The organism is Brumimicrobium sp., assembly GCF_048268645.1.
In the GTDB taxonomy this organism is placed as follows: Bacteria; Bacteroidota; Bacteroidia; order Flavobacteriales_D; family Crocinitomicaceae; genus Brumimicrobium; species Brumimicrobium ulvae.
On sequence record NZ_JBLWVE010000015.1, the window covers coordinates 1 to 57,671 of the forward strand.

Consider the following 57,671-nt stretch of genomic DNA (forward strand, 5'->3'; position numbering starts at 1 on the left):
AGAAACTCGTATTACTGTAAAATTGATTTTAATTAATTATTTAATGTTAAATTTACTTGGATTTCATCATGGAAATCGGAGGGTTTTCTATATCTGACATAACACAAGTGGGTATCATTTTTTACTTTTGTATTTTGAGTAAAGTTCTTTTAACTTTTCTTTATCAACTTCAACAACTGCTTGAGATTTGACAGTCACAAACGGAAATCCTTGTAAACTTTTCTCTATGTCTTTGAGATAGCTCTTAACTTTATATTGATCGAACTTTTGACTTACATCATTTTTTATTTGCTTTATTTTCTTCTCGGTAGAATAATCTGAATTTATAACACCTAAACGATAATCTATAGGCTCTCGTGTCTCGGTTTTAAAAACATATACCTGAAATACAGTTGGTTTATCAATGTCATTATCATAAGTGATAAATGGATCTTGTCCTTTACGAAAATATAATATCTCCTTGTGTTTTGCTGTATCTTCAATATATAAATTACCTGCTATTGAAACTGGAGATAGTTCTAAGAAAGGATCTGTGAAATATATTACTTGATAATAATAATCTCCCTCAATATCCTGCCTATTATATAGCTTAAAAATTCCACCACTATCTGATTCTTCAACTACATAAAAAGAGCTTCTTAAGGTGTCTATTTCATCATTTTTGTAAACTAAATATTGATTAAGACTATACATCATTATATGTTCATCTTGGATAAAGGTAAAATAGATAACTAATTCTTCCAAGTTAGAATCTCTTCCATACTGAATGCTCATACCTATTGAATCCGAATATTGTATTTCTTTTTCATGTATATTTTCTATATACTTCGGGTTGAAAAGAGAATCTAACCAAAGGGTATAAATTTTATTGTTTAAGGGTGAAAGTATATTTATCAGCGAATCATTTTTAAAACTAACTTTTGAAACATCATCACGTAAAGAAACAGTAGAGTTCATTAAGTTCCATTCAGTATCAAAGCTTAAAGAATCATCGTTGTTGTAAACCAAAAATCCATTTTCCGAACTATCAAAATGCATTTCATTTGTTCTTGAACAGGATAAAAAGGTTAAAAACGTAACTATGAAAAACATTTGTAAAAGAATCTTTCTCATATATTTGAAATTGTATACAATATTCATTTTAGGAGTTTTAATCTATTTAGAATGATGATGTATAACATCAATTAAAATGCTGTCATTTGGAAAGTACAATACCATACTATCTGTTCTTTGATATTCAAATACTTTGTCATTTGAAATCAATATAGTTTTACGTGTAAACTTAGTCACACTATCAACCTTATGATGAATTAGTGTAGCATTTAATTTAACTGGCTTTTTTTCATAGGAATGGTAAATTCCATTTCTTGTCGATTTTTTATTATCATAAGTACCATAAATATTTCTATCCAGCCAATTAGCCCATGGGATTTCGGGTCTGCAGCCCCTACCATCATCTGTCCTCCTAAAGTAGTTATTCGCTTTTGACTCAGGAGTAGCATAACTATTCCCACTACCTGAAACCTCCATATCCGTCTCCATATTATGAAACAAGAACCTTTGATTATCCGCATTATAGCTTCGATTTGGGAGTAAACTTCCGTAAGGATATGTTTCCGCGTATATCAATTGCCTTCAGATTTGTTTCTATCCTCCTTAAACTTCTGCATATACTTAAAATCAATTACCCTGGCTACTGATGGGTCTTCTATCGAATATTCGATTAGGACTGTGTCACCTTTTTCTAAAAAATTAAATTTGCCATATTGGGTTAACGAAAGCTTTTGTTTGTCTACATAATAATTAAAATATGATCGTGGCCCACTTCGCGCAAAAACAATGTTTTTATCATAAATAGCGTATGTCTTTATAGTACCTTTTGACATAAGTTTTTCATTTCTTTTATCAATAAAATAATTTGCACTAAATCCTATTAAAAAAAACAGAAATATGTATATTATGTATTTTTTATTCTTTAGCATTCGTTACCGCTTTTTGCCCCCGCTACCGCTAGATTACCTTCGGTGCTACTCCGTGGTTTATCTCGTGGTTGTCTGAATCCTTTACTTTACTTCTTCTAAAGTACAAATTTTTAAATTATTCGTTGATAAAGTCGCTGAAATAGATTGTTTTAGTAATAGTTTTTTTAGATTATGATTCTTGAAAGAGTTTTTTGTATGGATATCCAAGGCCACGAGAAGCTGCGCTAAATCTCGCGGCAGCCGAGGGAAATTCTTGTGTATATTTTTATTATTACTATAAAAACCTGTAGTAGCATCTTTCCCATGCAAATACATCTCGTCCAAACGTTAGGTTTTCATTCTCACGTAACAACACCAAAGATGAGATCGATTTTGCAGTTAGCATTTTAAAAGAAGCATTCGAAAAAGAACTGGTTGATTAACCCAAAATACTCATCTAAAAAAGAGGCGTAACTTCAATTACGCCTCTTTTTTTTATTTTAGGTTTTAAACTACCTCCCTCCTCTTGGATTCGTTTCACGAGAAGTTCCTGTTGGACTCGTTCGTGTATTGGGACTTGTTCTCGTATTTGGTTTGTTTCTCGTGTCGGGTTTTCTTCTTGTGTCGGGAGTAAGCACAGGAGTAACCTTAGGTTTCTTTATAATTACCGGTGGATTTTTATCTTCCTCTTTATTAATTTCAGGTTCATTACTTTGCGTTTTTCTAGGATTATCTTCTTTGTGATTATCCACTTGATCAGCAGGATCTATGTTAGCATAAGTATAATCAAAAACTGTACTGTATAACTCATCGTCTGGAACACCTGCTTCTCTAGATTTTCTTAACGCTTCAGCAATTTGTTCATCAGAAGCGTCGGCTAAAGTTGTACAACCAGATGGATACCTTATAGAATCTGAAATTGCAGTCATTTGAATTGGAAACAACGATGTTTCTTCATTCAATTGAAAAGTATTTCCAAAAGGGTGAGCAATGTAATAACACGAGTTTTCCATTCGAGTAGTGACTTCTGGAGAACGTCTAAGACTTCCAAAAAGTTCTTCATCTGAATAAGCAGAACGGTCGTTATTGATCACCGTACTGTCATCTACAACCAAGTCGTTCTTTACACCGTCATTATTCCCCAATAATCCATAATAATCACTTCTGCACTCCGGAACAGCAACGTACAATTGATACAAAACATTCTTTCTTTCCGTGTCTTTATTATCCCCAAAACTAAAGTTTCTAATAATTGCCACCCTCATTTTTTCACCCGTTGGCCAGTTCACCACAAATCGATCTCCACGAAGGTGTCTATTTTTACTTTCTTTTGGCGGTTGATTCAAACGAAGCGTTCCTCCATTAGGAAGATTGATTGTGAAATTTCTTTTTGTGATGAGTTTATTGTTAACATACACCTCACCATCGATGGGCATTTCTGTACCTCTAAATTCAACAATATCACCATTTACATTTACAACTACTCCGCCGTTCAGTGACCAAGAACTAGAAGTGTTTCTTCTAAACAGTTGTGTTTGAATAACAAAAGATTCATCCTCCGATGCAGACAACAAATAATCTCCAGCATTTTGGAAGTCATATCGCTCTCCATCAAATGTCAGCATGTGTGGTTCCCCGGTTGAAGATCCTTCGGAAACACCACAAGTTGTAGTTTCAAGGTAGTTCATCCACTCTTGCCAATAATAAGTCGCTCTTTTTCCATTGGTCGCTGCAATTTCTTTCTCTAGCTCTACTTTTGCAATACGCTGTAGTCTTTTAACGCGATCAAGATGCATTGTTTGAAGCAATTCAAAAGGTGTTTTATAAACACCCTCTGGTCGTTCTGGTTGATTTTTTTTCATGATCAAGGAAGCCATACTTTCGTATAAGTAGTCTCCAGATTTTTCATTCCAAGCTTTAAATATGTCTTTTATGTGATCTGAATCTTGGCGTTTAAACACAACATTTTGAGCATATACGCTGCCCATCAAGCCCATAACAAAGACGCTGGTAATGAGTAGTATTAAGTTTTTCATAACCTTTGGTTTTTTATATTTATGTTTTGGATTTTATCAATAAACGTTCCAAAAATTAATTTTTTGTTAAAAAATGATGGGAATTAACATTACGCCTCTTAAAGTGGTGCTATGAAATTCATTGTTTGTAAGCAATATACTAAGACTTTTCGAAGGTAGAAAGTGAAAGTATAATTCCTAAAGTGTCTTATTAGGTCTCTCCATTTCTAGCTTTCGGAATGGGATGACGAGAAATCTCTATTTCTTCATAAATATTAAGTCAATAATGAAGAACAATTAGAGCTTGAAAATTCTAGGGGCACGATATGCTATTGGGGTGGACTAAAGTCCAGCCATAATGATTAGTTCATGAACACCAAGTCAAAATTAACCCTATTGAGTTGCACCTTCAGTGCGTTGGTATAACCTTTTTTTCAACTGGATGCGATGCATCCAGTTGAAGTAAGCTGGGCTTTCAGCCCGCAATTGTATATAATATATGTTTAAATAAAATACGGGTTTGAAAATTCTAGGAATACGGTTTGCTATTGGGGTGGACTTTAGCTCAACCATGATGATTAGTTTATGAACACCAAGTCAAAATTAACCCTATTGAGTTGCACCTTCAGTGCGTTGGAATAACCTTTTTTTCAACTGGATGCGATGCATCCAGTTGAAGTGAGCTGGGCTTTCAGTCCGCAATTGTATATAATATATGTTTAAATAAAATACGGGTTTGAAAATTCTAGAAATACGGTATGCTATTGGGGTGGACTTTATTCCACCCATAATAGTGATTATCTGACTCTTCAAATACAGGAAATAAAATTATTTCTTTTTCTCACGTAGCCAATAAGTACCCAACTTATTTCCTTTGTAGGTAAACATATAGTTATTGTTTTTAAGGATTCCCATCGTAGCATCTAAGCTCATCAATTGCTTTCCTCTTGAAATAATTAAATTGAATTCAGTGTCGTGATTGAGCATTGCAAGGAATTTAGACAAATCAGCTTGATCTACTCTAAAGCCATTAAATGCGATGATTTCATCATTTGGAGAGAGTCCTGCTTTTTCAGCGGCACCACCTGACATCACACTGGTTACAATCAACTTTCCATTCTCCATTTTAGTGGTAATTCCCAACCCTGCACTTTGAAGTTCTGTATGTTGAATTTCTAATCCTAAAGCATCAAAATACTCAGCAAAAGGGATAGTTTCTGTTCCATAGATATACTTCGCGAAGAAATCATCTAGATTTCGATCTAAAAATTCCTCTAATGATGTTTTGAATTGTAAAGGCGTCATCCCTGTGTTGTTCTTCTCGTAATACTCTTTGTAAAGTAACTGCATGAATTCATCCAAAGACTTTTTCCCTTTATATTTCTCAATAATCATCGCATCGATAACGTGTGCTATTAAACCTCCTTTTGAATAATAAGAAATAGTGGTATTTCTACTGTTTTCGTTAGGACGGTAGGCTTTAATCCATGCATCAAAAGAAGCATGCGCTACAGGTTGAACTTTATTTCCAGGTTGACCTTCAACATAATTGATGGTATTTTCGAAGATGTTCAAGTAATCTTGTTCTGAATAGAATCCAGCTCTTCTCAGGATCAGTTCATCGTAATAAGAAGTAAATCCTTCCATGATCCACAACATGTCTGTATAGTTCTCATTGCTGTAATCATATTCAACTAGCGCAGCAGGACGCAATCTTTTCACATTCCAAATATGAAAATATTCGTGTGCTACAAGCGAAAGGAAGCTCATGTAATTTTCTGGACTATATGTCCATCTGTTCACATTTAAAGTGGTTGAATTCATGTGCTCCAATCCACCACCACGCGTATCTGTATTGTGGATAATGAACCAGTACTCTTTGTTTGGGTTTTTCCCACCAAATACCGCTGTTGTTGCTTCCACAATTTTCGCCATATCTATTTTTAATCTTTCTACATCATGATTTCCAGGTCCATAAATAGCAACATGGTGCTTTGTTCCTGCAGCATCAAAACTAAAGGTCTCTTGATTTCCGATTTCAATAGGCGCATCTGCCAATTCATCAAAATCTTTAAACACAAAGGTTTGAGCATTATTATCAGCACTTATTCCGTCCTTAGCCACAGCCAAAGGAGTGGTAATTTTCTTAAAAGAAGAATGAGGTATAACGGTTAATTGTCCTCCTAAATCCATATATCCTTCAGGGAATGTAAAAACACTTGTTCCATTTAAGTAACCATGTGTTTTATCTAGGAAGGAAGTCCTCACAGTAAGTTCAAAAGCATAAACTTCATAATTTACAGTAACCTTTTTCGCTTTCCCTTTTGAAATTTCCCATTGATTTTTGCTGATTTTCTGAACAGGTAAAGCTTGACCATTTTCATCTTTGGCCAACAATAAATTTACGTTTTTGGGGAATTCGCGCACCAAGTATGATCCAGGCGACCAAACAGGCATTGTCAACACCACTTTCTCTTCAGAAAAATCTGTTAAGGTTGTCTCCACGTGGAAATAATGGGTTTCTGGAGCAGGCATTGAAAGCTCATGATGAATTTTTTGACCTAAAATTGTAGTGCTAATAAACAGCGCTAAAACAAGTAAACTATAAATTTTCATAATAAAAACATTGATTTTCCTCAAAGATACAATTTACCCCAAAGAAATCGTTAATTTTGTAAACAAGAATCAATTAAACAAACACATGAGATACTTATTTTTATTTACCTTACTGTTCATATTTGCTGCTTGTAAGGACGATCAAAACGACACGACTAAAACGGGAGAAGGTGCCAGCGAAGTAGAACTGATTGAACTGCGTAATAAAGTAGCGCAACTCGAATTAGAAAGCAACCGTAAAGATTCTGTTTTAAATGAAGCTTTTTCTTTCTTCAATGAAGTTCAATCGAACCTTGCAAAAATCAATATCAAAGAAGAAGAAATTAGAGTTAGGAGTTCAAATCCTGAATTAACACAGGAAGACCAAGACTGGATTTTACAAGAAATTCAACACATTAACTTCTTAAGGAAACAAAACGCGCAAAGCGTTAGTAAATTAAAAAAGCAAATTGCCGAAAAAGATCTTAAAATTGCCGAATTAGAGGGGATGACCGACCGATTGGTATTGCAAATCCGCGATAGAGACGAACAAATTGCTTCACTTCAACGCACACTTGCCGACTTAGACATGGAGTACTCTGAATTATTTGATGAATACCAAGAGCAAGTTGAATTGGCGTTGGATGTGATGAAGGAAATGAACACTGTTTATTATGCCTACGGAACTTTAGATGAATTAATTGCCAATAACGTTTTGGTAAGAGAAGGTGGTTTCATTGGAATTGGTAAAAAAACAAACATTGCTGATGACATGAATCAAGAATATTTCCAAAAAATGGATAAATCTAAAATTAAGGAGTTAACAATTGTAGGAAGCAAACCAGAAATGGTTACTGACCACCCTATAAATTCTTATGAATGGAAAGGAAATAAATTGATGATTTTAGATGCTGATAAGTTTTGGAGAATTTCAAATTACTTAGTAGTTACTGTGAAATAAGCACATTTTGAATTAAAATAAACGAGGCAAAAGAATGATTTGCCTCGTTTTTTATTTATATCAATCCTACCATGATTTTTTTGGTAGACTTTAAGTTGAACTACTGATCAATTATATATGAGCGATTCTTTTAAAAATGCCACCTCATGTTTTCTTCTGCTTTTGCATTAAATAAAACATTACAAAGAAGATATAACCATTTCAACTAACTTATTCCATAATTCATTTTAACCTTACCCTCCTTTTCTTTTGGTTTTATATCCGTCTTTTTCCAAGAGCTCAATAACTTTATCCCTGTGGTTTCCTTGAATAAGAATATCACCGTCTTTTGCTGTACCTCCTACTCCACACGCTGATTTCAACTTTTTACCCAATGCTTTTAAATCTTCGTCTGTACCAACAAAACCTTCAACTAACGTAACCTCTTTGCCTTTTCTTTGTTTTCGGTCGATGGAGACGTATAAAAGCTGCTGATTGTTAGGAAGTGTTTCTTCTTCCATTTCCTCTTCATTATCAAATTCAAAATCAGGATTCGTACTGTACACAACGTCGCTTCTTCTTTTACTCTTTTTTCCCATAAACTGTATTTATCTATTTTTCAAATTTTAATAATTTCATTAAACGTTCTACCGACCTGCTGTTCTCCTCTGAATATACTGCATTCGAAATTTTCAGTTTTTCCTTTTGTGTCAAATGCCAAGAAAGCGAAATTTTATCATCATAATGCTCTCTTAAATTAAAAGTCACCACTTCAATCGGATAATCCATTGAACGTATGGCGGTAGAAAAAAGTTCATCTTGGTTAAAGTCTTGTACCCTTGGAAAGTTTCCGTACATATTTCCAAACGGCAATAACAAACGTTCAAACAGACCTATATTTTCATAGGTTTCTCCAATAAGTGTTTTTTTTGTATCCCTCACTTTTAACACAATTACACCACTCGTGTTTTCATGCAACCATTTTCTTAAGGCAATAAGGTAACGCACTGTTGTTTTTGATCCATAATTATCTCGAATTCCAGCATCCATTACTTGCATACCAGGATCTGTAGGCATGGTAATCATGGGCATTACATACGGAAAGGTAGCGCTCATCCTTAGCACTGAAGTAAAATTCACATCATTTGGATTGTTATGCTGAAAATACTTTAAATATTCAATGTTTTCAATTTGCGGATTCAATCCAACACGTTCATCCAATCGGTCTGTTGCTTGAAGATATCCGTGATGCTGTGCACTGACCAATAATCTTCTTCCATCATTGACAATGGTTGGTGTGAAGATCATGGTTGGTATTTGCCCAGAACGCTCATACGGCTCATAATACCCTAAAGTATGGTCAAATGCGCCATTCAAATTAGAAATTAATTCTTGCTCAAAAGCATATCCCCTGTCTTTACTGTAGAGGTGTTCATTGATTTCGACACTTTGATAACGGAAAAACAAATCATTAGTAGAAATAGAAAAAGTCAAGCGATTCAGCAAATCCTTTGAGATGTTTTCTAAATACTCTTGATCTAATCGCGAAGAAATCAGACTGTCATTTTCCATCAACATTAAGTCACGATAATAGGCAGCACCTATCATTCCGCCTGAAGCTCCTGTAATCATTTGAATGTGCTTACTAAAATCATTGTCACTCAAACTATCCATCTCTTGTAAAACACGGAAAGTCCACATGGCACTTCTCAATCCACCACCACTGGTATTCAAGACAATTAATTTTGGTTTTTTCTTACCTGTGTTTTTCTTCCAGTTTTCAAGGGTTTTTACGTAATTCTCATAATCTCTTTGAATAATAGAATCAGAATATTTCAAGTCGTAAAGTGATTGTTTTGTATAACTAACCAAGTCTTCATTTTCATAGGAGAGCCCAAAAGCAAAACTTTTAAATTGAAAAAACTCAGTTTTAGTACTCATGTAATTCACCAAGAGAAAAGCACCAACAATTAAGGGGTAGGTCCATTGTTTGAACCACGAAAACAAAGCACTCACCAACATAAGAACAATGGTAAGAATCATCATCATACTAACACTAGCAGGCACTTGAAAAAATTCATAGTCTCTAAAGAATCCAATTGAAATATAAGACAGAACCAAAAGGATTTCAAAGACCGATGCATTGATGTGATTTTGGGCAAAAACTTTATTCAGTACGTTAATATCGTAATGAGAACTGCTTCTCGACTGTCTAATTCTAAACCTTGAACCGATGTAATAATATTGGTCCACATTTTTATTCATAAAAGGTTCGTACCAAGTCTGCTTACGGTGTAAAGTCGCTTTGATATTACTGGCTTTCGATTGAAATTCTTCGGATCGCTTGCCTGTGATGGTGAATAAATCTTTGTTCGTGGGAAAAAAATACACCAATGCAAAAAGTATAAAAAGAGCTACCCCACCCAATAAAGAGAGTATTTGCAAAAACACATCCATGGGTTGAACGTATTCTTGACCTTGTTGAAAATGATAAATATTCACTGAAAAATTAATCAGGAACAGCAAAGGAATCAAACTATTGTTGATTGAAAATTTATAAAAGGGTCTTGACAAAGTTGCAATGAATGGATATTTAGGCCCCAATTGAATATAGCTATAAATATGAAAAGCCATAATAAATCCACCAATGCTCACTCCTAAAAGTAAAAAAGCAATAGGATTTGACGCACCAACATATTCAGGTGACAAGAACAAATACGGCAATCCAATTCCAACTCCAAGGTAATTATTGACAATAGAGAACAGAAAAATCCAATAAAAAAGGACAATGAGATTATACTTTACCTGAGAGAAAAGTAAATTAATTGGGAAAAATGAACGTACAGCTTTAAGAAAGTTTAAAAGGCCTTTTATCATAAGTTATGGTGTAAAACTGAATTTGTTCAAAGTAAAACATTAAATTTTGGAGTCATCTCGGTTTGATTTACCAGTAATAAAGATAGTAAACCAAATTGATTATCCATGACTTACGATAAAATCACTCACTAAATACGCTAAAGTTTTCCCCACAATACGTTCTTCTAATTCATTAGTCGGTGCACCTTCAGGCAAATGGAGGTATGCGATATTCTTCTTTTTAGCGACTTGACTGATGTATAAACGAGCAATATCTACTGATATTCCCGCAGGTGAAAAAGCGCTACTGGGCATTCTTTCAATGGTGTCCATATCCAGTTCCACGCCTGTATAATCCTTTGTTCTGGTTAAGGTATCTCTTAAAGTCTGAAAATCATCCAAATAATTGTGTTCTCCAAAAATATAGGACTCATAAAAGGTGAAATAATGTCCATCCCTCCTTAGATCATCAATAATTTGCTGACTATTAAAACGCTGATGCAATCCTAAAACAAAATACTTTTTCAAATATCCATCTTTAAAAGCATAAGAAAACGGATTCCCCGAATGCCTTCCTTCCAATCGCCTATAATCGGCATGGGCATCAAAATTCACCACTTGGATTTGTTGCTGGTATCTTTCATAAGAAAATTTCATCAATGGATAAGCGTTATTGTGTCCACCACCTATAACTATTGGAATTTGGTTTTGATTAATGTGTTCATGGAGAATTTTCACTAGAAAATTATCTAGTTCCTCCACCATTTGATTTAAGTTACCATCGAGCCCTGCTTCAGTATGCGTTGAAACACTTCCCAACACGTGTATATGATTACCGATGAGCGATTCATTGGACTGCATATTAAGGAATGAACTTAAAAAAGCTTTGAATCCTTTTTCTGCACCACCTCTTCCTTTATTTGCTCTTGGCCCAACAGATTCTTCAACTCCAATAATAACATACTTCGCTTGCGGCAAATCTGTTAATTGTTGTCCCAACTTTGTCTCTCCCTCTCTTTTACTAATAAAAAGCTGAAGTTCTTCTTTATTCAAATTATTGAATTCAAAATGTTTTGTTTTATGGGTCATGAGTTCTGTTTTACTTTGCAAACATTAAGGTAACAAAATCTTTTGGAGGAGTTGTCGGCCTCATGGTATTTTTATCAACAAAAACAAGTGTGGTTTCTGCAGTAGCCACTAACTTTCCTTGTTCATTTTTGATTTCATATTCAAAATACAGTCGCACCCCTTTAAGGTCGATAATTCTGGTGTGAACGGTTAACAAATCATCGTAAAAAGCAGGAGAAATATACTTCACACTGAAACTCGATACGGGGAGCATAAACCCTTTTTCTTCCATTTCTTTATAGGACCATCCTAAAGCTCTTAGGGCTTCTACCCGACCTACCTCAAAATACTGTGCATAGTTACCATAGTAGCAATATCCCATCTGATCGGTCTCGCCATAACGCACTCTCAGCTGAATCTCAGAGGAGTGTAAAAATTCTTTATCTTGGGGCATAATAATTTAACAACTTAAAGTGAATATCATAAAAAAGATGTGTATATTGGTGGTCCAAATAATGCTAGACCTAATCTCAATATTATGATCAAATTTATCGATTAATATAACATTATTTTGGGACGAACAGCATTAAATTGAAGTTAATTTCATTTTAATGTTAGGAGTAAAATATTTGTAAAAGTCAATAGCGATTTGATTTTTTTTTTAACTTTTTTATCCAAATATTTGCTCCTGTTCTGAAAGAATAAGAAGCCATAAATTCTTTTCTAAAGAACAACAATATTTATTTTGCTATAAACGCCTTAAACTAATTAAATGAGCCAGTTGCATGAACAAAAATGGGAAGCGTGTCTGAAAGTAATTAAAGACATTATTCCATTACAAGCTTTTAAAACTTGGTTTTCACCAATTGTACCTGTGAAGTTAGAGGGAGATGTGTTAACAATTCAAGTTCCTTCACATTTCTTTTACGAATGGTTAGAAGAACACTACATCGGATTACTAAAAAAGGTAATCAAAAAAGAACTGGGTCCAAATGGAAGGTTAGAGTACAGTATTATTATGGAACGCAATACACCTAACTCAACACCATATACTGTTAAAATACCTACTTCAGGAAGAACTTCTTTAAAGAACTCACCCGTTTCTGTACCTTTAATGGTTGGAGAAGATCACATTAGAAATCCTTTTGTCATTCCTGGATTAAAAAAGATTGACGTTAATTCAAACCTTAATCCTTCTTATAGTTTTGAGAATTTTGTAGAAGGTGATTGTAACCGTTTAGCCAGATCGGCGGGATATGCTGTGGCTAACAAACCAGGGGGAACAGCGTTTAATCCATTGTTGATTTATGGAGGTGTTGGTTTAGGAAAAACCCACTTAGTGAATGCCATTGGAATTGAAATTAAAAACAAATTCCCCAATAAAACAGTACTTTATGTAAGCTCTGAAAAGTTCGTACATCAATTTATTGATTCAATTAAAAACAATACTTCTAATGATTTTGTGCATTTCTATCAAATGATGGATGTACTTATTATCGACGATGTTCAGTTTTTCTCTGGAAAGGAAAAAACACAAGATGTATTCTTCCACATTTTTAATCACTTGCACCAAAATGGAAAGCAAATTATTCTTACCTCTGATAAAGCTCCTGTAGATATTCAAGGAATGGAACAGCGTTTATTGAGTAGAATGAAATGGGGATTATCAGCAGATTTACAAGCTCCTGAATTAGAAACTAGAATCGCTATCCTTGAAAAGAAAATGTATGGGAATGGAATCGAACTTTCAAAGGAAGTGGTAGAATACCTTGCCTACAGTATCAACACCAATGTTCGTGAAATTGAAGGAGCATTAAACTCATTAATTGCACAAGCTTCACTCAACAAAAAGGCCATCACATTAGATTTAGCCAAACAAATGATTGACAAGTTTGTGAAGAATACCGCAAGAGAAGTTTCTATTGAATACATTCAAAAAGTGGTTTGTGATTACTTCGATATTGAAATTGAAATCTTGAAATCGAAAACTAGAAAAAGAGAAATCGTTCAAGCCAGACAAATTGCAATGTTCTTCTCAAAGAAAATGACAAAATCTTCGCTTGCTAATATTGGTGCACACTGTGGTGGTAAAGATCACGCAACTGTACTTCACGCATGCAGAACAGTAAATAACCTTTCAGAAACTGACAAACAGTTCAAGGCTTATCTTACAGATTTAGAAAAGAAATTATCAATTCAGTAAATACTGGATTTGAATCCCATAAAATACCGATTGGAGTTTCCTTTCGGTATTTTTTTTTATTAAAACCATTCAATTTCCGTACTTTTGCCAAATGCTATATGCTGTAACAGATTTAGAAACAACGGGTGGAAGTATTAAAAATTCCAAAATAACCGAGATTTCCATTTTCATCACTGATGGAGAAAAGATCTTGGACGAATTTACTTCACTTGTTAATCCTGAACAGCCTATCCCCTACTTTATCTCACAATTGACGGGAATCAATGACGATATGGTAGAAGGAGCTCCGAAATTCTACGAACTTGCTAAACAAATCATTGAATTTATTGGTGATGCAGTTTTTGTAGCCCACAATGTAGGCTTCGATTATAATGTACTCAGAAGTGAATACCGCTCATTGGGCTATGAATTTAGAACCAACCACTTGTGCACCGTTAAATCATCGCGTCAAATTATTCCTGGTTATGCATCCTATAGCTTAGGTAAAATCACTGATGAATTAGGAATCGATTTGGTCGGTCGACACCGTGCTCGTGGGGATGCTTTGGCCACTACGGAATTGTTTCATTTATTGTTCAGTAAAAATTATGAGTTACTCAATAGCTTTATTCAATCAGACATCATTCCCAAACATTTACACCCTGGACTAGACTTTGATGCTATTGAAGAAATTCCAAAACAAACAGGTGTTTATAAATTCTACGACGAAGAGAGTCGATTGATCTATATTGGTAAGAGTAAAAATATTCGCAGTCGAGTGCAGCAACATCTAAAGAACAATAAATCGAAAAAAGCCATCAATATGTCTAAGGAGATTGTTCGGGTGGAATATGATTTAACTGGTTCTGAAACAATTGCATTAATTCATGAGTCCAACCTAATCAAAAAGTACAAGCCTCAATTTAACAGGCAATTACGCAAGGACAAATATCCTTATGGACTCTATTCATTTGAAGATGGAAAAGGATACATCAACCTACACATTGATTTAATTAAAAACAGACAAGATCCAGCCATTACTACTTTTTCAAACCGAAAAGAAGGTGTTGGATTTTTAGAAAAAGCTGTTTTAGAATACCAATTGTGTCAAAAGCTTACGGGGTTGTACCCAAGTCAGTCCTCTTGTTTTCAATACCACACCAAAGAGTGTTTCGGGGCTTGTATTGCAAAAGAAGCGGCAACAGATTACAATCAACGTATTCAGCAATTGATTGATCAACTCAATTATGAATTAGACAACTTCTTTATCGTAGATAAAGGAAGAAACAAAGATGAATTGGCCTTGCTAATGGTAGAACGTGGCACATTTATCGGCTATGGATTTCTCCCCAAACAATACAACGACCAGTCAATAGAAACATGGAAAGAAGTCATCGACCACTACCAAGAGGACAGAGACATTCGCATGATCATCAACCGAACTATTCGCATTAAGAAAGGGATAGAAATCAGAAGATTTTAATTCACCGCCTGATCACTAAAATCCATCAACAAGAATCCTATTAAAATCTTATTCTCGCCACTCCAAACGCTGTTGAAATACTGTTAGCATCTTTTAAGAAGAAAGAAAGCGCATCTCTTGACGAAATTCCAAATTCATAAGCACCTCCTTTAAGAATAAAGTTAACGCCAACAGGAATATTGTGTTCATAAGCTCCGCCACCGAAGTAACCTGCACTTAATTGAAGCCATTTAATCGGACGAATATCTCCTCCGAAAGAAACAACGGCATTTTGCAAACTTCCAGGATTGTCTTTATTGAAAGGTGCAACTACGTCAAACCCAACATTTAATTTTTTATCAAACATCGCTATACTTCCCCCTAATCTAAAATTCGCAGGGTTAGATATCACAATTTCTTCTTGTTCTTCAAATCTTAATAATCCACCGACATCTGATAATTCATTCATGATTTCAGGGATTGCAGCATTGTCTAATCCTGGTAAACGATAAGTTCCAAGCAAAGTATCTTGCACCGAATAAGCATCACGTTTATACGTCACCGAACCAATGTTATTTACTGCAGCAGCCAAACGAATTTTATCAAAAAGGACAACACTTGCAGAAAAATCTAATCCAAAACCTTTTCCTACAGACTCAGGCATCACTCCACTATTGGATGAATTTTGACCAGTACCGAAATTAATATTGAAGAAAGGCGATACAGCAGCATTCACCGATAAGCCGTCATTATTTGAATCCATATCAAACATCGCAACAGACTGAATATAGCGTGCTCCAACACCTGCATACAAGGCAAATTTATCAGGATCACCTAATATTTTACGTCCATAACCTATGTTGAAATGTCTGTTCCAAAGAAATTTAACACGAGACCCTCTGGTTATATCACTAACCAATAAAGGATTGTTAATTTCACCATTAATAACTGCAGCTAGGGTATCGTTTGAAATATTTTCTCTATTCGAAATTGTTGTTGTATCACCATTCATTGCGATGGTCAAAGAATCAAAAACACTGCTCAACTTACCTCTAAAAATGATGTCTGTTGTCTGCTCATTCAACTGAGAAAACCAATCATAATGTTCATTCACCGAAAAAGCAATACCTCCAAACTTTTCAGATTGGTAAGACGCTCCAAACCAGTTAAAGCTAGCGTTTACAGCAATTCCAGATTCAGCATAATCTCCAGCAGCTTCTCTTTGCTGTTCGAAATTAAACCCATTCCCATTTCCGGTCATTTGATTTTTAATTCCCATCATCGCATTCTTTAAACGCGTTTTATCCAAGCTTGGACTCGAAATTCCCATAGAGAGTTCCGTTGTTCCGAAAGTGAATTTTTTATCTTCAAATCCAGAACCCCATCCAAGTGCAGAACTGTTGATTCCAAGTGAATGGTAATCTGTTAAAAATGTTGTTGCAACACCTTTTCCTACTGCGGTATACGCAATACCTTGAGTTTGAGAGTAGGCCATTGAACTCATCAATAGCATTACCAATCCTCCAAATATTTTAAACTTTTTCATGGTTTTTAAATTAAGTTATTCTAAATCTTTTCTTCTAATTAATACTAACGATTGATCTGTGAGTTCTTCCACAAAGTAAATATCGGCAAAACCGTCTAGACTGATGAATTTTAGTAGATTATCTTTTTCTATGTAAATCCATCTTTTAGGGCGGCTAGAGACAGAATTAAATCCGGAATTACAACCTGTGGTAAAAACAAATTCAATTGCTCCGTCTTCTCGCAGTGACCATTGGTGTTTTCCACAATCGTTTTGTCGACAATCAGGAGTTGAAGTTTGAAAAACCAAGGTATCTTCGGCATCTTCAATTTCTAAAGCATAACAGATTCTCCATGTTTTAACAAATTGATCATGTTTAAACACGGGGGGAGATTCTTGTCCTAAAGCGGAGAACAATGAATAAAGAACAGAAAAAAAGAGGAGTAGTAGATTTTTCATAGTTTAAAGATAGTGAATATTCAAAACTACCTAACGGAAAAATCATATAATTCGTTGGAAGGATATGTTTTTAATTTAAACTCTCCATTTTCCAAGACGCCATAGGTGTAGTATTTAAGCCAATCACCGAGATTAAAGTAAGTACTGTTATTTCCAAGTTCAATATTTAGTGGCAAGTGACGGTGTCCAAAAACAAAATAATCAACATGCTCTTTTTGAAGGACTTCCTTGGCATAAATAGCTAACCATTCTTGATCTTCTCCAAGGTATTTCTCATCTTCATCTCCAGTTGCTGCTCTACTTGAGCGAGAAAAATAATTAGCGATTCCTATTCCGAAATTTGGATGAAGTCGGGCAAAACACCATTGAAAAAACCGATTGGCAAATACTTTTTTTATGAATTTATAACCGTGATCTCCTGGTCCCAAACCATCACCATGTCCAATAAAGATCTTTTTACCTTGTGCTTCAAATACGAAAGGCGCTTTGTGCATGATAATGCCCAGTTCTTTTTCGTGATAGCCAAACATCCACATGTCATGGTTTCCTGTAAAAAAATGTACGGGAATTCCCCTATCGGTTAGCTCAGCAATTTTTCCTTGTAAACGAACAAATCCTTTTGGAATGGCATGTTTATATTCAAACCAAAAATCGAAAATATCACCTACTAAAAATATTGCTTCTGCGTCTTTACTGACTTCATCCAACCAGCGAACAATGAGTTTTTCACGTACTAAACTCTTTTCAGCGGTTGGAACACCAAGATGAAAATCTGAGGCAAAATATATCTTCTTACTTGATGTAGACATTGATTTAATTATTGATCAAACAATTCCTTGAGCGTGTTTGCTAATTCTTGTCCCCTTAAATTTGTTCCAATAACTTTACCCTCTCTATCGATAAGAACCGTAAAAGGTATAGAAGAAACTTTATAATCTTTGGCTGCAGAAGACTGCCAAAATTTTAAGTCAGACACATGCGCTTCCCATAAGAGTTCGTCTTGCTCAATCGCTTGCACCCATTTCTCTTTGGTTTTGTCTAAAGAAACTGAAAATACTTCAAATCCTTGATCATGATACGCTTTATACAAGTTTACAACATTAGGATTTTCTCTACGACAAGGTCCACACCAAGCCGCCCAAAAGTCAATTAAAACAACTTTTCCGCGGTAATCTGATAAACGAAGCGTGTCTCCTTCAGGATTCGGCAAGGCAATTTCTTTGGCCATATCTCCAGGGGCAATGGGTAGGCGCGCCAACATTTGAGCTTTGTTCACTCCATATTCTTTAATGATTCTTTGCACAGTTGGACTTTCACCAAAACCTTTTTCTAATGATTGTACTAACTGCTCATAAATTTCAAACTCTTGGTCAATGTTTACAGTAGACAATGCACCCACCAAGGCTGGTGAACTATTATTATTGTTAATGAATTGTGTACGTTGACTTATAAACTGCTGATAAGTTGACTGAAACTGTTGTTGAATTTCCTTCTTCTTATCTTGATTGGCTTGTAAGTAACGATTTGCTGAATCTAATTTTGCACGGTATTGAGCACTGACACGTAAAAACTCCAATAGTGCGGTGCTTGAAGCAGAATTTATAATGTTGGTGTGGTAAAATAGATTGCTCCCATCTCCATACACTTTAATAGTATCACTGCCTTCAACGATAATATTAATACTCTGTCCGTCCTCGAGCGATAAAACATAATAATCTTTATCCTTTAAGGTAATGGACTTTTCAAAAAATCCTTTTTCATCCATTTCCACAACAGCGATTTCAAGATTATTTTCACCATTATTTTGTAAAAGTTTTAGTGTATCGCTATCCGTGTTGAATATTTGTCCTTTTAGCACAAAAGAAAAATCCTCTTGAGCAAAAATGAAAGAAGTAAGTAAAGTAAATGTTAGAAATGTGATTAATCGTATCATAGTTTATTGTTTATTTTCCGAAGAGCTCTTGCAATTTCTTTTCCAAAGATGGTCCTCTTAATTTTTCTGCAATTATCTTTCCTTCTGGATCAATAAGAACAGTATGTGGAATTCCATTGAATTGATATTTTTGAACTACATCTGTTTCCCAACCTTGAAGGTCACTCACATGATAGTCCCAAATTAGTCCATCTGCTTCAATGGCTTTCATCCATTTTTCTTTGTCCTTATCTAAAGAAACACTGAAAATTTCGAATTTATCTCCTTTGTACTTATTGTATAGTCTTACCACATTAGGGTTTTCAACTCGACAAGGTCCACACCAAGATGCCCAGAAGTCTATCAAGACATATTTCCCACGTAAAGATGACAATTTCATTTCTTCCCCATCAGGATTGACCTTCGTGATTTCTGGAGCGATATTTTTCTCCTTGTAGTCTACATAATCATTTAGACTTTGCTCCAATTGCGCAACCTGAGAACCAATACTCACAGTCATTGGATGCTCGGGATACTTTTCTTCATAGGCTTTATGCAAAGTTTTAAGGACCTCGATGTTTTTCATATCGTAATTTTCAAAGCCCATCATTGGCATTAAATTCGTCATTAAAAGAATATGAGCGGGATTCCCTGGATCTTTTTTAATTTCTTTTACAATGTAGCGATCCATTGGTTCTTTTTTCTCCATGACCATTTCAATCAACTCCTCTTGCGGGTATTGTTGAGGGTTAACAAGAGTCATTTGCCAATCAACAAACTTTCTCATCTCAGCCATATATCCATTTAAAGGGGCGGCCCAATTGGTTCCTTCATAAACTACAGAGCGGTTAAATTCATTAAAATCCAATTGAAGCGTCAATTCATCTTCTGGCACTAAAGTAAGCGGAATAACTTTTGGTTCCTGTCCTTGTTGTACCACTTCATCAACCCTTAATTGATAAAGTCCCATCGCTTCAATTGCACCATCCAACTGGAAGCTCCCATCCGCATTCGTTACAGTTTTACTGATCAAAATTGGACCCCTGTCGGTATTTGCTTCAAGTAATAAAGTGGCATTACCACCATTATTAACGGTACCATTTATTGACACATTAGGAGTTGCGTTTGGATCTTTAATCATCTTACCTGAATCCTCTTTTGCGGAAGTTTCTACCGATTCCGTTTGGGGTTTGGTTGTTTCATCTTCTGAACCACAGGCCAAAAACAAAGTGCTTAATGCTAAAACGTAAATACTTTTCTTCATCATATTAAATCTCATCTAAAAGTTGGCGCATCAATTTGTTGGCAGATTTCGGGTCAGCTTTTCCACCTGATGCTTTCATTACTTGTCCCATAAAAAACCCAACCAATTGCTTTTCGCCATTCTTATAACGTTCAGCTTCTACTGGGTGTTGTTTTATGACCTCTTTAATTACAGCAGAAATTGAATCTTCGTCACTGTCTTGAATTAAATTCAAGTCTTCAGCTATTTTTTTTGCTGATCCATTCGGCGTTTCAAGCAATGCTGGGAAGATTTTCTGTCCCGCTACAGTATTCGAAACAAAACCACCGTCGATAAGTTCAATCAATTCAGCTATTTTTTTTGCTTCAATAGGAAACTCTTCAATGGTCTTCCCTTGCTGATTCAAATAAGAACGAATTTCTCCATTCATCCAGTTTGAAGCGGACTTATAATTTTTAGTATGTTTAATTATCGCTTCAAAATATTCAGCGAAGGGTTTGGTTGAGATAATATTCGTTGCATCGTAATCCGACAACTTTAATTCTTCGGTATACTTTTTATATAATGCTTTTGGCAACACAGGCATTTCTGCTTTAATTGCTGCGACTTGCTCTTTCGATACATGCAAAGGTTGCAGGTCAGGCTCTGGGAAAAAGCGATAATCATTCGCATCTTCTTTTGTTCGCATAGAAATGGTACGCATATTCACAGCATCAAAAGAACGTGTTTCTTGATCAATGACCTCTCCTTTTTCTAGTAATTCAATGTGGCGATCAATTTCAAAATTAATTGCACGTTGAACATTTCGCATAGAGTTCATGTTCTTCACCTCTACTCTTCTCCCATAGGTTTTGGCTCCTTTTTTACGAACAGAGATATTGGCATCACAACGCAAGTTTCCCTCCTCCATGTTACCATCACAAATTTCTAAGTAACGCACCAATTGACGAATTTCTGTCAGGTAGACATAAGCCTCATCACCACTACGCATATCAGGCTCCGTTACGATTTCAAGCAAGGGAGTTCCTGCACGGTTCAAGTCCACAAGTGTATCATAAACATCTACATCGTGAATACTTTTTCCGGTATCTTCCTCCATGTGAATCCTAGTGATTCCAACATATTTAGTTGTACCATCCTCCATTTGAAGGTCTATTTTCCCATTCGCACATATTGGCGTTTTATCTTGGGTAATTTGATACCCTTTCGGTAAATCTGGGTAATAATAGTTTTTTCTATCGAAATACTGATTTTCTGCAATCTCACAATTCAAAGCCAATCCCAATTTAATGGCATACTCAATTGTTTTCTTATTCATCTTTGGGAGTGTCCCAGGATGACCTAAAGTGATTGCACTCACATTTGTATTTGGTCGTGCTCCATACTCATTTGCGTCGCTGGAGTACGCTTTGGTTTTCGTTAACATCTGGGCATGAACCTCCAGTCCAATTACCGCTTCGTATGTTGCTTTTACCTCCTCTGATACCATCTATTTTCTAAAAATGTATTAAACTCTTGCGATTAATTCTTTGATAATCTTGGTCATTTTTGGTTCTGTTTGATTTGCTACATCAATAACGTCTTGACCTGAAACTTTTACAATTTTTCCTTCTACGCCTAAATCAGTAATGATAGAGACAGCAAAACACGGGATTTCCATATGTCGTGCTACAATAATCTCGGGAACTGTAGACATACCGACAGCGTCTGCTCCTAAAATTCGAATCATTTTATATTCTGCTGGTGTTTCTAAGGTTGGACCTGTTAATCCTGCATAAATCCCTTTAGAAACATGGATATCTAACTCTTTTGCAATTTGCTCAGCAAGTTCAATCATACCAACATCATAAGCATCGCTCATATCAGGAAAACGAGGACCTAATTCGTCAATATTTTTTCCAATTAAGGGGTTTCCAGGGAAAAGATTAATATGATCATTAATGAGCATGATTTCACCAATTTCTTGATTTGGATTAACTCCACCAGAAGCATTACTCACCACTAATCGCTCAATCCCTAAAGCATTCATAACACGAACAGGGAAAGTACATTGTTGCAAAGTATATCCTTCATAATAATGAAAACGACCTTGCATGGCCATCACTTGTTTTCCACCCAACTCTCCGAAAATCAATCTACCGCTATGTCCTTCAACTGTTGATACAGGGAAGTGAGGAATATCTTCATACGAAATAGAGTTCGTGATGTTGATTTCATCCACCAATCCTCCAAGCCCAGTTCCTAAAATGACTCCTATTTGTGGTTTCACCTCAGTTTGGGACTGAAGGTATTTTACTGCATCATTGATTTGTGTTAACATAGCTATATATTTTCTTTAGTAATTTATTTTCATCTTCTATTTTCACAGTCATTGCTTGATAATACCAAGGATAGGACTGAATATTTGTTTTTATTTTTGAATTCATTAATCGCACAGCGTCTTTCTCGGTTGTTACAATTATTTTTTCAGCAGAGGCAAAGTTACCAAATAATTTGTGAATTTTCTCAATATCCTTCACTGTGTAATCGTGATGGTCCCCAAACTTTAAATGGGTGACCTTTGAATACTGTTTCAGGTGAGAAATTAACGGTTGTGGATTTCCAATTCCCGTCACCAAAAGAATCTCTTTAGGGGCTGAAGTCACTGTTTTATCTTCCAAATGAACCAGATTACCATAAGTAATTGAAGAAAAGAAAATGGGAACAGTAGACTTCAATTTTAATCGAGAAACAAACTTCTTTTTTCTCGTTTCACTAAGGTTGCTTGGGGATTTTGTAACAATAACCACATCTGCACGGTGTTTTCCCCAACGAAACTCACGTAATCGTCCTGCTGGCAACACAAAATCTTTAAAAAAGGGCTTATTGAATTCTGTGAGTAAAATATTGCAATCTCTGTGAATGTACCGATGTTGGTAAGCATCATCTAAAACAATGACTTCCGTTTCGGGATGCTTTGCTAATAATTGCTTAGCCCCTTCTACCCTTTTTTCACAAACAGCCACTTCCACTTTTCCTTCGAATTTCTGAGCATAATTTAATGCTTCATCTCCAACCTTATTTACTTCCGCATTGGCGTTGACTTTAACAAATCCTTTTGATTCTCGACCATAACCTCTTGAAAGCACAGCCGTTTTATATTTTTTGGACAAGGCGTTGAGTAAAAACTCAACATGAGGTGTTTTTCCTGTTCCTCCTACAGATAAATTCCCCACGGAAATCACAGCCGAACCCACCTCAGTCACCGGCTTAATGTTCTTATCAAACAGTCCATTCCTTATCATCATGACACAGCCATAAATCAAGGAAAAAGGAAGTAATATCATCCGCAGAATAATCATTGGGTTAAAAATAGAAAAATCTTGTTGATTAGCTAAGTTTCGCTTGCCAATATTCATAGGTCTTCATCTCTCCCGTATCAAGTTTAATATCGAAGGATAGTTTGTAGGCTTTTTCGATTTCTAATTCAACTTCATTTTTAAAAATGTTTCCTGCATAAACAAATGTGTGGTATTCTCCATTTTCACCACAAACATCAACATCTATGGGTAGGTTATTTATTAATTCTGGAGTTAGATCTTGACCAATATAAGATTCATCTAATTTATCGGCTTGGGTAGTGATAATTTTTGCTTTGAGTCCTGAGTTTAAGAATGTCTGAATGGTTTCCTCTGGAGAATTGCTCCAAATCGGCTCCACTACTTCAATTCCATGCGGATTCAGTTTACTTTCTCGGTAAGTTCTGATTTCATCTAAATATAAATCTCCAAATATGAAATGTTTTACTCCCTTACGTTTAAAATATTCAACTGCTTGGAGCATTTTGTGCTCATAATCGCCTGGGGATTTATTAATGAAGATGGGATACAATTCTATTCCAATCGCCTTTGCTTGTTTTTCCATTAAAGTCAGTGGAACTGAATGTGCAGATGAACTTTCGTCGGCTTCATTAAAAGTAGTTAACAAAGCGATGACCTCAAATTTATTTTCTTGAAATACTTTTTGAAGCGCCAAAGCGGAATCCTTTCCACCACTCCAATTGAAAACGGCCTTTGGTTTTTGCATTGTTTGTTTTTGGTGTAAAAGTAGTGTTTAATTGTATTGAATAATATGTGCAGGTTGATTAAACGGATTAGAGAGATGAAAGATATACTGTTCAGATCACCTAATTTCCAGTTTAATCTTGGTAAAGTTAATACACATCCTCCCCAACTTGGGAAACCACAGAATCACAAACAAAGCTCAAAATATATCGTAAAAACAAAGTTTTAAGTTTATTTCAAAGCTACTGTAAAGGTCTTCCCAAGTCTTTCCCAACTTGGGCCTATAATCTTCAATTATTCAGCTTTAACATTGAATAATTATTAAATTTGCATTTTAAACACAAAAGTAAATTCAATGAAAGAAACTGCGCTATCACAAGTACATGCAGAGTTAGGAGCTAAGATGGTTCCTTTTGCTGGTTATAATATGCCTGTTACCTATGCAGGATTAAAACATGAACACGAAGTTGTAAGGACAAAAGTGGGTGTTTTTGATGTTTCTCACATGGGTGAGTTTTTCGTAAGGGGTGAAAATGCAGAGGCTTTACTTCAAAAAGTAACAAGTAACGATGTAAGCAAGCTTGTTGTTGGAAAGGCACAATACTGTTATTTGCCAAACAATGAAGGGGGAATTATTGATGATTTAATCATTTACAAAATTGCCGATCAGGAATTTATGTTGATTGTAAACGCTTCTAACATTGAAAAAGATTGGAATTGGATTTCTTCTCAAAATGATGTTGGTGCAGGATTAGTCAATGAATCTGATGAATGGAGTATCTTAGCCATTCAAGGTCCGAAAGCTGCTGAAGCAATGCAATCTTTAACTTCAGTTGATTTAAAAGCAATGAAGTTTTATTCTTTTGAAATCAATGAATTTGCAGGAGTTCAAGACGTAATCATTTCTGCAACTGGATATACCGGAAGCGGAGGATTCGAAATCTATGTTAGAAACAAGGACATCAAACAAGTTTGGGATAAAGTTTTTGAAGCTGGAAAAGCTTTTGGAATTGAACCAATCGGTTTAGGTGCACGAGATACTTTGCGTCTAGAAATGGGATACTGTTTGTATGGTAACGATATTGACGATACAACTTCACCTTTTGAAGCGGGTCTTGGATGGATTACCAAATTCACAAAAGAATTTATCAACAGTGAGGCTCTAAAAGCTGAGAAAGAAGCGGGAATTAAAAACAAATTGGTTGGATTTGAATTAATTGACAAAGGTGTTCCACGTCAAGGATATCCTATTTTAAATGCAGAAGGAGAAGAAATTGGACGAGTAACCTCAGGTACAATGTCACCTTCGCTCAACAAAGCAATAGGAATGGGCTATGTTCCTGTTGAATTGGCTACAGAAGGAAGTGAAATTTATATCGGTGTTAGAAATAAGTCCCTGGCAGCAAAAGTTGTGAAAACTCCTTTTTATAAAGGCTAATTTTTATTCGCATATCATATTGAAGAGAGGACTGCAGAAATGTGGTCCTCTTTTTTGTTATTCATCGGATGAACAAATATTTATCCCTAATTCCCAACAATGGGTCTTGATCCGTCTTGATTCCAGAAAACGAGTCACAAAAAAAGGTCAGACTATTGCCTGACCTTCTTGTTTATTAATGAATCTAATTTTTTTAGGTACTACTTAGTTCAACTTTAGAAATTACACATTCGTCACAATCTTTAATTTCTCCGTTGTATGTTTCACGGTATTTATGGATTGTCTGAATTGGAATTCCCATGAAATGTCTTTGAATACGTGTAACTTGCGTACAAAGTCGACCCATGTTAGGGTGATACCTATTTTCTAATTTACTTTTTCTTACTGTTCTTATTAGTCTGATAACTCAATGTATTGTGATTCGGTGGCAATATAAGGGTTATAATACTCAAACTCAAAAATTTTTACGGAATTCTAGAAAAATCGTGAAAATTTTAAGTTTTTTTAATGAAAAACGTAAAAATTAGATAAAAAAAGAGGTCATTTAAAAAAATGACCTCTTCTACGAAACGTACTTTTTATGATCAAGTATCGATTGAACCCATTACTCGTTCCATGAATTTCTTTGCCGCATCTCTTTGAGGAATTCCTTCCTCTCTCATCATTTTATTGACTTCGATTGCGCCGTACATATTGGAAAGTAATTCTCCAATTACGTCAAGTTCTTCATCCTTCATAGAAGAAAGTTCTGTGAGATTTTCTAATGTTTCAATTGTTTCATGAACGAAATCCTCATCATTCTCTTCTATAAAAGTGGATAAGTGTCTAATTACTGGTAGTCTCATCGATAAAAGATTTTAATACTTCTGTTTTGTTCGTTTGTGTTTGCTGAATTAATTCTCCATTTTTGAAAGCTGCGAACGTAGGTAAATTATCTACTTTTGCTAACTTTCTAGACTCTGGATTCTTTTCAGCGTCGATTACGATAAACTTTACATCATCATGATCCTGGGCAAATTTCTTAAACTTCGGCTTCATGATTCTACAGTTTCCACACCATCCGGCTGAATACTGTACGAGAACAACTCCATCTCCGGAGATCTCCTCATGTAAAGTATCTGTTGATAACTCTACATATGCCATAACTATACTGATTTTAAATATTCAGCAGTACCTTTAGCATCTGCACTCATTGCTTTACTTCCTTCTTCCCAGTTTGCTGGACAAACCTCTCCATGCGTTTGTACGTGAGAATAAGCATCAATCAAACGGAGGTATTCGTTAACGTTACGTCCAACAGGCATGTGGTTAATTCCTTCGTGGAATACCAATCCGTCTTCATCAATTAGGTAAGTTGCACGGTACGTTACGTTGTCTCCTTCTACGATGAATGAATCTGTTTCTTCGTTGTATGTTTCGTTTTGGATATCCAAAATTCCTAACATGCTTGATAGGTTACGGTTTGAATCTGCCAAAAGTGGGTAAGTTACACCTTCGATTCCTCCGTTATCTTTTGCTGTACTTAACCATGCAAAGTGAACTTCTGGAGTATCACATGAAGCACCAATTACGATAGTGTTTCGGTCTTCGAACTCTTTCAATTTTGCTTGGAAAGCGTGAAGCTCTGTTGGACATACATAAGTAAAGTCTTTTGGGTACCAGAATAACAATACTTTTTTCTTGTTTTTCTTTGCTTCTTCTAATACATTAATTTTAAATGTATCTCCCATTTCATTCATTGCATCCACTTGGATGTCTGGAAAAGTTTTTCCTACAATTGCCATAATAATTTATTTTTTTTGGTTAATAATTTTCTGCTATGAAGATAATAATATTTAAGTCTTGAAAAGTTAAATTTCTTCAATTTTCTAACCTACTCTATCCTTATCAACACTACAAATATAAGCCTTCTTTTCCCATTGTTTTTATCAATTATTATTATATTTACATAAATTTTATCTATATGATTTCACCTGTTCAACTTTCTTACATTTTTGCATTGCTCAAACACAAGAACTTTCAACGTGCTGCCGATGCTTGTCATGTTACCCAACCGACTTTATCAATGCAGCTAAAAAAAGCAGAAGAAGCCATTGGCTTTAAAATAATTGATAGGGATACCAATCCAATATCATTGACTTACTCAGGAAAACAATTATTTCCAGTACTTTCTTCTATTCAATCTGCCTATGATGAATTGGAAATAAAAGTTCAAAAATTAAAAGGAACGTATAAAGCAGAAATCAGGATTGGAATCATTCCCACAATTTCCAATTATTTAGTGCCAGAATTATATGCCAAATGGCAAGATCAAATTGGGGATGTTCATTTGGACATCAGTGAACTGACTTCTCCGAATTTATTGGAAGCTTTAAAAAACAAAAACATAGATTTAGGAATTATGGCTGGTCCTGTTGAAGATCTTTCATTGGATCAACAAATACTTTACAATGAAGAGATATTCATATACGCTCCCACTATTAAAGGAAAGGAAATTCAAATTGAAGAATTGGAACACGAGCATCCATGGCTATTGAGTGAAGGTAACTGCTTAAGAACACAAATGATAAATTTCTGCAAATTAGACCAAAAAACTCAATCTGAATGGAATTATGAAGGTGGAAACCTACATTTATTGACTAAAATGGTGGAACAAGAAGGAGGATACACTTTAATCCCTTCCTATTATCTTCCTTATTTAAATTTAGAACAACAACACATAAAAAGAATTAAGCACCACACTCCTATTCGACAAATTGTTGGGTTACACCTTAAGCGCAATACCAAAAAGGAAGATATTGTAAAGATTATGCGCATTATTCAACGCAGTAAGAATGTTGGTCAAAAGGAATTAACCAATGTTGAATTGCTCCCCTGGGATATATAACGTTTCATGAGGACTTACATTGATTCGCGAAGATTCTAGGGCGAGAAAAATTAAAAAAAGTCAAGCAGAAACGAAGAAAAATATTATTTTAATAGTCAAATCAAAAACAACATATGGAAATTAAAAAATATTACGACCTTGTTATCAACAAAGTAACCCATTGGACAGAAGACTTAGTGGTTATGCTACCCAACTTCGTCCTCGCTATTATTGTCATGGTACTCTTTGTTTTTTTAGGAAAACTTAGTAAAAGCATCATCAGTAAAGTCCTTTTCAAAACCCTAAATAACAGGTCGCTTTCTTCCTTGATTTCTAGAATAATCTACTTGATTGTACTCACCATTGGAGCTTTTGCTGCTTTAAGTTTGATGAACTTAGATAAAACAGTAACTTCACTCCTAGCTGGTGCGGGGATCTTAGGATTAGCGCTTGGTTTTGCATTTCAAGATATTGCCACCAATTTTATTGCAGGATTTTTTATGGCTGCAAAACGTCCTTTCAAAATCGGACAGGTTATTCATTGCGAAGGTCACAGTGGTATAATTAAACACATTGGTATCCGTACAACTGAAATCGCTTCGTTTCAAGGCCAAGAAATCATCATCCCCAACAAGTTGCTCTTTCAAAACCCATTGATCAACGATTCTGAAAATGTTTATAAACGTATTGACCTAGAAGTTGGTGTTTCCTACGGTGAAGATTTAGAACGTGTAAGAGACATTACAATTGATGCAGTAAAAAACATTCCTAACATTCAAAAAGATAAAGAAATATCCTTGTTTTATAAAGAATTTGGTGGAAGTTCAATCAATTTCACCATTATGATTTGGGTAGAATTTAAAAGTCAGCTAGAGTTCCTAAATAGTCAAAGTGAGGCGATAATCGCCATCAAAAAAGCTTATGACAGTGAAGACATCATGATTCCGTTCCCCATTCGCACATTGGATTTTGGGATTAAAGGAGGAGAAAAACTAAATGAAGTGTTGCCAAAACAGTAATTCAAATTTCGGATTATATTTTGTGACAAGTCCTATTTCACGAACTGACTTTAATCATTTTTAATTCTTTGAAATAAGGCGATATTTGCACTTGAAAGACCAAGAGATTCACCGCACTTGACGTTGAATGATTTGGTAAAAAAATAAGTCGTTATGTTAAGTGAAAAAATCATCAACAAGTATAATATTTCAAGTCCTCGATACACCTCCTATCCAACCATTTTAGATTGGAACAGGATGGAGTTTACAGCAGACGAATTTGCACCTATATTCATAAAAGCGGAGCAAAATAAAAACCACAGCACAAGTGTTTATGTTCACCTTCCTTTTTGCGAAAGTTTATGTACTTTTTGCGGATGTCACAAGCACATTACCAAACAACATAGCGTTGAAGCACCTTACATCGATGCCGTAATTAAAGAATGGCAGATGTACGAAAAACTCAATGGTGGAAGTATTCAAGTGGATGAAATTCATTTGGGAGGAGGAACACCAACCTTCTTTGCAGCTGCGCAATTGAAAAGATTAATCGAAGCAATTAATATAAAAACAGGGCCAGATCCTTTGTTTAGTTTTGAAGGACATCCTAATCACACAAGCGATGAACAATTAAAGACTTTACACGACTTGGGATTCAGACGGGTGAGTTTTGGAGTACAATCCTACAGTCCGGTGGTTCAAAAAGCCATTAATAGAATCCAACCCTTTGAAAAAGTGAAAGAAGTTACCGAAAATGCAAGAAAAGCAGGCTTTACTTCTATTAGTCACGATTTAGTTTTTGGACTTCCTATGCAAACGATGGAGGACATGATGGATACGATTGCCAAGACCATAGAATTGAAGCCAGATGCCATTTCTTTGTATTCATACGCACATGTGCCATGGGTAAAAGGAACAGGTCAACGTGGATTTTCTGAAGAAGATTTACCTTCTGGTGACGAGAAAAAAGCCTTGTATGATCAATCCAAGAAACAATTATTAGCACAGGGCTATGTTGAAATAGGAATGGATCATTTTGCCTTACCGACGGATATGTTAGCCAAAGCGTTACGGGGTGGAGCATTAAACAGAACTTTTATGGGGTATACAACCAACACCACCGACCGCATGATTGGACTAGGCGCTTCTGCCATTTCAGAATACGGTTTTGGATATGCTCAAAATGTAAAAAGTACCCGTGCTTATCATGGTAAAATTGACGCCAATGAATTGCCTATTTTTAAAGGTCATGTACATTCGGAGACAGACGCAACATTAAAAGAACATGTGACACAACTCATGTGTCAATTTAAAACTAACTTTGCTAACGATGAATGGATGAAAAGTCATGTTGCTGAATTCAAGGACATCTTAGATGAATTTCAAAAAGACGGCATCATTACATGGAATGAAAATGAAATAATTGTTACAGAGGACGGAAAACCATTTTCACGAAATGTTTGCATGACTTTAGATCCCTACGCGAATGGAATTCCGACACAAGGTAGATTTAGCAAATCCGTTTGAGTCAACAATTGTGTTCATCAAATGAAAAACTGAGAATAGTTTTAAAATGATTTTCTGTAGTTTATGACAGAATTAATAAAATTTCAAGTTGTTTAAATTATGGGGTGCTATCACTGTGGAGATAAGATAATTGGGAAACCCATTTCTAAAGATGACAAAGATTTTTGCTGTACTGGGTGCTTGGCTGTTTATGAAATATTAAGCGATAATGGACTCGATCAATTCTATGAATTCAACCAACAAAGTGGAATTAAGCCCAATTCAGAGGGAAATGCAAAATATACTGCCTTAGATGTCCCTGAAATTTTTAATGATTTTATTGAATTTCAGAATGACGAATTATACATTGTTACTTTTTTCTTACCTGCAATTCATTGTAGTTCTTGCATTTACTTGCTCGAAAACTTACAAAAACTCAATTCAGACATCATTTCAAGCGAATCCAACTTTACCGCTAGAACGCTTACTTTAAGTGTGAAAAAAGACCGAAAACTATCTGAAGTTGCTGCATTATTGGAAAGTATTGGCTATAAACCCGAACTTCGAAAAGGAAAAGAAAAAACAAGTAGTTACGACAAAAAATTACTTTTACAATTAGGGGTCGCTGGGTTTGCCTTTGGAAATGTGATGTTATGGTCCGTTCCTGAATATTTAGGGCTAGATGAAATGTTTGAGGATTTTAGAAACTTTTCCGCCTACCTTACTTTGTTGGTTTCTATTCCTGTCCTGTTCTACTCTGCTTCTCCTTACTTTATTTCTGCATATACTGCACTAAAAACCCGTCAGTTAAACTTAGACATTCCTGTAGCCATTGGAATTTTAGTACTTTTCATCAAAAGTTCAAGCTCTATTTTAATGCAAGAAGGGTCTAGTTATATGGATTCTTTCACAGGATTTGTGTTCTTTCTTTTGATTGGGAAATGGTTTCAATCGAAAACTTATCGTAACATGTCATTTGACAACGATCCAAAAGCTTACTTTCCATTAGGTGTTCACCGATTGAATAAAGTGACACAGGAAGAAGAAGTAGTTAAGATAGAATCCATAGAAAAAGATGATTTACTTAAAATATTCAATGAAGAAATAATTCCTTGTGATGCTGAATTAATTTCCGATAAAGCTGTTATCGACACTAGCTTTATTACTGGAGAAGCAGCCTTAGCGACATTAAAGTCGGGAGATAAAATCTACGCAGGAAGTAAACTCATAGGTTCTGCCATTCAGGTTAAAGCTTTAAGTACAACCAGCAGGAGTAAATTCGCCAGTATTTGGAACAAATCAGCGAAAACGACAAAGTCAATTGTTCAAAATCGTGAAAACCTTTTAAGTAAATATTTCTTAATTATTGTTGGGATTCTCTCAATTTCAGCAGCAATTACTTGGTCTTTTATTGATCCAAGCCGCATTTTAGAAATTGTTACTGCAATTCTTGTAGTCGCCTGTCCTTGTGCCTTAGCTATTTCTTTTCCATTTGTTTATGGGAATGCCTTGCGAAAATTAGGGAGATCTGGACTCTACTTTAGAAACAGTCACGAAATTCAAAAAATGAATCAGGTGAATCACATAGTTTTTGATAAGACAGGAACCCTGACCAAAGACAGAATTGAAGGTGTAGATTATGAGGGAGAAAGCTTAACGCTGACCCTAATGGGACAAGTTTATGCACTTACGCGACAATCGACCCATCCGTATTCAAAGAGCATAACTCAGTATTTGGAAAGTTTTGTTGAACAAGTAGACGACATTATAGACTACGAAGAAGTTTCTGGTCAAGGTGTTCAAGCCAAAACACTGAATGGAGATCTTATTCGTGTTGGAAATGCTCAATTTACGAATGCAACAAATATTTTCAACGACAGTGGAAGTTACTTAAGTGTAAATGATAAAACGTATGGATTCTTTAGGTTTCAGTCTCAGTTGAGAGAAGGAATTATTGAGGAAATCAACCGTCTACAAAAACATTATAAGGTAAGCTTACTTTCTGGTGATCGGCCAACGGACAAAGTCTTATTCGAGCATTTGGAAAAGCCCATCGACATGTATTTCGACCTCTCCCCAACAGATAAAAAGGATCACATTATCAATTTCAACGAATCAGGTGATGTTGTTGCATTTATTGGAGACGGTTTAAACGATTCTGAAGCTTTAGAAGAAGCGGAATTAGGCATTAGTGTTTCCGAAGATGAATTCAGGTTTACACCAAAATGTGACGCCATCATTGAAAGCAATAAAATTAATAACCTGAGGAGTTTCTTTAAGTTTGGACTTCATGCGAAGCGAGTTTTACGAATTTGTATGTATTTTTCACTCACTTACAACACCTTTGGAATTACATTCGCATTTTTGGGTTATGTCACTCCACTTTTTGCCGCTATTTTGATGCCCATCAGTTCAGTAACCATTGTTCTATTGAGTACCTTATTGATTCAACCCTACAAAATCAGGTAATTAAAATTTCCTAACTGATATTTGAGGTATTGTTACTATATTTGGGAACCAATAAAATAAAACTATGGCAAATACATCAGATATCAGAAACGGACTCTGTATTAATCTAAATGGAAAACTATCCACTATTATTGAGTTTCAACATGTAAAACCAGGAAAAGGTCCTGCTTTTGTAAGAACAAAATTGAAAGAAATAGAGTCTGGAAAAACACTAGACCATACATTTTCTGCTGGACATAAAATTGATGTAGTTCGTATTGAAAAAAGACAATACCAATTCCTTTATGTAGAAGAAGGTGTAGGGTATCACTTTATGAATACTGAAAACTACGAACAAGTATTAATTCCACCACATTTGATTGAAAACCCTTTGTTTTTACGTGAAGGAATGATTTGTGACATTACTTTTCATGCAGAAGAAGAGAATCCATTACTTGTAGATTTACCGATGTACATTGAGGCAGAAGTGACCTATACTGAGCCTGGTATCAAAGGTGATACTGCAACTAACACTTTCAAACCAGCGACAATTGATACGGGTGCCGAGATTCGTGTCCCATTGTTTATCGATACAGGAGAGAAAATTAAAATCAATACTGAAAAAGGAGAGTATGTTGAAAGAGTAAAATAAATGCTCTTTTATTCAATCCATTGAAAGCCCCGACAATAAGTCGAGGCTTTTTTTTATTTTTATGAGTTATGGAAAAACTAGTATTAATTCACGGAGCTTTAGGTGACCCCAAAGAGTTTGAAGCAATTGTTCCTTCATTGGAGAAAACTTATGAAGTACACTCTTTTGAAATTCCACATCATGGAAATTACAAAGACTCAAAAGTGCCATTTGAAATCAATGCCTTGGTCATAGATTTTCTGAAATTCCTTAGAAAAATTGGTCCAAGCTATATCTATGGATTTAGTTTAGGTGGATATATTGCAATTGCTGCTGCACAAATAGACGAGTCTAACATCAAGGGAATTGTAACCCAAGGTACGAAGTTGGACTGGACCGTTGAGAATGCCAAAAAAGAAACAGCAACCTTGACAGTTGACTTTCTTCAATCACAAGCGGAAGGATTTTACAACTATCTTGTTGCGTTACATGGTGAATATTTACCTCAATTATTGAAGAAAACTGCTGATTTCATGACTTTATTGGGTGAAAATCCAATAGTTTCGAAAGAAAGTGTTCAAAACATAACCATTCCTGTTCGTTTTACAAGAGGAGGTAAAGACCGAATGGTAAGTGAAGCCGAAACGCGTGTAATTTGTCAAGCAATACCCAACGGAAGATATTTTGAAGTGCCTCATATGATTCATCCCATTGGATTTATTGCTTCAAAACATATTTCAAGACACATAACTGTTCAACTCAATAGTTTGAATTATCAGTGGGCCTCTACCCCATTCGGAGAAATGGCTTATCAAATCATTGGTAAAATAGAGAATAAATCAGAACCAGTAGTCTTGTTTCTTCATGAAGCTATAGGTTCAATTGGACAATGGCAAAACTTCCCCACTCATCTTTGTGATGAATTAAATCTTCCCGGGATTGTCATTGAATTTCCTGGATATGGATTTAGTCAAGCCGAGGAGAAAACAAGAGACGCCAACTACCTTCATGAATTTGCTTTAGAATATCTACCTGCTTTTCTTGAAGCAATACAACTGACGAAGCCTTTGTTGATTGTTGGACATTCAGACGGAGGCACCAATGCTTTACTTTACAGTTCAAAGTATCCTTCCAATGTAAAAGGCATCATCACCATGGCCGCGCATTACATCAACGAAGCCCAAACCAAAGCAGGGATTCAGCCTGCAATTGACGCTTGGAATGCTGGTAAGCTAAAAGGTTTGGAGTATTATCATGGAACAAAAACGGAACGTTTGTTTTTTGCATGGGCCAAAACTTGGTTACAAGCTGACTTCCACGATTGGGATATTTCCAAGGACATAAAAGGGAATACTGTTCCGGCATTAATCATACAAGGAAGCGAGGATCAATACGGAACAGATGCACAAGTGAATGATATTGTTGAACTTTTAGTCAACGCAAAACCTTATTTTATTCCATCTTGTGGACATGCCCCACACTTAGAAAAGGAAGAAGAAGTTATCGATGCAGTCAAAACATTTTGGTCAGTTCTCTAAACTTCACTTATTATATAAAGAAAAAAGCTCAGACCTTACGGCCTGAGCTTTTTTAATTTCATGACACCTTATTAGGTATCGATTGTTGCGTATTTTGCATTTTTCTCGATGAAATCTCTACGAGGTGGAACATCATCTCCCATTAACATAGAGAAAATCTGGTCTGCTTCAGCGGCGTTATCGATAGTCACTTGACGAAGCGTTCTAAACTCTGGATTCATTGTAGTATCCCAAAGCTGAGTTGCATTCATTTCCCCAAGACCTTTGTAACGTTGAACACCAACTGAACTTCTTGGAGCATTTCCTCTAAGTTTATCAATAATTACATCACGTTGGTCATCATTCCATGCATACTCTTGTTTTGCACCTCTTTTCAATAAGTAAAGTGGTGGAGTAGCGATATATACATAACCTTGATCAATCAATTCTTTCATATAACGGAAGAAGAAAGTCAAAATAAGCGTTTCAATGTGCGCCCCATCGACGTCGGCATCACACATAATCACAATCTTATGATATCTTAATTTTTCTGTATTCAATGCTTTGGCATCTTCTTCAGTACCTACCCTTACACCAAGTGCGGTATAGATATTTTTGATCTCATCGTTTTCAAAGATTTTGTGTTGCATTGCTTTTTCAACGTTCAAAATCTTACCACGCAAAGGCATAATTGCTTGGAAATTTCTATCACGACCTTGTTTAGCAGTACCTCCTGCCGAATCTCCCTCGACAAGGAACACTTCACAAAGCGCTGGATCTTTCTCGGAGCAGTCCGCCAACTTACCTGGCAAACCACTTCCTGACATTACACTCTTACGTTGTACCATCTCACGTGCCTTACGCGCAGCGTTTCTTGCACGCGCAGCGATAATGATTTTTTCAACGATTTTCTTGGCATCTGCTGGGTGTTCCTCAAGATAGTTGGTCAACATTTCCGAAACTGATTGAGAAACTGGAGCTTGAATCTCTCTGTTTCCTAACTTTGTTTTCGTTTGACCTTCGAACTGAGGTTCTGCAACTTTCACAGAAATAATTGCAGTTAACCCTTCACGGAAGTCATCCCCTGCGATTTCAATTTTCTCTTTAGATAATAAGCCAGATTCATCTGCATATTTCTTCAAAGTAGTGGTTAAACCACGACGGAAACCAGTAAGGTGCGTACCTCCCTCATGCGTGTTAATATTATTTACATAAGCAAGAATATTTTCTGTATAAGAGGTGTTGTACATCATTGCTACTTCGACTGGAATACCATCTTTTTCACCTTCCATGTAGATTACCTCTTCGATAAGCGCTTCTCTACTTTTATCAAGAAACTTTACGAATTCTCTTAACCCTCCTTCAGAATGGAATTTTTCAGATGGAAATTTACCCTCTTCATCTTTGGAAGCTTCTCTTTCATCAGTAATAGTAATAGTCAAGCCTTTATTCAAGAATGCTAATTCTCTCATACGGGCTTTTAAAGTATCATAATTATAATGTACTTCGTCAAAAATTGTTGGATCCGGACTAAATGTTACAATAGTACCAGACTTGTCAGTTGTTCCAATTTCTTTTACATCGTATTGTGGAACACCGATTTTATATTCTTGCTGAAAAATCTTACCGTCTCTATGAACAACAGCTGATAAATCAGTAGAAAGTGCGTTCACACATGAAACCCCAACTCCGTGAAGTCCTCCTGAAACTTTATAAGTATCTTTATCGAACTTACCTCCTGCATGCAGGACGGTCATTACGATTTCTAGTGCCGATTTATTTTCTTTTGTATGAATCGCCGTTGGAATACCACGTCCATTATCTTCAACAGTAATCGAATCACCTTCATTGATGGTCACACGAATGGTGTCACAATGACCTGCCATCGCCTCGTCAATGGAGTTGTCAATCACCTCATACACCATGTGGTGTAATCCCTTGTTCCCTACGTCACCAATATACATGGCAGGACGCTTTCTAACCGCCTCGAGCCCTTCTAATATCTGTATATTATCCGCGGAATAATCTTCTCTATTCTTTTCAGTTTCACTCATTTGTTTACAAATAAATTAAAATTGTAATTCTTTGTCTCGATAAAACTTGAGACAATAGCAAATATACGAAATTAAGCACGATAAATGAGGCTGATTTAAAGGTTTTTCAACGGGGTTATTAACAATTTAAGTTTATTCTATGGTAATTATCAACAGGGCAATTTTCCCACACCAAAAACCACTCTGTATTCACTTTTATTTAACCATTAAAAATCTAAATCTACCTCTCCTTTACTTTTCATTTTATTGAGTTCAGAAAAGGACAAATACAAATAGGAAATAATCACTACGAGTGAAAGAGGTTTGTAGTAAAAGTTTAAGCGGGCAATGGAAACATTGAATAAATAAGCAACAAGAAAACCGAAAAACAATGTAGAGAGTACCAATGTGACCATCTTCCTTTGATTAGATAATGGTTTAGCGAATAAAAGATTCAACAGCAAACTGATTAGAATCCATACCACCAGGCAAAGTGAAATCCAGAAGAAATATCCAGTAGCACCAAAAGCAAACAACAATACCAATCCACTTAAAAGGGTTGCTCCCTGAATCACAACATCTATCAACTTAAAGTTATACATGATCCAATGGTTTTTCGCCATAATGGTCATCCCAATCCCTTACCTGTGGGTCACCTAGCTTACCTACCGATTTTGCAATAATCATAGAGACTGCTGCATCACCTGTAACATTAACTGTTGTTCTCAGCATATCCAAAGGACGATCAATGGCGAAAATTAAAGCCAATCCTGCTTCGGGGATTCCTGCTTGGGCCAAAACAATGACCAACATCACCATTCCTGCTCCAGGAACAGCCGCCGAACCGATACTGGCCAAGGTTGCTGTAGCGATGATTCCCAATTGAGCATAGAGGTCGAGATCCATTCCAAAAACTTGTGCAATAAAAATGGCTGCGACAGCTTGGTATAAACTCGTTCCGTCCATGTTTATGGTTGCTCCAATGGGTAAAACAAAACTTGTGACTTCTTCCTTAACTCCAAGATGTTCTTCCACCCTTTCCATGGTTACAGGAAGTGTAGCAGCCGAAGAACTGGTACTAAAAGCCAACAATTGTGCTGGCGAAATTCCATTCAAGAAAAATTTTGGCGTTTTTCTGGTAAAAACATAAACCAATAAAGTATAGATAATAATCATCAAGAGCAAACCAATCACAACACTGATGGCATACCAAAATAGTCCAACAAACAAATCCTGACTTGGTGATTCTACAACAAGTCCAGCCATTAATGCAAAAACTCCAATGGGCGCTACCAGCATAATTAAATCAATGAGTTTAAGAATGACTTCATTAAACCCGTCGAAAAAAGCTTTAACCGGTGCCGATTTATCATCAGAAATTAATATCAAACCAATTCCAAAGAAAATGGCAAAAACGATTACCTGAAGCATATTTCCATTGTCAGTAGCTGCTGCAAATATATTGTCTGGAATTAAATCTTCTAATGCCCTAAGTGGGCCACTTTCTTTTTGTTCAGAAGCTGATTTTATTTTCTCTTGCGCTTTACCGCTATAATTCTCTAATAAAACATCTCTGGTTTCACTACTGATAGTTTTTCCTGGTTGAACAATATTCACAATAATCAAACCTATTGAAACAGCAATGATTGTTGTCGCTAGGTAAGTCATGATTGTTCTCAGTCCCATTTTGGACAACTTCGAAATATCCTTTAAATCGGAGACTCCTTTTATCAAGGAGCCTAAAATCAATGGCACTGCAATTAATTTTAATGCATTGATAAACATATTTCCAAAAGGCTTAATCCAATGGCGTACAAAAAGTTCTGCTTTATTAATTGGAGTCTCTTCACCATTCACCAAATAGGTGGTCATTGAACTTCCCCAAGAAGTACTCAAAAGAAGTAAACTAAAAACAACACCAAGTGCCATTCCGATTAAAATCTTCCAATGTAAAGCAAGTTTCTTTTTCTTTCTCTCAGACATAGTTTTAGATTTGTGTCATTTTATTGCGTAGGTAGTGATCCAATATAGTGATAGATGCCATTGCTTCAACGATAGGCACAGCACGTGGAACAACACAAGGGTCATGACGACCTTTTCCTTTCACCTTGACTACCTCCATTTTTGAGTTCACAGAGAATTGGTCTTGCATAATCGTTGCTACTGGTTTAAATGCAACACGGAAATATATGGGAGCTCCATTTGAAATCCCCCCTTGAATTCCTCCACTGTGATTGCTTAATGTTGTTCCGTCATGCTGAATTACATCGTTGTGCTCACTTCCTTTCATTTCCACACCAGAAAATCCAGACCCATATTCAAATCCTTTCACGGCATTAATGGAAAGCATCGCTTTTCCTAAATCCGCATGTAACTTATCAAAAACAGGAGCGCCTAATCCAAGAGGTACACCATTGATTCTTGCAAACACCACCCCACCAATTGTATCTCCTGCTTTACGAACAGTTTTGATGAAATCAATCATCTTTTCAGCCACTAAAGGGTCAGGACAACGCACAGAGTTTTCTCTTCTAGGAAGAGATAAGTTTGTTAAGTCACCTTCGAGTTTTATCGGACCAACCTGAGATACAAAAGCCTCAACTTTGATTCCTAGATGGTTTAAGAATTGTTTTGCAATTGCTCCTGCAACAACTCTGCTTGCTGTTTCTCTAGCGCTAGAACGCCCTCCACCACGATAATCTCTATGACCGTATTTTTTATCATAGGTGAAATCTGCATGGGAAGGACGGTATATATTTTCAATATGACTGTAATCTTTAGATTTCTGGTTTTCATTCTCTATGACAAAGCCAATGGGCGCACCTGTTGTTTTACCCTCAAAAATTCCAGACAAAAACCTTACGGTGTCAGACTCTTTACGTTGGGTAACGATATCTGATTGTCCGGGCCTTCTTCTGTCGAGTTCTACCTGAACAGCCCTTAAATCTAAAGCGAAATTTGAAGGAACACCATCAATCACACCACCGATAGCCTCTCCATGAGACTCACCGAAAGTAGTCAGTTTAAAAGTGTGTCCTATCGAATTTCCAGCCATTCTTTTACTTTGTAATTGTCGCTTCAGTCGCTTTTAAAATGCTTCTCACCTCATCTAAGTCGATGGCTTCAGCATAAACCCTTAACACCGGTTCAGTTCCTGAAGGACGGATCATTACCCAGCTTTCGTTAGGCAAATAAAATTTAAACCCATCGATTGTTTCTACTTTTTCTACCTCATATTTTCCAAAAGAAGTATAAACGTTATTCTTACAGTTGGTAATAATTTCTTGTTTCAATGCTTCATCGATATGCAAATCACTTCTTTCGAATTTAAAAGCACCAACAATTTCGTAAACCTCATCAATCAGAGATTCAAGAGACTTACCTGATTTCGCCATAAACTCCCAGATGATCATTCCCATCCAAATTCCATCACGTTCTGGAATATGTCCTTTAGTTGCAATTCCACCAGATTCCTCACCTCCTAACAAAACATCCTCTTCAACCATGTATCCAGCAATATGCTTAAATCCAATTTGAACCGTTTTATGTTCTAATCCATAGTGTTCACACATTTTAGCAATTTTCGGTGAGCAACTAAAAGCGGTAATCACTTTTCCTGACATTCCTTTATATTTCACCATGTAATGAATCAACAAAAGAATAATATGGTGAGAATCAATAAATTCACCTTTCTTTCCGTATAAACCAATTCGGTCTGCATCTCCGTCAGTTGCCAAAGCTGCATCAATAGAACCATCTTCTTTGATGAACGCTTCAAGTTCTTTTAAGTTCTTTGCGATAGGTTCTGGAGCCTGACCTTTAAATCCTGGGTTATGCTCACAGTGTAAATAATGCATTTTTGGAAACAAAGGTTTTAATACATTTTGTCCTGAACCATACATCGCGTCAAAAGCCAAGTTTAATTCTGAATTCTTTATGGCTTCAAGGTCAAAGTTCTCTTTAACTGCATCAATATATTGAGTTTCTAAATCAACTTGAATTAAACGTCCGTCTGCAATGGCATCTTCTAAACTGATGTTTAAAACAGATGCATCAATGTGGTCTGGAATTAAGTCTTCAACTTCTTGAATTTTATCTGGCAAAAGTGGACCACCATAATTAGATTTTAATTTGTACCCTCCGTATGATGGTGGATTGTGAGAAGCAGTCAAAACCACTCCTATATTTGCTCCATACCTCTTTGTTCCCATTGAAACCATTGGTGTGGAGACAAAGCCATCAGCATAGTAAACTTTTATACCATGATTTAGATACACCTTAATGGCCGTTTCCATGAATAATCTACCATTGAAACGACAATCGTGTCCTATTACGATACTCGGTTCCTTAGACTGCTGTTTTACCCATAAGGCAGTTCCTTCTGCTACACGAGAAATATTCTTAACTGTATATGTATCTCCGATCACTGCTCTCCAGCCATCTGTTCCGAATTTTATTTGATCTATCACTTGTTTTGCTTTTTTAGATATTAGGAATGCTAAAATAATAATGTTTACTCAACTCTAAAGCATTCTGGGATATAAATCAAAGAAAATAGGTGTCTCAAAAATGAAACACCTATCACTCTTATTACAAAAATTGACTTTAGAAACAGTTCTTAAGCTTTTTCTACTTCAAATCTTTTATTTCAGATTTTCTGCTTTTTCTCTCGCCGTTTTCATAACATTATCAGCTCTTGTATTGGCTTCGTTTTCTATTTTTTGTGCTGCCTTCTCACCTTCTTCGCGAATTTTCTTGGCACTTACCTCAGCTGCTTTCTTTTCTAAAAGGTTTGATCCGGCACGATCGATAACATTTTGCGCTCTTTTATCTGCTTCACTTCTGGTTTGATCAGCAAGTTTTTTACCTTCAGCCTTGATGTTATCCGCTTGCTTTTGTGCAGCATCAATCACTTCTTGCTTTCTCTTTTCCAATTCCGCTTTTGCTTCTTCTATTTTGTCATCCACTACTGCTTTAACGCTATCCTTGGCTTCCTGAACTTTATCATCCACAAGGTCTTTAACTCCTCCCTTTATATCACCTCCAAGTTCGAGCAATTTCTCTTTAATGTTCGTTTGAATCTTTGGATCTTTCACTTTGTTAGTTACCAAAGCAGTAACTGGAATATTTGCAGGCAATTCTTTCATATTAAAACCAGGAATATTTTTCGCCTTTGCAATGGCTTGTTCAGCATACTTCAACAAACTACCAGGGATTTCTTCTTTTGGTATATTCATTTGAAGTTCATAGTCAATGTCCTGTTCGAAAGAAGTTGTTCCTCCGACTGTTGTATTGATATTCCCCAGTTTAATGTTAAAGGGTTTTACTTTTACCTTTCCATCGTTGAACTCGAAGCTTGCTTTGATATTGTCTATCGTTTGATTGCTTAACTTTTTAATTTCAATTGCATCTGCTAGCTTCTCCAAAGGTTCAAATCCTGATATTTTCACTTGATTAGAGAACAAAGAACCATTCCCTGTCAAGGTGTTATAAACAGGCTCAAAATTAGAGGTGAGATTTGTCGTCATTGAAAAATCAGAAGAAATTTTACCTTGAGCATACTTCGCCACTGGAGCCAACTTATCTATTGTCAAGAAATTTGAAGCCAATTGCTGAATATCTAATTCTTTCAGGCTATAACTAAAGTCCATTTTAGGTGTAGTTTTGTCTTGGGTATTGTATTTACCACTTAATCCAACAGTTCCTCCAAGAGTTTGCATAGTTAAGCCCTCTAAAATGGCTTCTTGATCCTTCAACAATACACGTCCTTTCAGGTGTTCAATGTTCATCCCATCGTAAATCACCTTGTTGATACTAGTGTTTAAAACGAAATCAATTTTTTCTGGAACAAGAACAGTTTCTCCCGCATCTGCAGTCGTTGTTTCTGCTGCACTAGATTCACTGGTTCCTTCAGTTGAAGCTCCCTCTTCTGAAGGCGGCATAATTTCATCTACATCCAATAGGTCAGAATGATAATTGAAAACACCTTGTAAGTCTCCATCGTTGAATAAATACCCCATGTAATTCTTCACGTCTCCGTCCATAGAGAAGTCACTTCTTCCCATTTTCGCTTTCAACTCTGCGAGTTTTAATTGCTGAGGAGAGAATTCAAAGATTAAATTTTGAATATCTACAGGAGCAGGTAAATCTTTTGATGCATAGTGCATTTCTTGCAAACGTAAAGTCCCTTTCGCATCAAACTTTTCGTATTCTTCTTTTTCCAAAGTAGACATTCTTCCCTCAATAGAAATATCTGAAGTCAATTTCCCATTGTACTCTTCACCTTCTTCTAAAGGATAGACTTGACCAATTGTAGCTAAGTCAACATTCAGGTTAAGCTTAGACTTCATGTATGGATCTGTCATCGGGTTTTTCATATAGAAATTTGCATCAATGGTATTTCCTACGAAAGTGGCTTTCAATTGATCCACATCAATCGTCATGAGGTCCAAGTTAGATCCACCAGGGAATTTAGAACCCGCAACAATACTCACATTATCAATCGTTGCTGGCATATCAGGATAAGCAATCGAAGCGCCATTTACTTTTGCTGCGAAATCCCAAGCGGGGAAACGAGAATCATCTAGCTGACCTTTCACAAAAGCATCCAAACTCAAGTTTCCTTTTGCAATCATACTTTCATATCCAGTATGGTAAAAGGCAGGAACCAAGGAAAGCAAATCTTTAAAACTTGTATTGCTGGCGATTAACTTTAAATCCATGTTGTCATGGTCTTCAAGCATTTCATAAAACCCATCAAATGAAAGTGTCAAAGCATTCAAGCTCAATTCATTTTCCTTTAAGGTAAACTTGCTACTTTCTTCTTTGAACTCCATAAGGATTTCCATATCTAAGTCTGTCTTTACTTTAGACAAATAAGACAAACCTGCCATCTTGAAACTTAACTCATCCATAGAAGTCAGCGTTTTAAAATCAATCACATCTGCGGTCATATCTCCTGAACCTGAATGATTAATATTTACTATCTCAGCAAACAAAGCAGAAAGTCGATCATCATACACGATGTTACCATCCTTAATTTCATAATACTCCAAAGAGAACTTAAATGGAGAGTCACTTGTATCTTCTCCTTCTTCAGCCATTTCTTCAGTAGACTTTACGATATCGTAATTGGCCAAACCAGATTCAAGTACTTTCACATGAATATTCGGCTCTATTAATCGCACCGAACGAACTGAGATATCCTCCATGTTGATTACACTCCAGAAATCAAGCTTCGCTTCAAAAGCTTTTAAGTCGACCAGTTTCACTCCTTCAAATTCATCTCTTCCAGTCACTGAAACGTCATCAAACACCAACTTCATTTTTGGGAAAGAAGAAAAGATCGTTAAATCGAAATCTCCAACTGCTACTTCCGCTTTTAACATTTTGTTGGCTTCTGCTAAAGCCAGTTCTTTTAACTCATCTTTAAAAAAGATAGGAATCAGGATAACCGTAATGATCATCAATAAAAAAGCTAATCCTGTATATTTCAGAATTTTTCCGAACAAAGATTTTTTCTTTTTCTCTTTTTTTGGGGACATAAATATAGTTTTACTTAGTTAAATTTTAAAATTATGCTTTAATTAGCTAAATATAAGTGAAATTTTCGATTCTAAAATCTCTTGACATATATTAACAACATGAAAAAATATTTAACCGTCTTATTCTTAATCTTCGGCATCTTCGGGAATGCTCAAATCGTTTCAAATGAAACAAAAGAAGAAGAAACACAAATAGTAAAAAAAGAAAAGCCAACAAAACCAAAACAAGGAACTGAGATTTACTTTGGGGTTAGCCCGGCCTACACCTTCCGAACCCTAGAGGTCAACGAGGGTTTATTTGGGAAATCGATTGGACACAGAGCAGACGAATCCGGAGAGTGGACCGCAGGATTTAATCTAGGAGCCCGAACTAAAATCCACGACTTCTTGAAATTGGAGATCGGTGTTGGATACGCCAGCAACAAAGAATCATTCGATTATACAAAAACGGATTCGGTATACCGTTATAACAATACTTATCGACACATCTCCTTCCCTATTCGAATAGCATATACTTTTGGAGAAGACATTTCATTCTATGGAGGCCTTGGAATAATTCCGAAAGCCTTTCTCTCAATGAAGCACGAAGAAACTGTTTTAGATCCTTTTGGAAAAGAACAAACATCGACCACAACAGAAAGAGATAAGTTCAACATGTTTCTAATCGATGCAGTTGCAACACTTGGGACACAGGTTAAACTGAACAAACATTATGGATTATTTCTAATGGTTGAAGGAAGAAGACAATTGACCAATAATTTCAATGCTCAATCTCCATACATTCGAAAAGCTTTTGCTTTAGGCTTTAACATTGGCGTAGAGGTTTACTTATAAGCACTTTCACCAAGGTATTCTACCCTTTACTCCATGCATCAAAAGCTTCGACTTGGCTTGCATTGGCTTGTTCATTCTTCTTAAGAAAATACCTTTGATAAAAGACTTTTTCTGATTTTGGAACTTGTAAAGTAAGCAAACGTCCTTTTCTATTCACAACGATTTCTTTATTCTCATCATGGAAAAACTGAATCCATCGATCGGCATCATTGCTTACCGCTACACCATTCACCGAAACGACTTTATCGCCGAGCATCATCCCAGAGACATCCAATGGAGCACCCGGATACAAAGCCACAACAACTGTTTCAGAATTCACCTCCATTGTTTTCGCCCCTAAATAAGCAGCGATGAAGCTAGAAACAGGTTCGCTGTGAATATCAACACCTAGGTACTCGAAACATTCATCAAGGAGTGTAGTATAGGTTTTTGTACCATAAACATAATCCTCAAAGAACCACTGTAGAGAAACTCCAGCGATTTTTTCTATTTCACCTTGATAGACTTCCCTTGACACTCCGATGCCTTTCGCACCAAAATCATGATACAAATTGCGCATAACATCATCTAGTCCGTGCTGATTTGAAGTATTTTTCAAGATCAGAACATCAATCATAAAAGACAAAAGACAACCTTCCGTATAGATAGACACTTTTCTACCTGGAGCACCTGCTACATATCCGTCTAACCAAGTATCAAAAGATGAAGCAGCAACAGAATAATTGAATCGCCCAAAGTTATCCATGTGACGTTGGATTTGGTTATTCATTTCTAAAAAATACTGTTCCGTATTAAACACCCCAGCCTTATAAAGCATCAAATCTCCCATGTAAGTTGTAACACCTTCCGCAATGTATCCAAGTTCAGAATAATTCTCTTGTTTAAAATCATACGGAACCATTTCCTCAGGACGAATAGACTTCACGTTCCAAGTATGGTAAAGTTCGTGAGAGCTCACCCCCAACAATTCCTTATATAATTCTTCAAAAACGGCATAACTTGGACCTAAGGTGATGACAGTAGATTTAGAATGCTCCACACCATGGTAAGTTTTATAGGGTAAGATTTGAAATAAGAAATGATATTCTTTGGTAGGGAAACTTTCAAATCGATTGACTTGTGCTTCAGTAAAAGCCTTAAAGTCTCTGATCAGTTTCTCCCAGTTTGGCTTTACAATACCATTGAACCAAATATAAAAAGTAGTTCCTTTGAATTCATAACTTGACTTTTGCAGATCTGCAGAACAGATAAAAGGACTGTCCGCCAACTCATCGTAGTTTTCCGCTACGAAGATATTGTTTTCGACCTTAAGAGAATGAGCTACCTTCCATGATTCAGGAATATTTAAGCGAACTGAAATCGGGTCATTGTATTCTTCTTCAGTAAAGAGGCAGCAATTAACCGGATTTACATACAATTGGGAAGCATCTAGGAATGTAGACCCAGCATTCATATCCGTTGCATAATAACTATATTTCACCGTAATCGTGGAACATCCTTCTGTTTGAACAATCCATGTATTTTTGTTTTCTTTTACAAACGGCAAAGCCTGTCCACTTCCGTTATGAATTTGAAAATGATTAACATTCTTTGCGAAGTCACCCAATTCATACCTTCCCGGACGCCAAGCTGGAAAAAAGACCTTGGTTTCGTTCCCAGAAACTTTTAGTTCTGCAGTAATTTGAATGTATTGTTGTTGTGGAGACTTAACGTCAAAAGTAAATTTCATGCTCAATTTTTTTTTCTTAAAGATATAAATAAATTGAATTTAAGCAGGAATATACCACAAGTAAAGCCCATCTTATTTATGCTTGAATCACGCCCAGTTCACACCATACCTTGTGACTAATCCTTAAAAAGCAATGGGTTTTCCGACAGTCCCACTCATCGATTAAACCACAACTAAACCCGACAGAAAAGAATTTATAACCCATTAAGGCAAAACATCAATTAATATTGTTATGTTTGAAACGCTAAATAACTATACTATGTACAAACTACTACTACTTTCGGGTGGCCTAATTTTGGGCACCTCTGTTTTGGGACAAATGGAATCCAAACAATACAACTACACAAAATTCAAAGACAATGTACCAAAGGTTACTGAGGAAATGTACCTCTTGACTCCAAAAGAGTATCATAACCATCCAGAATTTGGTAAAGTTGCATACAATGCACCTTGTGACAATTGTTTTGAATTGATACACAAAAGAACAGATAGCACTAAACTATATGTTGAGCACAATTCAAATGGAACACACTTTTATTCTCAAGCAATATATGGTTTGTTTCATTATGAAAAAGAGGGCCAATTATTAACCTATGATCCACGCTTGAGTCATAAAGGGAATTACATCTATCGAAGCGATAATCAAGACACACCTACTCAATTGGATATAAGCGGGAGAAACTCTTCTTTTTTCATCGGCGAAAAGGAATTGAAATTCAATAATGAATTAACACTTACCTTAATAAAAAATGATGATACAGAGGTCAATTTAGGTCAAGCAAATTGGAGCAATTATACTGTAGGAGAAGAAGGAATCTACATCACTGATGCATGGGATGGAATTGACATTACCATTTCTTATGAACTAGACAAGGTAAAAACAAACTATGTAATCAACGATGAATTAACGTATCTTGAGCAGGTGAGTTTTTTAAGATTCTCAGACAATCTAATATTACCTGAAGATTATACAATAGTAGAAGGAGATAAAGAAATGTTTGACTCCATCGGTAACAGATATGGTGAATATTACATAAGAGACGAAATCAATGTAAAGCGTTTTGAAATAGCAAAAGCTTTTGGATATGATCAGAGTGGTATTAAACAACGTTCCCCCTCTTTTTATTATGAATTAAACAATACGCAATTAGAACTATTTGTTCCAGCAGATTGGGTTATACATGAAGATGCAGTTTATCCATTAATTATTGATCCATTGGTTACTTCAACAGCTACTCAAACGAGTGGATGGATGAGTTTTCAATACAATGGAGCATTTTGTAGTAGTACTGGATCTTGTAATTATAACTTATCTGTACCAAGACCTGCTAACTCAACCATTACAGGTACTACTTTCAATGCATTTTATCAATCATTAAGTGGATATACTTGTTATTCATGCTGGTTAAATGAGGCTGGATTTAAAATCACAAGCCCATGCGGTGCATCACCAGCAGCTTCCTCATCATTTTGGAGTTGTACCGGTAGTTCTTCAGGGACATGTACAGCTACAAACATTGATGTTTTCACCGAATTAGGCAGTTGTTTAGGTGCTGCTTGTAATGGAAGCGTAACCTTTCAAATGCAAAATTCCTATTGCTATTGTTCTATAGGTGGAAATTGTGGAGACAACTGTCAATGGATGCCTAACAACACATGGTCAATGACTCTAGAAGGTCATACTCTCGAAACCCTCGGAAATCAATCCACAGGAAATGGAAGTTTAAACATCACACCTGTGAGCTGTTCTGGAGGGAACGTTACCCTTGACCCTACACCAGAGTATGGTGTTCCAGGTTATTCTTATTCATGGAGCACTGGTGCAACTACACCAACAATATCCATTCAACCTTATCCATACACAGGTCAAACCGTTGCTGTGGATGTTACAGATGCTTGTGGAGTAACACGAACTGCCCAATTCCAAATAGAATGTCCTTTGGCTGTTTCTCTAACAGCGTTTAATGTGGAGAACCTGGGTAAAAGTGTGCTCCTCGAATGGACCACAGAAACAGAGACTAACAATGACTACTTTGAAGTTTATCGTTCACAGGACGGTAAAGAATTTGAAGTTTTGGAAAAAATCAAAGGTGCAGGAAATTCAAATCAGACTTTACACTATCAATTTAAAGATGAACGTCCATTGCTTGGCGTATCCTACTATAAATTAGGAATTGTAGATATGGATGGGAATACAGAGTATACAGACATTAAAACAGTTCAAAGAAACAGTGAAAATCAGAACATTCAACTGATTCCAAACCCAGCAAAAGAAAAGGTGGCCATTGCATTTGACTTCCCCACCACAGGAGCATATCAAATTAAAATCATTGATGCCTTAGGGAAAGAAAAGTATAACAACATAAAAGAGCTAAAAAAAGGAATGCAAACCATAAATGTAGACACCAAAAGCTACGGTCAAGGCGTATATACAGTAATTATTGTTACTAAAAACAATGTTAATTCCGCGCGACTGATCATCAATTAAATTTTGAATCACACGATTAAATAAGTTAAGGTCTGCTCTATTACGGCAGGCCTTTTCTCTTTTTTAATAAGGGGTTTGACATGATTTTTCAGTATTCTTCTTAGATGTTGAAAAATTCTCAATCAATATCCGCTTTTTAAGGCTTAAATCATTAAATTCGCACTACGAAATTTTGAAAAATCTTAGAATATGAATTACGATATTATTGTTGTTGGAAGTGGACCAGGAGGATATGTTACAGCAATCCGCGCTTCACAGTTGGGATTAAAAACAGCTGTAGTAGAAAAAGAATCACTAGGTGGTGTTTGTTTGAACTGGGGTTGTATTCCAACAAAAGCATTATTGAAAAGTGCAAATGTATTTGATTACTTGAATCATGCAGAGGATTACGGAATTACAGTAAAGGATGCAAAAGCTGACTTTGGTGCAATTATTAAAAGAAGCCGTGGTGTTGCTGAAGGAATGAGTAAAGGTGTTCAATTCTTAATGAAGAAGAACAAAATTGATGTCATCAACGGATTCGGTAAAGTGATCGCTGGAAAGAAAGTTGAAGTTACTGATGACAACGGAAAGAAAGAGGTTTACGCAGCTTCGAAAGGAGTGATTATTGCTACAGGAGCACGCTCTCGTCAATTACCGAATCTTCCTCAAGATGGTAAAAATATTATTGGTTACAGAGAAGCAATGTCTTTAGAAAAGCAACCAAAGAAAATGGTTGTTGTAGGTTCTGGAGCGATCGGAATTGAGTTCGCTTATTTTTACAACTCATTAGGAACTGATGTAACAGTTGTTGAATTCCAAGACAGAATTGTTCCTGTTGAAGATAAAGATGTATCGAAAGAGTTAACTAAAAGCTTGAAAAAACAAGGCATTAAAGTAATGACGAGTTCTTCAGTTGAAAAAGTTGACGTAAAAGGCGGTAAATGTACAGCACATGTTAAAACCAAAAAAGGAGAAGAAACAATTGAATGTGATGTTGTTTTATCTGCAGTTGGTATTGAAGCAAACATTGAAGGAATTGGACTTGAGGACGTAGGAATTGCTACAGATAAAGGTAAAATTTTAGTGAATGACTACTACCAAACAAACATACCAGGTTACTATGCAATTGGAGATTGTGTTCCTGGACAAGCATTAGCTCACGTCGCAAGTGCAGAAGGAATTCTTTGTGTAGAGAAAATTGCTGGACATAATCCAGAACCTTTAGACTACAACAATATCCCAGGTTGTACTTATGCTTCACCTGAAATTTCTTCAGTTGGATATACTGAAGAGCAAGCGAAAGAAGCTGGATATGAATTGAAAATCGGAAAATTCCCTTTCTCAGCTTCTGGTAAAGCAAGTGCTGCTGGAGCAAACGAAGGATTCGTTAAATTGATTTTTGATGCTAAATACGGTGAGTTATTAGGTGGTCATATGATTGGTATGAACGTAACTGAAATGATTGCTGAATTAGTAGCAGTTAGAAAACTAGAAACAACAGGTGAAGAATTGATCAAAACTGTTCATCCTCACCCAACAATGTCAGAGGCTGTTATGGAAGCAGCTGCTGCAGCTTATGATGAAGTAATTCATTTATAAGTCGATCGACAATTATATATTGAAAAAGCGGGAAACTTAATGGTTTCCCGCTTTTCTTTTTGATTGAAATTTATCTTGCTGTATTCTAAATTGAAGAACCAAAATTAACAGAGTTGAGCTGTACCTTCAGCGCGCAATTGTATAAAACTAATAATTAAAAAAAGTACGGGTTTGAAATTTTCCACACAAACCAATTTTAGACAAGTTTTTTTCTCTTTCTTTAAAATTAAATATTGGTTTTTTACTTCTTAATAACTCTTGCATTCATCCAAACGTCATCAATTTTCATCAAAACAATATAAGTTCCAGAAGCTAGAGAGCCAGTATTCAACTCGTATAGATTTTCTTCTATTTGGAGGTGTTGAACATTCATTGTTTTCCCCATAACATTCATTATACGGACATTACTAATTTCTTTTTCTGCACGAATGGTCAGCTTTTCTTGAACAGGATTTGGATACAACTGAACTTTAAATTCTCCATTTACTTCTGGAGTAAGTCCTGCTATTCCACCCACTTGTCGATTGATTTCCAATTCACATCCATTGGCATCGGTAACAATAATATCATAAGAGCCCATGCATAAATTCTCAGCTAAAGGACCTGTTTGTCCAGGCAATTGTGTCCACGAATAAGCATAAGGCTCTACTCCTCCTCCAATAAGTAATTGAATATTACCAGTGCAATTCCCTGAATTATCAGGAGTAATGAATGAATTAAACTGCATTGCATCTGGTTGTGTTAAGGTAACACAGTAGCTATCCACCTCCCCAAGATCATCTGTAATTGTAACACAATAAGTTCCTGCTCCTAAGCCCGTTGCCGTAGCCGTAGTTTGATTCCCCGCATTATTGTCCCACTGATATGTATATGGAGCTTGACCCAAATGAGGAGTCACAGTAATTTCTCCATCAGTACTTCCAAAACATGAAGGCTTACTGACAGAAGGCACTAAAGCAAGTCCATTTTCGGTAGGATAAGTTACATCAACCTTCAATTCTACAGGTAAATGATCTGACATATAATAAAGCGCACGTACAACTGATGTAGGATACATGCTGTTAGACCCTGAAAATAAACTTGAATTAAAATGATTTCCATCATTCCCCACTGCACGGTAGCTTCCTGTTTGATACTCTACATTATCGGTGTTGTTCATCACGTTTTGAGAAACTAAAATTTGATCAAAACGGTCATCCATTCCCCCTTGTGAACCGCAATCAATGCTTTGTCCTGAACGCGTAGATTGAGTATGTAGCGCTGCATAAGAAGAACTGTTGTTCCAATTTCCAGGTTGATTGATTGGATCTTTCAATGCAAAAGTTCCTGTTGTCATGTTTTGATATCCATCATCATTTGCGCTATACACATTAAAATCCCCACAAACGAAAATGTTACGATCGCTTGGACGTCCAGCAATGTAATTCATTAATACTTGTGTTTGTGTTTCTCTTTGTGCTTCACTACTACTGTTGTTCCCGGCTTTTAAATGTGTCATATACACTTCGATAAATGTAGTATCATAATACACGTCCAAGTTTGGGTCTTTTAAATACAAAATATAGTGATCGATAGGACGAGGTAGGCTTTCCACAACATGCTGACTTTTAAGCACTAGTTTATCTGAATTATAAAACATGGCATTGTGCAAATATCCATTCCCATTAAAATTAGCGGCAATATAGTTGGTGTTTCCATTGGCGTTCAGGGCGTCTGTCAACACAGCATCAACTCCTGCTTGCGTTTGGACTTCACACGCCACAAAAATATCGGGTTGGAGGTAATCCGTAATTTTCTTTAAAGTATCTGCACGATTAGGTACAACTAGAGTGTTACCACAGTCATTTCTACCATCAGGAAAATTCAAAAGATTATACGAAACAATAGATAGGGTCTCATCTTGAGCTGAAGCGAATGTCGAAACAGCAATAAATAGGTAAAATAAATACTTCATTTTACGAAATTAAGTAAAATCACGGATTAACTTCTCAGGAGTTCATTAGAATATTGTTAATTTTTATTTTGCGTATGCTCTACCCAAATCATTTCCTCGGTGTTATATCCAATCTCATTTGCTTTTTCTAAGAATTTAGTTTTAATGTCGTCGGGAATAGTTGGAGTACGAGAAAGAATCCACAAGTATTTCAGGTTCTTTCCAGCGACTAAAGCATATTCGTAATCTCCTTCTAATGCAATCACATTATACCCTGTGTAAAAAGGACCAAAGAAGGACACTTTTAGTTGAGCTACCTCTTGATTTCCAACAAATTTTGCTTTCCCTTCAGCTGAAGTCCATTCATTCTTAAGGTAGTTAAAACCCTTATTTAAAACCTTTACAGAGCCATCTTTATTGAGCGAATATTCGGCTGTAGTGTTGATTAAATTTCTTTCAAAACGAAAATCAAAGCGTGCTATTTCATACCATTTCCCAAGGTATTTATCTATTTTAAAATGATTAACTGCCTTAGCCTTTTTTGGAATACTTGCACAACCAAACAATCCAAACAACAATACCAATAAACCGAAACCTTTCATCTGTTTTAATTTTATCGTAAAATAATAATTATCATTCAACAAGCATCCAAAAAACAGGTAGAATATTCAATTACAAAGCTGTAGGAATTGATGATTAGCTTTATGGGATAAGGAACCAATGCATAGCTACTATTTCTTTAGAATAAAAGACAAAATCACCTGTTACTCCTTTGGTTAATTATTAATTTTAGCCATTCAATCGAGAAAACAACAAGGTGAAATTAAAAAGCAGGAGAAAACTCGTCAATTATGTAAATATTCTGGATCAACCTGTTCGGTTTAATCCTTTTCTATTCAGCAGGGCCTTTTTTCTATGGGCACTTCTAGGAATAATGGGAGGTCTTATTGCAGGAATATATTGGATCGTACTTGAAATAGTCATTGGGATTTTAGGTCAATTTGAAGGATGGTTAGTCATTCCAACCATGGCTTTTTCAGGTTTTTTAGCAGGTTTGATTATACACTTTATTGGTGACCCTGGAGAAATATCTTTAATCGTTAACAACATTCGTTTTAACAAAGGAAAACTCGATCCTAAACGAAATCCATCAATGATTCTTTCTTCACTTCTATGTGTTGGTTCGGGTGGAAGTTTAGGTCCTGAAGCACCTTTGGTACAAGTTACAGGTTCAACTGGGACTTGGTTAGGAAAAGTATTTCGATTGAAAGGTGAAGAACTTCGCTCAATGAGTATTGCCGGTATGGCAGCTGGATTTACAGCTTTATTTGGCGCACCTTTGGGAGGTAGTTTATTTGCACTAGAAATACTCCACCACAAACATATTGTTCAATATTATAAAGCAATTACTCCTGCTCTTGTCTCTAGTTTATTTAGCTATATGGTCTTTGCCATTATCATAAGTCTTGGATTAGGTGCGATATGGGAGGTACCTGTTTATGAATATGAAGGTCTATTTGATTTTGGTTTAGCTGTTCTCTATGGAATAATCGCAGCGGCTATTGGATGGTATTTTATTTATTTTACACGTGGATTCAAAAAACTTTTTGAATGGAAACCTCTTCCTATTTACCTTAAAATGTTGATTGGTGGAATTCTATTGGGTTGCATTTCATTTGTCTTTCCAATCACCAGGTACTTTAGTCACCATGAGGTAAATGAACTTTTGAATACACCTTTTACCCTATCCATGTTATTGGCTATTTTATTTTTTAAAATTACTGCCATCTCTATCACTGTTACTTCTGGTTGGCGTGGAGGTTTTATTATTCCCATGTTTTTTGTGGGTGCAACGTTAGGTCTTATCATTAATGAATTGTTTCCAGACATCAATGCTTCTTTGGCCATTATTTGCTGTATGGCGGCCATAAACTCTACAGTTACAAGAACACCAATGAGTACCACAATTCTAATTGCTACATTGACAGGGTTTACCTATTTAATTCCAATTTTATTTGCAAGTCTAACTGGGTATTTTTTAGCTCCAAAAATCCCTTTTATCAAGTCACAATTGAAGGAGGAGAAGGAGGAATAAAACATAAGTCCAAATGATTCTCCGCTAGTATAGCAAAAGCTTATTATAAGATTTAGAACTAAGAATTCGAGGGAAATCAATACAGCCTTATGCTTTACACTCTTGCCCTATGCTCTTGCTCATTACTCCTTCAGCGTTCTGCGAACGTACAAACAAACCCCAATAAAATCTCTTGAAAATAAATCATCGTATTAACTCCGTCGGATTACTCCGCTGCACTACGTGATCCTTGAGGGAGGTCGTACAATAAAAATGTTTAACGGGCTATTTTTTAGCTCCAAAAATCCCTTTTATCAAGTCACAATTGAAGGAGGAGAAGGAGGAATAAAACATAAGTCCAAATGATTCTCCGCAAGTATAGCAAAAGCTTATTATAAGATTTAGAACTAAGAATTCGAGGGAAATCAATACAGCCCTATGCTTTACACTCTTGCCCTATGCTCTTGCTCATTACTCCTTCAGCGTTCTGCGAACGTACAAACAAACCCCGATAAAATCTCTTGAAAATAAATCATCGTATTAACTCCGTCGGATTACTCCGCTGCGCTACGTGATCCTTGAGGGAGGTCGTACAATAAAAATGTTTAACGTTCTGCGAACGTACAAACAAACCCCAATAAAATCTCTTGAAAATAAATTTTCAGATGATTTTACTGGGGTTTGTTTGTTTGCCTCCGGCAAACATTTTTATTGTCGGGATGAGAGGATTCGAACCTCCGCTCTCTCGCCCCCCAGACGAGCACTTTAACCGGACTAAGCTACATCCCGAAATTGATTTCGTAGGAAAGACAAATATATAATTATTATTGATTTCAAAGCTTATTTAGTCTTGATTACTTTACCTATTTGGATATCGTAAAAAATAGCTTCATTGGGTTTTACCAAATCTGTCAATCCTTCACTTCCATAGGCCTCTTTTGCTGGTATTTTAATCATTAATCGATCTCCCTCTCGACCAAAATGTAAGGCTTTGTATAGTCCGGGAACAATATTCCCATCTCCCATAACGAGTTTGAATGTCTCCCCTCTTTGATAATTATTGTCGTAACGCGGTTTACTCTCAGAACTCACCCAGTAATTGAGATAAACTTCATCCTTAAAGCCAATCGAATCTCCTGGTGATTTCAACTCGTCGTACTTCCAAATCTGTATATCATCTACTTCAACAGTTGGTTCAAACCTCTCCAATACACGTATGGATAAGATATTATTGGCGTTTGGTGGTACTATTCCTTTTATTCCTTTTTCACCTCGGGCATATTTCGCAGGTAAAAACACATCAACATCATCCCCTACACGTAATTCTTTCAATGCAATATCCCATCCTGGTGTTTGTTGATTCCAGCCTACAAGAAATGGAATAGATGTTTTTTTCACCATGTGATTCCCATCGTATATTTTTCCATTCTCTAATTTTGCTCGGTAATCTATTTTGATCATGTCACCTTTTTTCAACTTTTCGCCTTCTCCTTTTTTAAAGTAGGTTATTGTAATTCCATTCTCTAGCTTTAAAGTATCACTTGCAACTTCTGGGACTTTAACTTTGGACACCTTTAAAGTGTCCGTTTCTTTGACTTTGGAAAGTGTATCATTTTCTAGATAGTTCACCTCTTCAGCATCTTTACTATTCGTTTCTACTCCTTTGATATCGCAAGACGAAAGAGTAATCATTAATAAAACAACAAAATAAACAATCCTCATGCTTAGTAAATTTTAACCAATTCTAAATCAATAACCAACACCTCTAATGGGGGGATTTTCCTAAAATC

The 57,671-nt window shown here is 36.0% G+C and carries 46 protein-coding genes and 1 tRNA gene (1 of these 47 running past the window's edge); 14 read left to right on the forward strand and 33 right to left on the reverse strand.

Annotated elements, in window-relative coordinates:
- Window positions 1-114: 114 nt before the first annotated feature.
- The 5 genes from ACN0U3_RS11350 to ACN0U3_RS11370 all read right to left on the reverse strand — a co-directional run bounded on the left by ACN0U3_RS11350 (window position 115) and on the right by ACN0U3_RS11370 (window position 6,592).
- Entirely contained in the window at window positions 115-1,140 is a 1,026-nt protein-coding gene (locus ACN0U3_RS11350) for a hypothetical protein (RefSeq protein ID WP_417266304.1), read from the reverse strand.
- A 15-nt stretch (window positions 1,141-1,155) separates the two neighbouring features.
- Window positions 1,156-1,629 (reverse strand): hypothetical protein, encoded by a 474-nt coding sequence (locus ACN0U3_RS11355; protein ID WP_417266305.1) that lies wholly within the window; start codon window positions 1,627-1,629, stop codon window positions 1,156-1,158.
- Entirely contained in the window at window positions 1,626-1,982 is a 357-nt protein-coding gene (locus tag ACN0U3_RS11360) for a hypothetical protein (RefSeq protein ID WP_417266306.1), read from the reverse strand. Before ACN0U3_RS11360 ends, ACN0U3_RS11355 begins: the two co-directional genes overlap by 4 nt.
- A gap of 491 nt (window positions 1,983-2,473) precedes the next feature.
- Window positions 2,474-3,997 carry a VWD domain-containing protein gene (locus ACN0U3_RS11365; protein WP_417266307.1) on the reverse strand — a complete coding sequence of 508 codons (1,524 nt, stop codon included), beginning with the start codon at window positions 3,995-3,997 and terminating at the stop codon, window positions 2,474-2,476.
- Window positions 3,998-4,804: 807 nt separating this feature from the next.
- Window positions 4,805-6,592, reverse strand: coding sequence for a M61 family metallopeptidase (locus ACN0U3_RS11370; protein ID WP_417266308.1), 1,788 nt, complete (start codon window positions 6,590-6,592; stop codon window positions 4,805-4,807).
- An 85-nt stretch (window positions 6,593-6,677) separates the two neighbouring features.
- Here ACN0U3_RS11370 and ACN0U3_RS11375 point away from each other — a divergent pair, with 85 nt between their 5' ends.
- Window positions 6,678-7,532: a hypothetical protein gene (locus tag ACN0U3_RS11375; protein WP_417266309.1), complete on the forward strand. Its 855-nt coding sequence runs from the start codon at window positions 6,678-6,680 to the stop codon at window positions 7,530-7,532.
- Window positions 7,533-7,765: 233 nt separating this feature from the next.
- Here the strand turns inward: ACN0U3_RS11375 and ACN0U3_RS11380 are convergent, their stop codons facing one another.
- From ACN0U3_RS11380 to ACN0U3_RS11395, 4 genes are all read right to left on the reverse strand, one after another.
- Entirely contained in the window at window positions 7,766-8,110 is a 345-nt protein-coding gene (locus tag ACN0U3_RS11380; RefSeq protein ID WP_417266310.1) for a translation initiation factor, read from the reverse strand.
- A 13-nt stretch (window positions 8,111-8,123) separates the two neighbouring features.
- The gene (locus tag ACN0U3_RS11385; protein WP_417266311.1) at window positions 8,124-10,388 is read right to left on the reverse strand and encodes a patatin-like phospholipase family protein; all 2,265 of its coding nucleotides are present in this window, start codon (window positions 10,386-10,388) and stop codon (window positions 8,124-8,126) included.
- A gap of 99 nt (window positions 10,389-10,487) precedes the next feature.
- Window positions 10,488-11,456 carry a formimidoylglutamase gene (locus ACN0U3_RS11390; RefSeq protein WP_417266312.1) on the reverse strand — a complete coding sequence of 323 codons (969 nt, stop codon included), beginning with the start codon at window positions 11,454-11,456 and terminating at the stop codon, window positions 10,488-10,490.
- 10 nt (window positions 11,457-11,466) lie between these two features.
- Window positions 11,467-11,889 carry an acyl-CoA thioesterase gene (locus tag ACN0U3_RS11395; RefSeq protein WP_417266313.1) on the reverse strand — a complete coding sequence of 141 codons (423 nt, stop codon included), beginning with the start codon at window positions 11,887-11,889 and terminating at the stop codon, window positions 11,467-11,469.
- 318 nt (window positions 11,890-12,207) lie between these two features.
- Between ACN0U3_RS11395 and dnaA the strand changes: the two genes are divergently transcribed.
- Together dnaA and ACN0U3_RS11405 are read left to right on the forward strand one after the other, a co-directional pair.
- Window positions 12,208-13,638 carry a chromosomal replication initiator protein DnaA gene (gene dnaA, locus ACN0U3_RS11400; RefSeq protein WP_299207366.1) on the forward strand — a complete coding sequence of 477 codons (1,431 nt, stop codon included), beginning with the start codon at window positions 12,208-12,210 and terminating at the stop codon, window positions 13,636-13,638.
- A gap of 91 nt (window positions 13,639-13,729) precedes the next feature.
- The gene (locus ACN0U3_RS11405; protein WP_417266314.1) at window positions 13,730-15,100 is read left to right on the forward strand and encodes an exonuclease domain-containing protein; all 1,371 of its coding nucleotides are present in this window, start codon (window positions 13,730-13,732) and stop codon (window positions 15,098-15,100) included.
- 40 nt (window positions 15,101-15,140) lie between these two features.
- Here the strand turns inward: ACN0U3_RS11405 and ACN0U3_RS11410 are convergent, their stop codons facing one another.
- The 9 genes from ACN0U3_RS11410 to ACN0U3_RS11450 are packed head-to-tail and all read right to left on the reverse strand — an operon-like array spanning window position 15,141 to window position 24,283.
- The gene (locus ACN0U3_RS11410; protein WP_417266315.1) at window positions 15,141-16,625 is read right to left on the reverse strand and encodes a DUF5723 family protein; all 1,485 of its coding nucleotides are present in this window, start codon (window positions 16,623-16,625) and stop codon (window positions 15,141-15,143) included.
- A gap of 15 nt (window positions 16,626-16,640) precedes the next feature.
- Complete coding sequence (locus tag ACN0U3_RS11415) at window positions 16,641-17,063, reverse strand: hypothetical protein (RefSeq protein ID WP_417266316.1); 423 nt, start codon at window positions 17,061-17,063, stop codon at window positions 16,641-16,643.
- A gap of 26 nt (window positions 17,064-17,089) precedes the next feature.
- Window positions 17,090-17,872 carry a UDP-2,3-diacylglucosamine diphosphatase gene (locus tag ACN0U3_RS11420; RefSeq protein WP_417266317.1) on the reverse strand — a complete coding sequence of 261 codons (783 nt, stop codon included), beginning with the start codon at window positions 17,870-17,872 and terminating at the stop codon, window positions 17,090-17,092.
- 8 nt (window positions 17,873-17,880) lie between these two features.
- Window positions 17,881-18,996 carry a TlpA family protein disulfide reductase gene (locus ACN0U3_RS11425; RefSeq protein ID WP_417266318.1) on the reverse strand — a complete coding sequence of 372 codons (1,116 nt, stop codon included), beginning with the start codon at window positions 18,994-18,996 and terminating at the stop codon, window positions 17,881-17,883.
- 10 nt (window positions 18,997-19,006) lie between these two features.
- Entirely contained in the window at window positions 19,007-20,239 is a 1,233-nt protein-coding gene (locus tag ACN0U3_RS11430) for a TlpA family protein disulfide reductase (RefSeq protein ID WP_417266319.1), read from the reverse strand.
- A 4-nt stretch (window positions 20,240-20,243) separates the two neighbouring features.
- Window positions 20,244-21,707: an Asp-tRNA(Asn)/Glu-tRNA(Gln) amidotransferase subunit GatB gene (gene gatB / locus ACN0U3_RS11435; RefSeq protein WP_417266320.1), complete on the reverse strand. Its 1,464-nt coding sequence runs from the start codon at window positions 21,705-21,707 to the stop codon at window positions 20,244-20,246.
- Between the two features lie 18 nt (window positions 21,708-21,725).
- A complete protein-coding gene (locus ACN0U3_RS11440; protein ID WP_417266321.1) occupies window positions 21,726-22,538 on the reverse strand; it encodes a purine-nucleoside phosphorylase in 813 nt (270 codons plus the stop codon).
- Window positions 22,519-23,616, reverse strand: a complete 1,098-nt coding sequence (gene lpxK, locus ACN0U3_RS11445) for a tetraacyldisaccharide 4'-kinase (RefSeq protein WP_417266322.1) — start codon at window positions 23,614-23,616, stop codon at window positions 22,519-22,521. The genes ACN0U3_RS11440 and lpxK overlap by 20 nt, the downstream gene beginning before the upstream one ends.
- Window positions 23,588-24,283, reverse strand: coding sequence for a diphthine--ammonia ligase (locus ACN0U3_RS11450; RefSeq protein ID WP_417266323.1), 696 nt, complete (start codon window positions 24,281-24,283; stop codon window positions 23,588-23,590). Before ACN0U3_RS11450 ends, lpxK begins: the two co-directional genes overlap by 29 nt.
- A 333-nt stretch (window positions 24,284-24,616) precedes the next feature.
- Between ACN0U3_RS11450 and gcvT the strand changes: the two genes are divergently transcribed.
- A complete protein-coding gene (gene gcvT, locus ACN0U3_RS11455; RefSeq protein WP_417266324.1) occupies window positions 24,617-25,699 on the forward strand; it encodes a glycine cleavage system aminomethyltransferase GcvT in 1,083 nt (360 codons plus the stop codon).
- A gap of 584 nt (window positions 25,700-26,283) precedes the next feature.
- Here the strand turns inward: gcvT and ACN0U3_RS11460 are convergent.
- The 3 genes from ACN0U3_RS11460 to ACN0U3_RS11470 are packed head-to-tail and all read right to left on the reverse strand — an operon-like array spanning window position 26,284 to window position 27,483.
- On the reverse strand, window positions 26,284-26,544 hold the full coding sequence (locus ACN0U3_RS11460; protein WP_417266325.1) for a DUF6952 family protein: 261 nt from the start codon (window positions 26,542-26,544) through the stop codon (window positions 26,284-26,286).
- Window positions 26,525-26,842 (reverse strand): thioredoxin family protein, encoded by a 318-nt coding sequence (locus tag ACN0U3_RS11465; protein ID WP_299207326.1) that lies wholly within the window; start codon window positions 26,840-26,842, stop codon window positions 26,525-26,527. The genes ACN0U3_RS11460 and ACN0U3_RS11465 overlap by 20 nt, the downstream gene beginning before the upstream one ends.
- Before the next feature lie 2 nt (window positions 26,843-26,844).
- On the reverse strand, window positions 26,845-27,483 hold the full coding sequence (locus tag ACN0U3_RS11470) for a peroxiredoxin (protein WP_417266326.1): 639 nt from the start codon (window positions 27,481-27,483) through the stop codon (window positions 26,845-26,847).
- A gap of 179 nt (window positions 27,484-27,662) precedes the next feature.
- On the opposite strand from ACN0U3_RS11470, the gene ACN0U3_RS11475 reads away from it, so the two are divergent.
- From ACN0U3_RS11475 to ACN0U3_RS11500, 6 genes are all read left to right on the forward strand, one after another.
- On the forward strand, window positions 27,663-28,586 hold the full coding sequence (locus ACN0U3_RS11475) for a LysR family transcriptional regulator (RefSeq protein WP_417266327.1): 924 nt from the start codon (window positions 27,663-27,665) through the stop codon (window positions 28,584-28,586).
- A 113-nt stretch (window positions 28,587-28,699) separates the two neighbouring features.
- Entirely contained in the window at window positions 28,700-29,584 is an 885-nt protein-coding gene (locus ACN0U3_RS11480) for a mechanosensitive ion channel family protein (RefSeq protein ID WP_417266328.1), read from the forward strand.
- 153 nt (window positions 29,585-29,737) lie between these two features.
- Window positions 29,738-31,090 (forward strand): oxygen-independent coproporphyrinogen III oxidase, encoded by a 1,353-nt coding sequence (gene hemN / locus ACN0U3_RS11485; RefSeq protein ID WP_417266329.1) that lies wholly within the window; start codon window positions 29,738-29,740, stop codon window positions 31,088-31,090.
- Between the two features lie 99 nt (window positions 31,091-31,189).
- Window positions 31,190-33,538 carry a heavy metal translocating P-type ATPase gene (locus ACN0U3_RS11490; protein ID WP_417266330.1) on the forward strand — a complete coding sequence of 783 codons (2,349 nt, stop codon included), beginning with the start codon at window positions 31,190-31,192 and terminating at the stop codon, window positions 33,536-33,538.
- 64 nt (window positions 33,539-33,602) lie between these two features.
- Entirely contained in the window at window positions 33,603-34,169 is a 567-nt protein-coding gene (gene efp / locus ACN0U3_RS11495) for an elongation factor P (protein ID WP_299207308.1), read from the forward strand.
- A 68-nt stretch (window positions 34,170-34,237) separates the two neighbouring features.
- Window positions 34,238-35,686: an alpha/beta fold hydrolase gene (locus ACN0U3_RS11500; protein ID WP_417266331.1), complete on the forward strand. Its 1,449-nt coding sequence runs from the start codon at window positions 34,238-34,240 to the stop codon at window positions 35,684-35,686.
- Window positions 35,687-35,757: 71 nt separating this feature from the next.
- Here the strand turns inward: ACN0U3_RS11500 and gyrB are convergent, their stop codons facing one another.
- From gyrB to ACN0U3_RS11530, 6 genes are all read right to left on the reverse strand, one after another.
- Window positions 35,758-37,719, reverse strand: a complete 1,962-nt coding sequence (gene gyrB / locus ACN0U3_RS11505; protein WP_417266332.1) for a DNA topoisomerase (ATP-hydrolyzing) subunit B — start codon at window positions 37,717-37,719, stop codon at window positions 35,758-35,760.
- 206 nt (window positions 37,720-37,925) lie between these two features.
- Complete coding sequence (locus ACN0U3_RS11510) at window positions 37,926-38,300, reverse strand: hypothetical protein (RefSeq protein ID WP_299207298.1); 375 nt, start codon at window positions 38,298-38,300, stop codon at window positions 37,926-37,928.
- A complete protein-coding gene (locus ACN0U3_RS11515) occupies window positions 38,293-39,681 on the reverse strand; it encodes a dicarboxylate/amino acid:cation symporter (protein ID WP_417266333.1) in 1,389 nt (462 codons plus the stop codon). Before ACN0U3_RS11515 ends, ACN0U3_RS11510 begins: the two co-directional genes overlap by 8 nt.
- 4 nt (window positions 39,682-39,685) lie before the next feature.
- Window positions 39,686-40,753 carry a chorismate synthase gene (gene aroC, locus ACN0U3_RS11520; RefSeq protein ID WP_417266334.1) on the reverse strand — a complete coding sequence of 356 codons (1,068 nt, stop codon included), beginning with the start codon at window positions 40,751-40,753 and terminating at the stop codon, window positions 39,686-39,688.
- A gap of 4 nt (window positions 40,754-40,757) precedes the next feature.
- The gene (locus ACN0U3_RS11525) at window positions 40,758-42,167 is read right to left on the reverse strand and encodes a phosphoglucomutase/phosphomannomutase family protein (RefSeq protein ID WP_417266335.1); all 1,410 of its coding nucleotides are present in this window, start codon (window positions 42,165-42,167) and stop codon (window positions 40,758-40,760) included.
- Between the two features lie 174 nt (window positions 42,168-42,341).
- Window positions 42,342-45,242 (reverse strand): AsmA-like C-terminal region-containing protein, encoded by a 2,901-nt coding sequence (locus tag ACN0U3_RS11530; protein ID WP_417266336.1) that lies wholly within the window; start codon window positions 45,240-45,242, stop codon window positions 42,342-42,344.
- Window positions 45,243-45,341: 99 nt separating this feature from the next.
- Here ACN0U3_RS11530 and ACN0U3_RS11535 point away from each other — a divergent pair, with 99 nt between their 5' ends.
- Window positions 45,342-46,076: a hypothetical protein gene (locus ACN0U3_RS11535; protein ID WP_417266337.1), complete on the forward strand. Its 735-nt coding sequence runs from the start codon at window positions 45,342-45,344 to the stop codon at window positions 46,074-46,076.
- 19 nt (window positions 46,077-46,095) lie between these two features.
- On the opposite strand, the gene ACN0U3_RS11540 is transcribed toward ACN0U3_RS11535, so the two are convergent.
- On the reverse strand, window positions 46,096-47,805 hold the full coding sequence (locus ACN0U3_RS11540; protein ID WP_417266338.1) for a M61 family metallopeptidase: 1,710 nt from the start codon (window positions 47,803-47,805) through the stop codon (window positions 46,096-46,098).
- Window positions 47,806-48,064: 259 nt separating this feature from the next.
- On the opposite strand from ACN0U3_RS11540, the gene ACN0U3_RS11545 reads away from it, so the two are divergent.
- The gene (locus ACN0U3_RS11545) at window positions 48,065-50,293 is read left to right on the forward strand and encodes a T9SS type A sorting domain-containing protein (protein WP_417266339.1); all 2,229 of its coding nucleotides are present in this window, start codon (window positions 48,065-48,067) and stop codon (window positions 50,291-50,293) included.
- Between the two features lie 189 nt (window positions 50,294-50,482).
- Window positions 50,483-51,874 carry a dihydrolipoyl dehydrogenase gene (gene lpdA / locus ACN0U3_RS11550; protein ID WP_299207275.1) on the forward strand — a complete coding sequence of 464 codons (1,392 nt, stop codon included), beginning with the start codon at window positions 50,483-50,485 and terminating at the stop codon, window positions 51,872-51,874.
- 241 nt (window positions 51,875-52,115) lie between these two features.
- Here the strand turns inward: lpdA and ACN0U3_RS11555 are convergent, their stop codons facing one another.
- Window positions 52,116-53,828 (reverse strand): T9SS type A sorting domain-containing protein, encoded by a 1,713-nt coding sequence (locus ACN0U3_RS11555; RefSeq protein ID WP_417266340.1) that lies wholly within the window; start codon window positions 53,826-53,828, stop codon window positions 52,116-52,118.
- A 56-nt stretch (window positions 53,829-53,884) separates the two neighbouring features.
- A complete protein-coding gene (locus ACN0U3_RS11560; RefSeq protein ID WP_417266341.1) occupies window positions 53,885-54,409 on the reverse strand; it encodes a lipocalin family protein in 525 nt (174 codons plus the stop codon).
- Window positions 54,410-54,624: 215 nt separating this feature from the next.
- Between ACN0U3_RS11560 and ACN0U3_RS11565 the strand changes: the two genes are divergently transcribed.
- A complete protein-coding gene (locus ACN0U3_RS11565) occupies window positions 54,625-55,902 on the forward strand; it encodes a chloride channel protein (RefSeq protein ID WP_417266342.1) in 1,278 nt (425 codons plus the stop codon).
- Window positions 55,903-56,595: 693 nt separating this feature from the next.
- Here the strand turns inward: ACN0U3_RS11565 and ACN0U3_RS11570 are convergent.
- The 3 genes from ACN0U3_RS11570 to ACN0U3_RS11580 form a co-directional block, all read right to left on the reverse strand.
- A tRNA-Pro gene (locus ACN0U3_RS11570) sits at window positions 56,596-56,670 on the reverse strand.
- A 51-nt stretch (window positions 56,671-56,721) separates the two neighbouring features.
- Window positions 56,722-57,603 carry an FKBP-type peptidyl-prolyl cis-trans isomerase gene (locus tag ACN0U3_RS11575; RefSeq protein WP_417266343.1) on the reverse strand — a complete coding sequence of 294 codons (882 nt, stop codon included), beginning with the start codon at window positions 57,601-57,603 and terminating at the stop codon, window positions 56,722-56,724.
- Window positions 57,604-57,605: 2 nt separating this feature from the next.
- Window positions 57,606-57,671, reverse strand: partial view of an FKBP-type peptidyl-prolyl cis-trans isomerase gene (locus tag ACN0U3_RS11580; RefSeq protein ID WP_417266344.1) — the 3' portion only. Its footprint extends 456 nt past the window's final position; only the last 66 of its 522 coding nucleotides appear in the window; its start codon lies off the right edge, out of view — the gene reads right to left on this strand; it ends in the stop codon at window positions 57,606-57,608.

Coding starts and splice junctions, on each gene's coding strand:
- ACN0U3_RS11350 (WP_417266304.1), bottom strand. CDS start 1,140: ATGAATATTGTATACAATTTCAAATATATGAGAAAGATTCTTTTACAA.
- ACN0U3_RS11360 (WP_417266306.1), bottom strand. CDS start 1,982: ATGCTAAAGAATAAAAAATACATAATATACATATTTCTGTTTTTTTTA.
- ACN0U3_RS11365 (WP_417266307.1), bottom strand. CDS start 3,997: ATGAAAAACTTAATACTACTCATTACCAGCGTCTTTGTTATGGGCTTG.
- ACN0U3_RS11370 (WP_417266308.1), bottom strand. CDS start 6,592: ATGAAAATTTATAGTTTACTTGTTTTAGCGCTGTTTATTAGCACTACA.
- ACN0U3_RS11375 (WP_417266309.1), top strand. CDS start 6,678: ATGAGATACTTATTTTTATTTACCTTACTGTTCATATTTGCTGCTTGT.
- ACN0U3_RS11380 (WP_417266310.1), bottom strand. CDS start 8,110: ATGGGAAAAAAGAGTAAAAGAAGAAGCGACGTTGTGTACAGTACGAAT.
- ACN0U3_RS11385 (WP_417266311.1), bottom strand. CDS start 10,388: ATGATAAAAGGCCTTTTAAACTTTCTTAAAGCTGTACGTTCATTTTTC.
- ACN0U3_RS11390 (WP_417266312.1), bottom strand. CDS start 11,456: ATGACCCATAAAACAAAACATTTTGAATTCAATAATTTGAATAAAGAA.
- ACN0U3_RS11395 (WP_417266313.1), bottom strand. CDS start 11,889: ATGCCCCAAGATAAAGAATTTTTACACTCCTCTGAGATTCAGCTGAGA.
- dnaA (WP_299207366.1), top strand. CDS start 12,208: ATGAGCCAGTTGCATGAACAAAAATGGGAAGCGTGTCTGAAAGTAATT.
- ACN0U3_RS11405 (WP_417266314.1), top strand. CDS start 13,730: ATGCTATATGCTGTAACAGATTTAGAAACAACGGGTGGAAGTATTAAA.
- ACN0U3_RS11410 (WP_417266315.1), bottom strand. CDS start 16,625: ATGAAAAAGTTTAAAATATTTGGAGGATTGGTAATGCTATTGATGAGT.
- ACN0U3_RS11415 (WP_417266316.1), bottom strand. CDS start 17,063: ATGAAAAATCTACTACTCCTCTTTTTTTCTGTTCTTTATTCATTGTTC.
- ACN0U3_RS11420 (WP_417266317.1), bottom strand. CDS start 17,872: ATGTCTACATCAAGTAAGAAGATATATTTTGCCTCAGATTTTCATCTT.
- ACN0U3_RS11425 (WP_417266318.1), bottom strand. CDS start 18,996: ATGATACGATTAATCACATTTCTAACATTTACTTTACTTACTTCTTTC.
- ACN0U3_RS11430 (WP_417266319.1), bottom strand. CDS start 20,239: ATGAAGAAAAGTATTTACGTTTTAGCATTAAGCACTTTGTTTTTGGCC.
- gatB (WP_417266320.1), bottom strand. CDS start 21,707: ATGGTATCAGAGGAGGTAAAAGCAACATACGAAGCGGTAATTGGACTG.
- ACN0U3_RS11440 (WP_417266321.1), bottom strand. CDS start 22,538: ATGTTAACACAAATCAATGATGCAGTAAAATACCTTCAGTCCCAAACT.
- lpxK (WP_417266322.1), bottom strand. CDS start 23,616: ATGAATATTGGCAAGCGAAACTTAGCTAATCAACAAGATTTTTCTATT.
- ACN0U3_RS11450 (WP_417266323.1), bottom strand. CDS start 24,283: ATGCAAAAACCAAAGGCCGTTTTCAATTGGAGTGGTGGAAAGGATTCC.
- gcvT (WP_417266324.1), top strand. CDS start 24,617: ATGAAAGAAACTGCGCTATCACAAGTACATGCAGAGTTAGGAGCTAAG.
- ACN0U3_RS11460 (WP_417266325.1), bottom strand. CDS start 26,544: ATGAGACTACCAGTAATTAGACACTTATCCACTTTTATAGAAGAGAAT.
- ACN0U3_RS11465 (WP_299207326.1), bottom strand. CDS start 26,842: ATGGCATATGTAGAGTTATCAACAGATACTTTACATGAGGAGATCTCC.
- ACN0U3_RS11470 (WP_417266326.1), bottom strand. CDS start 27,483: ATGGCAATTGTAGGAAAAACTTTTCCAGACATCCAAGTGGATGCAATG.
- ACN0U3_RS11475 (WP_417266327.1), top strand. CDS start 27,663: ATGATTTCACCTGTTCAACTTTCTTACATTTTTGCATTGCTCAAACAC.
- ACN0U3_RS11480 (WP_417266328.1), top strand. CDS start 28,700: ATGGAAATTAAAAAATATTACGACCTTGTTATCAACAAAGTAACCCAT.
- hemN (WP_417266329.1), top strand. CDS start 29,738: ATGTTAAGTGAAAAAATCATCAACAAGTATAATATTTCAAGTCCTCGA.
- ACN0U3_RS11490 (WP_417266330.1), top strand. CDS start 31,190: ATGGGGTGCTATCACTGTGGAGATAAGATAATTGGGAAACCCATTTCT.
- efp (WP_299207308.1), top strand. CDS start 33,603: ATGGCAAATACATCAGATATCAGAAACGGACTCTGTATTAATCTAAAT.
- ACN0U3_RS11500 (WP_417266331.1), top strand. CDS start 34,238: ATGGAAAAACTAGTATTAATTCACGGAGCTTTAGGTGACCCCAAAGAG.
- gyrB (WP_417266332.1), bottom strand. CDS start 37,719: ATGAGTGAAACTGAAAAGAATAGAGAAGATTATTCCGCGGATAATATA.
- ACN0U3_RS11510 (WP_299207298.1), bottom strand. CDS start 38,300: ATGTATAACTTTAAGTTGATAGATGTTGTGATTCAGGGAGCAACCCTT.
- ACN0U3_RS11515 (WP_417266333.1), bottom strand. CDS start 39,681: ATGTCTGAGAGAAAGAAAAAGAAACTTGCTTTACATTGGAAGATTTTA.
- aroC (WP_417266334.1), bottom strand. CDS start 40,753: ATGGCTGGAAATTCGATAGGACACACTTTTAAACTGACTACTTTCGGT.
- ACN0U3_RS11530 (WP_417266336.1), bottom strand. CDS start 45,242: ATGTCCCCAAAAAAAGAGAAAAAGAAAAAATCTTTGTTCGGAAAAATT.
- ACN0U3_RS11535 (WP_417266337.1), top strand. CDS start 45,342: ATGAAAAAATATTTAACCGTCTTATTCTTAATCTTCGGCATCTTCGGG.
- ACN0U3_RS11540 (WP_417266338.1), bottom strand. CDS start 47,805: ATGAAATTTACTTTTGACGTTAAGTCTCCACAACAACAATACATTCAA.
- ACN0U3_RS11545 (WP_417266339.1), top strand. CDS start 48,065: ATGTACAAACTACTACTACTTTCGGGTGGCCTAATTTTGGGCACCTCT.
- lpdA (WP_299207275.1), top strand. CDS start 50,483: ATGAATTACGATATTATTGTTGTTGGAAGTGGACCAGGAGGATATGTT.
- ACN0U3_RS11555 (WP_417266340.1), bottom strand. CDS start 53,828: ATGAAGTATTTATTTTACCTATTTATTGCTGTTTCGACATTCGCTTCA.
- ACN0U3_RS11560 (WP_417266341.1), bottom strand. CDS start 54,409: ATGAAAGGTTTCGGTTTATTGGTATTGTTGTTTGGATTGTTTGGTTGT.
- ACN0U3_RS11575 (WP_417266343.1), bottom strand. CDS start 57,603: ATGAGGATTGTTTATTTTGTTGTTTTATTAATGATTACTCTTTCGTCT.